Annotated in this window: 42 protein-coding genes and 1 tRNA gene (2 of these 43 cut by a window edge); 23 read left to right on the forward strand and 20 right to left on the reverse strand. The window is 42.9% G+C overall.

The genetic code is table 11. The features are described 5' to 3' along the window. A protein-coding gene (locus FTU44_RS04870) for a response regulator transcription factor (RefSeq protein WP_005172013.1) crosses the window boundary here: on the forward strand, nt 1-429 show its 3' portion. Its footprint begins 159 nt before the window's first position; the window shows 429 of its 588 coding nt (coding positions 160-588); its start codon lies beyond the left edge, outside the window; its stop codon occupies nt 427-429. Nucleotides 430-490: 61 nt separating this feature from the next. On the opposite strand, the gene ppk1 is transcribed toward FTU44_RS04870, so the two are convergent. Both ppk1 and mtgA read right to left on the reverse strand, forming a co-directional pair. After that, a complete protein-coding gene (ppk1, locus tag FTU44_RS04875) occupies nt 491-2572 on the reverse strand; it encodes a polyphosphate kinase 1 (protein WP_100355284.1) in 2082 nt (693 codons plus the stop codon). Between the two features lie 111 nt (nt 2573-2683). Next, nucleotides 2684-3358, reverse strand: a complete 675-nt coding sequence (gene mtgA, locus FTU44_RS04880) for a monofunctional biosynthetic peptidoglycan transglycosylase (protein WP_005096252.1) — start codon at nt 3356-3358, stop codon at nt 2684-2686. A 78-nt stretch (nt 3359-3436) separates the two neighbouring features. On the opposite strand from mtgA, the gene FTU44_RS04885 reads away from it, so the two are divergent. Then, nucleotides 3437-4255, forward strand: a complete 819-nt coding sequence (locus FTU44_RS04885) for a rhomboid family intramembrane serine protease (RefSeq protein ID WP_005096251.1) — start codon at nt 3437-3439, stop codon at nt 4253-4255. A gap of 51 nt (nt 4256-4306) precedes the next feature. On the opposite strand, the gene FTU44_RS04890 is transcribed toward FTU44_RS04885, so the two are convergent. Further along, nucleotides 4307-6799 carry an ABC transporter permease gene (locus FTU44_RS04890; protein WP_159138417.1) on the reverse strand — a complete coding sequence of 831 codons (2493 nt, stop codon included), beginning with the start codon at nt 6797-6799 and terminating at the stop codon, nt 4307-4309. A 1-nt stretch (nt 6800) separates the two neighbouring features. After that, complete coding sequence (locus FTU44_RS04895; protein WP_005096248.1) at nt 6801-7526, reverse strand: ABC transporter ATP-binding protein; 726 nt, start codon at nt 7524-7526, stop codon at nt 6801-6803. Between the two features lie 11 nt (nt 7527-7537). Here FTU44_RS04895 and FTU44_RS04900 point away from each other — a divergent pair, with 11 nt between their 5' ends. Next, the gene (locus FTU44_RS04900; protein ID WP_005172025.1) at nt 7538-8167 is read left to right on the forward strand and encodes an arylesterase; all 630 of its coding nucleotides are present in this window, start codon (nt 7538-7540) and stop codon (nt 8165-8167) included. Nucleotides 8168-8210: 43 nt separating this feature from the next. Here FTU44_RS04900 and FTU44_RS04905 read toward each other — a convergent pair whose 3' ends face one another. Further along, complete coding sequence (locus FTU44_RS04905; RefSeq protein ID WP_005096244.1) at nt 8211-8825, reverse strand: carbonic anhydrase; 615 nt, start codon at nt 8823-8825, stop codon at nt 8211-8213. Nucleotides 8826-9134: 309 nt separating this feature from the next. Between FTU44_RS04905 and FTU44_RS04910 the strand changes: the two genes are divergently transcribed. Further along, complete coding sequence (locus FTU44_RS04910) at nt 9135-10172, forward strand: alpha/beta fold hydrolase (protein ID WP_159138419.1); 1038 nt, start codon at nt 9135-9137, stop codon at nt 10170-10172. Between the two features lie 14 nt (nt 10173-10186). Further along, a complete protein-coding gene (locus FTU44_RS04915; protein ID WP_100328825.1) occupies nt 10187-11188 on the forward strand; it encodes a hypothetical protein in 1002 nt (333 codons plus the stop codon). Between the two features lie 38 nt (nt 11189-11226). Here the strand turns inward: FTU44_RS04915 and FTU44_RS04920 are convergent, their stop codons facing one another. Together FTU44_RS04920 and nfuA are read right to left on the reverse strand one after the other, a co-directional pair. Next, on the reverse strand, nt 11227-13326 hold the full coding sequence (locus FTU44_RS04920) for a TonB-dependent receptor domain-containing protein (protein ID WP_180049647.1): 2100 nt from the start codon (nt 13324-13326) through the stop codon (nt 11227-11229). A gap of 193 nt (nt 13327-13519) precedes the next feature. Next, on the reverse strand, nt 13520-14158 hold the full coding sequence (gene nfuA, locus FTU44_RS04925; RefSeq protein ID WP_005096238.1) for a Fe-S biogenesis protein NfuA: 639 nt from the start codon (nt 14156-14158) through the stop codon (nt 13520-13522). 158 nt (nt 14159-14316) lie between these two features. Here nfuA and FTU44_RS04930 point away from each other — a divergent pair, with 158 nt between their 5' ends. Next, complete coding sequence (locus FTU44_RS04930; RefSeq protein WP_064095679.1) at nt 14317-14934, forward strand: rhomboid family intramembrane serine protease; 618 nt, start codon at nt 14317-14319, stop codon at nt 14932-14934. Between the two features lie 219 nt (nt 14935-15153). Next, nucleotides 15154-16695 carry a hypothetical protein gene (locus FTU44_RS04935; RefSeq protein WP_180049649.1) on the forward strand — a complete coding sequence of 514 codons (1542 nt, stop codon included), beginning with the start codon at nt 15154-15156 and terminating at the stop codon, nt 16693-16695. A 151-nt stretch (nt 16696-16846) separates the two neighbouring features. On the opposite strand, the gene FTU44_RS04940 is transcribed toward FTU44_RS04935, so the two are convergent. Further along, complete coding sequence (locus FTU44_RS04940; RefSeq protein ID WP_180049651.1) at nt 16847-18466, reverse strand: inorganic phosphate transporter; 1620 nt, start codon at nt 18464-18466, stop codon at nt 16847-16849. 533 nt (nt 18467-18999) lie between these two features. Between FTU44_RS04940 and metH the strand changes: the two genes are divergently transcribed. Further along, nucleotides 19000-22686 (forward strand): methionine synthase, encoded by a 3687-nt coding sequence (gene metH, locus FTU44_RS04945; protein ID WP_180049652.1) that lies wholly within the window; start codon nt 19000-19002, stop codon nt 22684-22686. A gap of 55 nt (nt 22687-22741) precedes the next feature. Here metH and FTU44_RS04950 read toward each other — a convergent pair whose 3' ends face one another. Next, complete coding sequence (locus FTU44_RS04950; protein WP_180049654.1) at nt 22742-24856, reverse strand: nuclease-related domain-containing DEAD/DEAH box helicase; 2115 nt, start codon at nt 24854-24856, stop codon at nt 22742-22744. Between the two features lie 286 nt (nt 24857-25142). On the opposite strand from FTU44_RS04950, the gene dhaK reads away from it, so the two are divergent. After that, nucleotides 25143-26873 carry a dihydroxyacetone kinase subunit DhaK gene (dhaK, locus tag FTU44_RS04955; protein WP_180049656.1) on the forward strand — a complete coding sequence of 577 codons (1731 nt, stop codon included), beginning with the start codon at nt 25143-25145 and terminating at the stop codon, nt 26871-26873. Nucleotides 26874-26961: 88 nt separating this feature from the next. On the opposite strand, the gene FTU44_RS04960 is transcribed toward dhaK, so the two are convergent. The 3 genes from FTU44_RS04960 to FTU44_RS04970 all read right to left on the reverse strand — a co-directional run bounded on the left by FTU44_RS04960 (nt 26962) and on the right by FTU44_RS04970 (nt 29953). Next, nucleotides 26962-28236: a glutaminase gene (locus tag FTU44_RS04960; RefSeq protein ID WP_180049659.1), complete on the reverse strand. Its 1275-nt coding sequence runs from the start codon at nt 28234-28236 to the stop codon at nt 26962-26964. A gap of 218 nt (nt 28237-28454) precedes the next feature. Then, the gene (locus tag FTU44_RS04965; protein WP_180049661.1) at nt 28455-29261 is read right to left on the reverse strand and encodes an SDR family oxidoreductase; all 807 of its coding nucleotides are present in this window, start codon (nt 29259-29261) and stop codon (nt 28455-28457) included. A 20-nt stretch (nt 29262-29281) separates the two neighbouring features. Beyond that, nucleotides 29282-29953: a hypothetical protein gene (locus tag FTU44_RS04970; protein WP_180049663.1), complete on the reverse strand. Its 672-nt coding sequence runs from the start codon at nt 29951-29953 to the stop codon at nt 29282-29284. Between the two features lie 174 nt (nt 29954-30127). On the opposite strand from FTU44_RS04970, the gene FTU44_RS04975 reads away from it, so the two are divergent. The 3 genes from FTU44_RS04975 (at nt 30128) to FTU44_RS04985 (ending at nt 36655) form a co-directional block, all read left to right on the forward strand. Next, nucleotides 30128-33022, forward strand: a complete 2895-nt coding sequence (locus FTU44_RS04975; protein WP_180049665.1) for a valine--tRNA ligase — start codon at nt 30128-30130, stop codon at nt 33020-33022. A 171-nt stretch (nt 33023-33193) separates the two neighbouring features. Continuing rightward, a protein-coding gene (locus tag FTU44_RS04980; protein ID WP_180001652.1) for an IS3 family transposase occupies nt 33194-34353 on the forward strand; the annotation gives its coding sequence in 2 pieces (ribosomal slippage) (nt 33194-33428 and nt 33428-34353; 1161 coding nt in all). A gap of 16 nt (nt 34354-34369) precedes the next feature. Beyond that, entirely contained in the window at nt 34370-36655 is a 2286-nt protein-coding gene (locus FTU44_RS04985; protein WP_180049667.1) for a P-loop NTPase fold protein, read from the forward strand. Nucleotides 36656-36821: 166 nt separating this feature from the next. Here FTU44_RS04985 and FTU44_RS04990 read toward each other — a convergent pair whose 3' ends face one another. Further along, nucleotides 36822-37865, reverse strand: coding sequence for a molecular chaperone DnaJ (locus tag FTU44_RS04990; RefSeq protein ID WP_180049669.1), 1044 nt, complete (start codon nt 37863-37865; stop codon nt 36822-36824). 162 nt (nt 37866-38027) lie between these two features. On the opposite strand from FTU44_RS04990, the gene FTU44_RS04995 reads away from it, so the two are divergent. Continuing rightward, nucleotides 38028-38564: a hypothetical protein gene (locus FTU44_RS04995; protein ID WP_100357276.1), complete on the forward strand. Its 537-nt coding sequence runs from the start codon at nt 38028-38030 to the stop codon at nt 38562-38564. Between the two features lie 50 nt (nt 38565-38614). Here the strand turns inward: FTU44_RS04995 and FTU44_RS05000 are convergent, their stop codons facing one another. Next, a complete protein-coding gene (locus tag FTU44_RS05000; RefSeq protein WP_180049671.1) occupies nt 38615-39331 on the reverse strand; it encodes a carbonic anhydrase family protein in 717 nt (238 codons plus the stop codon). A gap of 437 nt (nt 39332-39768) precedes the next feature. Between FTU44_RS05000 and FTU44_RS05005 the strand changes: the two genes are divergently transcribed. After that, the gene (locus FTU44_RS05005) at nt 39769-40446 is read left to right on the forward strand and encodes a DUF421 domain-containing protein (protein ID WP_005172071.1); all 678 of its coding nucleotides are present in this window, start codon (nt 39769-39771) and stop codon (nt 40444-40446) included. 1 nt (nt 40447) lies between these two features. Here the strand turns inward: FTU44_RS05005 and FTU44_RS05010 are convergent, their stop codons facing one another. The 3 genes from FTU44_RS05010 to FTU44_RS05020 all read right to left on the reverse strand — a co-directional run bounded on the left by FTU44_RS05010 (nt 40448) and on the right by FTU44_RS05020 (nt 44257). Beyond that, on the reverse strand, nt 40448-41149 hold the full coding sequence (locus tag FTU44_RS05010; RefSeq protein ID WP_180049673.1) for an HAD family hydrolase: 702 nt from the start codon (nt 41147-41149) through the stop codon (nt 40448-40450). 200 nt (nt 41150-41349) lie between these two features. Then, nucleotides 41350-42654 carry a DcaP family trimeric outer membrane transporter gene (locus FTU44_RS05015; RefSeq protein WP_180049675.1) on the reverse strand — a complete coding sequence of 435 codons (1305 nt, stop codon included), beginning with the start codon at nt 42652-42654 and terminating at the stop codon, nt 41350-41352. A gap of 346 nt (nt 42655-43000) precedes the next feature. Beyond that, nucleotides 43001-44257: an MFS transporter gene (locus tag FTU44_RS05020; RefSeq protein WP_180049677.1), complete on the reverse strand. Its 1257-nt coding sequence runs from the start codon at nt 44255-44257 to the stop codon at nt 43001-43003. 132 nt (nt 44258-44389) lie between these two features. On the opposite strand from FTU44_RS05020, the gene FTU44_RS05025 reads away from it, so the two are divergent. The 5 genes from FTU44_RS05025 to putP all read left to right on the forward strand — a co-directional run bounded on the left by FTU44_RS05025 (nt 44390) and on the right by putP (nt 49150). Continuing rightward, nucleotides 44390-45019 carry a 1-acyl-sn-glycerol-3-phosphate acyltransferase gene (locus FTU44_RS05025; RefSeq protein ID WP_180049678.1) on the forward strand — a complete coding sequence of 210 codons (630 nt, stop codon included), beginning with the start codon at nt 44390-44392 and terminating at the stop codon, nt 45017-45019. A 63-nt stretch (nt 45020-45082) separates the two neighbouring features. Beyond that, on the forward strand, nt 45083-46000 hold the full coding sequence (locus FTU44_RS05030; RefSeq protein WP_180049680.1) for a patatin-like phospholipase family protein: 918 nt from the start codon (nt 45083-45085) through the stop codon (nt 45998-46000). 102 nt (nt 46001-46102) lie between these two features. Further along, nucleotides 46103-46576 (forward strand): NfeD family protein, encoded by a 474-nt coding sequence (locus tag FTU44_RS05035; protein WP_180049682.1) that lies wholly within the window; start codon nt 46103-46105, stop codon nt 46574-46576. Nucleotides 46577-46588: 12 nt separating this feature from the next. After that, nucleotides 46589-47446 carry an SPFH domain-containing protein gene (locus tag FTU44_RS05040; protein WP_180049684.1) on the forward strand — a complete coding sequence of 286 codons (858 nt, stop codon included), beginning with the start codon at nt 46589-46591 and terminating at the stop codon, nt 47444-47446. Nucleotides 47447-47659: 213 nt separating this feature from the next. Further along, nucleotides 47660-49150 (forward strand): sodium/proline symporter PutP, encoded by a 1491-nt coding sequence (putP, locus tag FTU44_RS05045; RefSeq protein ID WP_074383116.1) that lies wholly within the window; start codon nt 47660-47662, stop codon nt 49148-49150. 93 nt (nt 49151-49243) lie between these two features. Here the strand turns inward: putP and FTU44_RS05050 are convergent, their stop codons facing one another. Beyond that, nucleotides 49244-50152 (reverse strand): farnesyl diphosphate synthase, encoded by a 909-nt coding sequence (locus FTU44_RS05050; protein ID WP_180049686.1) that lies wholly within the window; start codon nt 50150-50152, stop codon nt 49244-49246. A 524-nt stretch (nt 50153-50676) separates the two neighbouring features. Then, nucleotides 50677-51867, reverse strand: a complete 1191-nt coding sequence (gene prpF / locus FTU44_RS05055; protein WP_100357284.1) for a 2-methylaconitate cis-trans isomerase PrpF — start codon at nt 51865-51867, stop codon at nt 50677-50679. 333 nt (nt 51868-52200) lie between these two features. On the opposite strand from prpF, the gene FTU44_RS05060 reads away from it, so the two are divergent. The 4 genes from FTU44_RS05060 (at nt 52201) to FTU44_RS05075 (ending at nt 57064) form a co-directional block, all read left to right on the forward strand. Then, nucleotides 52201-53556 (forward strand): amino acid permease, encoded by a 1356-nt coding sequence (locus tag FTU44_RS05060; protein WP_005172091.1) that lies wholly within the window; start codon nt 52201-52203, stop codon nt 53554-53556. 92 nt (nt 53557-53648) lie between these two features. Beyond that, nucleotides 53649-53721: transfer RNA gene (locus FTU44_RS05065), tRNA-Arg, on the forward strand. A 339-nt stretch (nt 53722-54060) separates the two neighbouring features. After that, nucleotides 54061-55596, forward strand: coding sequence for an OmpP1/FadL family transporter (locus tag FTU44_RS05070; protein ID WP_100328855.1), 1536 nt, complete (start codon nt 54061-54063; stop codon nt 55594-55596). Nucleotides 55597-55909: 313 nt separating this feature from the next. Then, nucleotides 55910-57064, forward strand: a complete 1155-nt coding sequence (locus FTU44_RS05075) for an OmpP1/FadL family transporter (RefSeq protein WP_100328856.1) — start codon at nt 55910-55912, stop codon at nt 57062-57064. Nucleotides 57065-57124: 60 nt separating this feature from the next. On the opposite strand, the gene thrH is transcribed toward FTU44_RS05075, so the two are convergent. After that, on the reverse strand, nt 57125-57671 hold the 3' portion of the coding sequence (gene thrH / locus FTU44_RS05080; RefSeq protein WP_004646225.1) for a bifunctional phosphoserine phosphatase/homoserine phosphotransferase ThrH. 71 nt of this gene lie beyond the right edge of the window; 547 of the gene's 618 nt are visible here — the last part of the coding sequence; its start codon lies off the right edge, out of view; it ends in the stop codon at nt 57125-57127.

Below are 57671 nucleotides of genomic sequence, written 5' to 3' on the forward strand. Positions count from 1 at the left end.
CTGCCTAACTTGATTCTTTATCACCTGACAGAAGCCTCACAGATTCATTTCATCGGCCAGATGAAACAGCATACCCCAAGTACACCTGTAGTTGCCGTACTCAAGAGTGAATCCACAGCACTCATTTATTCAGCAATCTTATCTGGTGCAAATAGCTATATCCAACCTCAGGCTTCATTCATCCAGTTTGCTGAAAGCCTGAAAATTGTCTTGCGCGGCGGTGCCTATATCCATGCTGAACTGGCAGAACATATCCTGTACCAGCTCACTGGGAAACCCTGTCTCAAGGTAACCGAATTGCAGCTCTTACGCTTACTCAGCCAGCAAAAACCCCCAGTAGACATACAGCACCAGCTCCAGCTGACTGATTATCAAATGTATGCCCAGGTCAAACAGATCTATCGCAAAATGCTGATATCCTCTGATTAAAACCCTTGAATGCTATTTTCTGGATAGAAAAGAGGCTGAATTTTCAGCCTCTTGAGAGCATTTATTTAAACAAGTCCAATAAAATGCGTTGAGCATTATGTGGCTTTTCACCTTCTTGCAGCTGTGCCCGCAGCCAGGTTCCATCCCCTTGTAATAACCAGGATTGCTGATTATCTTTCAGATAGTTAAGTAGCCCCTGTTGATAGATGCGTTTTTTCAACGCTTCATCTTCTACTGGGAAGCAGGCTTCGACCCGGTTAAACAGGTTACGATCCATCCAGTCTGCGCTTGAACAGTAAACCCGTGCATTACCGTTATTGCTGAAATAATACACGCGGGTATGTTCCAAGAAACGCCCGACAATCGAACGTACCCGAATATTTTCAGACAAACCTGGCAATCCCGGACGCAAACTACAAATCGAGCGGATAATCAGGTCAATTTGTACCCCCGCCTGAGAAGCTTCATAGAGTTTATTGATCAACTGCATCTCGGTCAGCGCATTAACTTTGACAATAATCTGCGCCGGCTTGCCTGCCTTGGCATTCACGATTTCATTATCAATATAATTAATGAGTTGGGTATGTAAGGTAAATGGCGCATGTAACAGCTTTTTCAGCTTGGCCATTTTTCCCATACCGGTCAGCTCCTGAAAGATACGGTGCACATCTTCACACAGGTCTTTATCCGTGGTGAGCAAACCATAATCGGTATAGATTCGCGCATTGCCGGCATGATAGTTGCCGGTTCCCAGATGCACATAACGCACCAGTTTATTATTTTCCCGGCGTACCACCAGAATCATTTTGGCATGGGTTTTATAGCCAACGATGCCATAGACCACTACCGCACCGGCTTCTTGCAGGACATTGGCCACTTCGATATTGGATTCTTCATCGAAACGTGCACGCAATTCAATCACGGCCGTGACTTCCTTGCCATTGCGGGCAGCTTCCGCCAGCACCTGCACGATTTCAGAATCCGGGCCACTGCGGTACAAGGTCTGTTTGATCGCCAGCACTTGTGGATCACGTGCAGCTTCACGCAACAATGAAATGACCGGTGCAAAAGACTCAAACGGATGATGCAGCAAGATATCCTGTTTTTGCATGGCACTAAAAATATTTTCAGATTTTTTTAGTACTTTGGGAATGATCGGAGTATGTGAATCATAGCGTAAATGCGGGCGCTTGAAATTAGACAGTAAGCGCGCCAGATTAACTGGGCCTGCGACTTTATAAAGCTGCTCTTCTTCCAGATCAAATTCATTCAGCAGATATTCATAAATATGCTGCGGACAGTTTTCTGTCACTTCCAGACGTACAGCACGGCCAAAACGGCGTGAACTGAGTTCGCCTTTAAGCGCCTTAGCCAAATCTTCAACATCTTCATTCAGGGCCAGATCGGCATTACGCGTGACACGGAACTGATAGCAACCGGTCGCTGTCATGCCCGGGAACAGATCCGAAACATGTTCATGAATAATCGCGGACAGCATCACATGATGCTCTTTGCCATCGGTTAATTCATCTGGCAGACGTACCACGCGTGGTAACGAACGTGGCGCTGGCACCACAGCCAGATCAATCTGACGGCCAAAGGCATCTTTACCTTCGAGAGTCACAATAAAGTTCAGTGATTTATTCACCAGACGTGGAAACGGATGTGCAGGGTCTAGGCTAATTGGCGTCAGGACGGGCGCAACCTGTTCCTGAAAATATTTTTTCACCCAGGCCGATTGTGCCGGAGTCAGTTCACCACGGCGCAAGAAACAGATATCTTCCTCACGCAGTTTTGGCAAAATTTCTTCATTTAAAATACGGTACTGGCGTTCAATCGCAGCATGTGCAGTTTTGGAAATCTGTTCCAGCACCTGCTTTGGGGTCAGGCCATCCGGACTGCGACTTTCATTGTCCAAATCTAACTGTTCCATCATTCCTGCGACCCGAATCTCAAAAAATTCGTCCAGATTACGCGAGAAAATTAACAGGAAATTCATGCGTTCAAGCAAGGGATGTAAAGGATCGACAGCCTGTTCCAGGACGCGTAAATGGAAGTCTAAAATAGACAGTTCACGATTTATATAACGATCATTATATGTATATTCGGGCTGTGCTGAAGTAGTGCTGGCTGCCGTATTCATATCAAACCTATGCGGATTTAAAATTGTGCTTATCAGTTCAAGTATGCTTCAAATTGATGACAATTTCATAAAAAAAAGCCCAAAAACTGGGCTTTTTCTTTAAATAATTATTTAAGGCAATTCTGCATAACGCATATAACGCTGAATCATGCGCTTGCGTGCATTTAAGGCAGAGGAGTTGCGATGATCCTGAAAATATTTTGGATTGGTCAGAATGGCCGCCAGAAAGATCGCTTGATCCTGAGTCAGGCTTTGCGCAGTTTTGCCAAAATAATGTTTGGCTGCGGCTTCTACGCCATAGATATTGTCACCAAATTCAATCGAGTTTAAATAGACTTCCAGAATCCGCTGTTTCGACCACATGCGTTCCATCATCCAGGTGGCCACCGCTTCCTGGCCTTTACGTACAAATGAACGCTTATTAACCAGAAATAGGTTTTTCGCCAATTGCTGGGAAATGGTAGACCCCCCAGCCACCACCCGGCCCTGATCCCGGTTTTTATTCAGCGCAGTTTGAATGCCGTCCCAGTCAAAACCATGGTGATGAATGAATTTTCCATCTTCTGCAGTGACAATGGCACGTTTCAGATTCAGGCTGATCTCATCATAGGGACGCCATTGATGTTGAATGGCTTTGGAAGGTTCCGTCCAGTAATCAATCCGCATCATCATGGTGGTATTGACCGGATTGGTTCGCCACCAGGCCAGACTGGCAAAGATCCACAATTGAATCAGTAAAATCACACTGACGATGACTAATATCGTGCGGATCAGAAAGGCTTTCATGTCAGTGCGTTACTCCTGAAAATTTGATTTTTCGTGTTAAGCTTATTCGAAATATACAATCACAGCAAAAAAAATAGCATGTCTAAATACGCTCCCCCTGTCGTACACCGCAAACTTGAAATGCAGCTCTGGTGGATCACGGCCATTTTAATCGCGATTAATGTCGGATTATTTGGCTGGCAGGCCATCAATGGTATGGATATCAGCCAGCCGAGTACCCGAGATGCGATTCTCTGGGGTGCCGATTATGCACCTTTAACCTATTTAGCGGAACCCATGCGTTTGTTTAGCAGCATGTTTTTCCATTTTGGCCTGATTCACCTGATGTTGAATATGTGGGCCTTGTATATTTTTGGTAGTGTTGCCGAACAACTGTTTGGCCGGATGTATTTTATTGGCTTATACCTGTGTGCCGGCTTAATGGGCAGTTTGCTCAGTGGCTATATGAACATTCAGGACAGCTATGATCTGATTGCAGGGGGTGTGGCCAACCCAAGTTTATTGCCGGCGGTCAGTGCCGGTGCATCCGGTGCGGTGATGGGACTCGGCGCTTCACTGACGGTATTGGCCCTGTTGCCGATGCTGCCCCAGCAACGTTTTATTCTAGATAAAAAGACCTTGGTGATGGTGATGGGTCTGAACCTGGCCATGGGCTTTATGATCAGCGGAATCAACAATGCCGCACATATTGGTGGCATGTTGATGGGCGCTTTTTTAACCTTGCTGTGGTATGCCGGACAAAAAATGCAGCGTAGCCGCCTGATCAACCTGATCGCTTTAGTGATTGGTTTTGGCCTCTGTGTGCTGCTTTATCAACATAACTTGGCCTTGATCGAAGCAATTCGCCCACTGTGGCAAGAGATTCTCGACCTGATGCGACAACAATTGCAGCTTTAAATCATTGCCGCTTTAAATACCAGCGAATTTAAAAAGCCATGGAGATGAATCTTACTGATTCATCTCGCGCAAGCTTTGTAAGGGCGGAATGTCCGACAGATAGCTCAGACGATAACGGCCAATCAGCGCACATAACACAGTCATGAAAATCGGCAGGATAATCCAGATTTCCCAGTGTGGCTGAATCATTAAATCCATACGATAACTGGCGATTGCGCTAATCACTTCGGCAAACAGACAGGAAACCACTCCGGCAAACAGTCCGATAAAACCAATTTCCAGACTCATCATGGTTTTCAGTTTTTGTTTGGAGCTGCCAAATGACCGTAGCAAGGCCACTTCACGTTTGCGTTCATCCATGAGCAGGTTCAGACAAGCCATCAGTACCAGAAAACCGGAGATACTAACCAGCACGGCCAGAATCGTCACGATCTGCACCAGTACATTCACAATACGCTTGATCTCTTCCAGAATCAGGCTGACATCAATAAATACCGTATTGGAAAATTGCTGGATCACAGACACCAGTTTGTCCTTATCTTGTTCCGGCACATAGAAACTGCCCAGATAACTTCCGGCATTGGCATCCATGCTATTCGGGGCAAAAATAAAGAAGAAATTCGGACTAAAACTTTCCCACTCGACCGTTCTTAAATTGATGACCTTCGCTTCCAGCACACCTTCAGGCAGACTGAAACTGAGCTTGTCGCCAATCTTGATACCTAATTCTTCAGCAGTATTGGCTTCGACCGATACCGTGCCGACCTGTTGCAAAACTGCGTCACCACGAATAATCACATTATCCTGTGGATAGCTGTCGGACTGGGTCAGGTTCAGCTCGCGTTTTAAAGTATTATTGCTTTTGACTAATTCTGGAGCAAAAGGCTGATCATTTTTAGCCACCAGACGCCCACGAACGTTCGGATAAAGTGGTGTACTTTTCCAGCCATTCTGCTCAATTTGAGCTTTTAGGTCTGGCATGTCAAACGGCGGCAAACCATACACAAACTGATTTGGTGTACCTTGCGGCAACTGTTGCTGCCAACGCTCTAATAGGTCTGTGCGCAATACGGCTAATACTGTAATCAGACTGAGACCCAAGGCCAAAGCGGTAATCTGTAAGGCTGTTTGAGATGGTGTTCGTACATAGGCTGACAGATTCAATTTCTGATTGCGCAGCAGTTTTAAGATCAACCATACCGTCAGATACAACACTGCACATAACACAATAATCGCGCCAATTACCCAGGCAGTCAGGAGCAGATTTTCGGTTAGAATCACGCTAAAAATAATCAGGCTCAGCGTTCCGGTCAGCAGCATCCACAGCATGGATTGCACTGATTTTTCCTGCTGGCGGATTACTCGAATTGGTGGCGTGTTCAACAGTTGCAATAGGCTCGGCATGACAAAGCCCAACAGCACCACCGCACTGGTCAGCATCGCGACTGGTAATGGCCCGAGCAGCATCGCCATAGCAGAGAATTCAATTTCTAAGTTGGGAATCAGTTGCAGCATTAACTGTAATAACCCATAACCCAGACCAATGCCGACCACCGTACCAATCGACATGGCAATCAGCAGTACTGTACCGAGCAAGGCCAGATAAGCCGATAAAATCTGCTGTTTGGTCGCACCGATACAACGCATCAAGGCAATATGATCTTGATTCTGCTGCACATAACGCTGCGCAGTGAGAGCAATCGCGATACCACATAATAAAATGGTCAGAATATTGGCCAGTTGCAGGAAGGTATCCAGGTTGGCAATCGGCTTCATTAAGCGGGTATTGCCCTCACTGGCATTGCGTAACCGGAGACTGCTTTGCTGCTCAAATTCCTGTCCCTGCACTTCTGCTGGCGTTTCAGCCGAGCCGTTTTCGGATTTGAGCTGCTGCTTGAATAAAGCTTCATATTCTTGCGTATTGTCTGGAGAACCCGCCATGAGCAAGCGATATTCTATCCGGCTACCCACCTGAATCGCATTGGTGCGTGCCACATCCGCCTGAGATATAATCACCGTTGGCGAAAAGCCAGAAAATCCGAGCTCCTGATTAGAATCCTGTTCAATCTTGGCTGTGACTTTAAACGCCGCATCGGCAATATTCAGCTGATCGCCCAGTTTGACTTTGAGCAGGTCCATAGCCCGTGGACTGAGCCAGATTTCACCCGATTGAATCTTCGTTTTTGCAGGTTGCAGCTGCAGCTCGCCACGCAAGGGAAAAGCCTGATCAATGGCTTTGACATTGACCATGACAAACTGTTCATCGGTATAGGCCATGGTGCTAAAGAAAGTGACTTCTGACTGCTGTAAATCCAGCTGTTTGGCCTGATCACGCCATTCTTTTGGTAGAGGCTCATTGTCCGAAAGTACCAGATCACCGGCCAGCATTTCTGCGGCCTGCAATGCCACTGCATTTTGAATCTGTTCATTGCTAAACTTGAGTGCTGTTGTTGCACTGATCGCCAGCGTTAAGGCAATAATTAACAGATAAATTCCGGTACTTTTAAAACTTTGTGTGAGTAGAGGACGAAATAAAGGGTTCATCTCATCCTCCACTCGGATGTTCAATCAGCTGGCCATTCAGCAGTTCAAAATGTCGCTGGCATTGCTGTGCCAGTTTGCGGTCATGCGTCACCAGCACCAAGGTCGTACCCAGTTCCCGATTCAACTGAAACAAAAGCTGTTCAATTTCCTTGGCAGTTTCACCGTCGAGATTGCCTGTGGGTTCATCGGCAAAAATAATTTTCGGTTCACTGACCAATGCCCGGGCAATCGCGACACGCTGCTGCTCCCCGCCAGACAGGACTTTCGGGGTTTGTTGTGCCTGCCGATCCAGACCAACTTTATGCAGTAGCGCCAAGGCTTTTTGTTCAGCTTCTGCATATTTGAAACTGGGCTGTAAACGCAGTGGCAACATGACATTTTCAAGGGCAGTCAGATGTGGCAAGAGCTGAAAAGACTGAAACACAAACCCGATATTTTTCAGGCGCACCAACGCACGTTGTTCTTCATTCAAGGTAGAAACCGACTCGCCACTGACGATGAGCTGGCCTGAACTGGCCTGATCCAGCGTTGCCAGAATGCCTAGCAATGTGGATTTTCCCGAGCCGGAACGACCGGTAATTGCCACCTGCTCGCCTGCCATAATCTCCAGATCAAGATCCTCAAAAATAGTCAGCTGTTTTTGTGAAAGTTGTATCTTTTGTGTCAATTTCTGGGCAGAAATAATCGCCTGTGGCATGATGTTCGAATCGTTGCTACTTTGAATCATACGTGTCCTATATGAAAGATCTTAATCAGAAAACTCGGGTATTGTCTTACTTGTTTTTGCTCAGTCTGTGCCTGTTACCGCTCGGAGTATCAGCAAAGACGATTATGATTTTAGGTGATAGTTTAAGTGCTGGTTACGGTATTCAGCCACAACAAGGCTGGGTACATTTATTACAAAAGCGTTTAGAGCAACAGTATCCGAAACAGCATAAAGTGGTCAATGCAAGTGTCAGTGGAGAAACCACCAGTGGAGCGCTGGCCAGAATGCCGAAACTGTTGCAGACGCATCGTCCAGACCTTGTGGTGATTGAGTTGGGGGGTAATGACGGCTTACGCGGACAGCCGCCGCAAATGATTCAAAAAAATTTAGCCAGCCTGATTCAGCAAAGCCAGAAAGCCAAGGCCAAAGTCGTGGTATTTGGTATGAAGATGCCGCCTAATTATGGACAGGCCTATAGCAAGGCCTTTGAAAATAATTATAAGGTAGTGAGCCAGCAATATAAGGTGAAATTGTTACCGTTCTTTATGCAGGGTGTGGCCGGCAATAAAACCCTGATGCAAAAGGATCTGATTCATCCAAATGCCAAAGCACAAACCATCCTGCTAAATAATGCCTATCCATACATTAAAGGCGCTTTATAAAGCGCCTTTAAGTTATTTTAGATTGTATTTAAATAAATTTTGCCTAAAAATCAAAGAACAATACTTCACCTGTTTCCAGTGAATATTCAGCACCGACCACTTTGAGTTGTCCTTGACCAATCAGATTTTCTAATACTGCTGAACCATGACGTAGTTGGTTAACCGATGCAAATACATTAGAACGCACGGCATGCTTGGACAATTTTGCCAAATCATTTTTCAGTTCAGTTTGCATTAAGGTTTCAACTGAAGGACGTACTCGATTCACAATCGACATCAGGTTTGCCGACGGCGGGCAATCTGGGCACATTAAGGTATCAATGGTGGCCTGGATCGCGCCACAATGACTATGACCTAAGACTACAACAATAGCACAGTCATAGCGTTCCGCCGCAAATTCAACACTCCCGACCTGTGATGGTGCGACAATATTGCCTGCAACACGAATCACAAAAAGATCACCGAGACCCTGATCAAAAACCATTTCAGCCGGGACACGCGAATCTGAACAGCCCAGTACAATTGCAAATGGGTTCTGATCCTCTGCCATTTCTGCGCGCTGTTGGTGGCTCAGTTGTTTTGGATGCGAGGTATCACCGCTGACAAAACGTTGGTTCCCTTGTTTAAGACGTTCTAAAGCTTCTTGAGCTGTGAGCATTCTTTTCTATCACCGATGTTTTAGTTGCAATATTTTACTGCCAGTTTTTTTGAATGTCACTTGCAAAAAATCTTAGCTGCTTAAATTTTTAACATTTATCTAATTTCATTTCAGCAAGGATTTTGTGTGCAGCACATCACATTTTCAAATCATTCAATGCTGTTCAGCAAAAAACTAATGGGTGACAAGCGCCAGGATTGATTTAAAATAGAATGAAGAATAATGTTTTTATTTGACTGAAATAGCAAATTTACAACATGGAAGTATTTGAGCAATTTGCTCGCTGTGTATTTTTTGGGGAATGTGCCAATGAAGAAAATAATAAAGTTGCGCTCGAAAATAATCTGCTCGACCTTAGTCGCGTTTACGATGGCATTGCCGAGCTTTGCACATAGTCAATATATGTTTAGCCAGCCGAATGAAAAGCCTGCCAAAATATTACAACAACATCTGCTGCAGGAACGAACACAAGCTGGACTTCAATCCAAGACACTTAAAATCGGTGATGTGACCTGGAGCTACAGTGAAGGTGGTGCCAAGAACAAGCCTTCAATTCTGCTGATTCATGGTCTGGCAGGAACGCGAGATAACTGGAATCGGGTCGCACAGTTTCTGACTCCACATTATCATGTGATTATTCCTGACTTGCCGAGCAACGGTGATACCAAGGTTCCAGAGAGTTTCGATGTTTCTGTGCCCAATGTGACTTCTCAGATGCGTTTATTCATTGAAACCTTAAATGTAGACGAGAATTTACATATTGCCGGACATTCCCTGGGGGGATCGATTGCCACGGTCTATGCCTCACAATATCCATTCGATACGCAAAGCCTGTTTTTAATCAATAGTGCCGGTCTCTACAAAATGGGCAATACGCCCTATACCAAAGACCCGCAAGCCCTAAAAGACCTGATCGTCAGCAAGCCCGGTGATCTGCAAGATGTCTCCAGACAGCTGATGCAGAACCCGCCGGTGATTCCTTATCAGCTCCAGTATGCACAGGAAAAACTGCTGATTTCACGTTCTGAGCAGACCAGTAAATCGATTGATCAGGTCGTGATGCTGAACCGGATTTACACACCGGAAACCTTTGCCCGCCTGACCCGAACAGTTGAAGCACCGACCTTGATTTTATGGGGCAGACAGGACCGGATCATCAATGTCGAAGTGGTTAAAGAACTGCATGCCCTGTTGAAACGTGCCGAAACGCCGGTGATTCTGAACAATGTCGGGCATATGCCGATTCTGGAAGCAGAAAAACAGGTGGCACAACATTATTTGCCTTTTCTGGCCAAGACCCAGACCCTAAAAAACCCGCTTGCTGATAAACTCATTCCTTTAAATTAAGTTTCAGAGCCGTTATGCAGAAACACCCGATGATTGAGCAGTTGATCGATGCTCAACTTGATTTTCTCGATCAGGCATTTTCTCAATCTGAAACGATTCAAACTGAGTTTCATGCGTTTTATCTGTGGTTACGTAAACAGAACCTGAAAGATCTATGGAGCTGTGATCTGATTCATCAGCTTTTACAAAAACAGATTCTGGATACTGCTGCCAGCAGCTTTCTGATTGAGCAGATTGCTGAGCATATCCGTTTTGCACTGGTGCATCCGGCCAACGATACGACCAAAATTGCCGATGTGATTCCAGTCCTGACCGTGGATAAAATCGCACAATATGTTGCCAGTAAAAGTGGCCATCGTCAGCGTCTGATTAAGACCGTCGTGAATAATCCGGCATTTTCGGCCATGATCACGCAACTGATCCAGCATTCCATTCAGGATTATCTGGATAATTCTGTCATCGCTAAAAGCGTGCCCGGGGTTTCCCGTTTTATGAAAATGGGCAAGTCGGTACTGGAAAATGTCACCGATACGGATCTGGACAGTACTATTGCGCGTTATCTGCAAAAGAATATTTTAAAACTGAGCCAGATGAGTGAACATGTGCTGAACCAGCACTTTGATGATGAAAAACTCTATCATTTTCAGGCCAATCTCTGGCATAAAATCAAAGATATGCCGGTATCGGTATTGAAAAATTATATTGAGCTTCAGGATTTAAATCAGACAGTCGGTTTAGGACATGAGATCTGGGATCATTTGCGTCAGACGGATTATCTAAAACAGCAAGTTCATGATGGAGTTCATACCTGGTATGTACGCAATCAGGAACATACTTTTGACAGCTTGCTGCGTGATCTGAATATTGATGAAGCCTTAATCCAGCATGAGTTACAGCAATTGTTGAACCCGATCATTCAACAGATGGTTTCACAAGGTCATTTACGTGAACGTACACGCAGATATCTGGAACAGTTTTATTATTCAGAAGATACTTTGAAGATTCTTAAAGTATAAAGCTTAAAAAGCCGCTCGAGAGCGGCTTTTTAAATTGTTTAGAAGTTATAGGTCAGTCCGACAAAGACTTCCTGACGATCCAGATAATAATCATTTGAAGCATTTACTAATTTTTTATCAAATAAATTATTGAGACCACCTCTAACAGTCACTTGATCGTTCACTTCATAATTCGCAGATAAGTTAAATACCGTATGTGGTTTTTGCATCACCACCGTATCTTCAATACTTGCCGTATATTGTTCACCGGTATATTGCGCTGCAAGTTCCAATGAAAGTGGATCAGTGGGAGTCCAGTTGAGTGCACTATAAACGGATAACTCGGGAATCGTTGAAAGATTTCTGCCAGTCACTAAGTTTTTTGATTCAAAATAATAGGTTGCATTGGTCTTCCAGCTTAAATTCTCTAAGAGTGGTAATGCCACACTTGCTTCCAAGCCCCGTACACGCGCTTTTTCAGCATTTTGATATTGTGTCCACCACACCCCATTAATTTCTCCTAAAGCACGATATTCAATTTTATTTTTAAAATCTGTGTGGAAATAAGTTAAACCGAGATCAAAATCATTTTGAGCAAAATTAAATCCAAGTTCATAGTTGGTACTTTCTTCAGGCTGCAGGTCTGCATTACCCGCCATATAACATCCGCCCGATACATAGCCTAAAGGTTTCAAGGATGTACATCCATTCCCCCCTGAACGCGTCGCTGCACCTGCAGTATTCTCTTTGAGTGAAGGAGCTCTAAAGCCCTGAGCAACACCACCTTTAATGGTCAATGCATCATTTGGTTGCACCACCAAATAAGCACGTGGACTATTATGTGTGCCAAATTTATCGTGATGATCAAAACGATTACCAAGGGTCAAATTGACTTGATCATTAAAAACAATTTTATCTTCAACGAACAATGCCCAAGTATCTCCTTCTAGCTCTGAACCATATTCTTTGCCGTCATAACTTGGAATAGCCAGCCCAATATTACGGGTATTAACCAGTTCTTCTGATTTCCATTGACCTCCCACTGTCGCAACATGCTCCACACCTAATTTAAACGGAATATTGAGATTAGCTTCTACAATGCTTTCCTTGGATTTTTGTGTGGTCGGCCCAGTCTCTGTCACCTGACTTTGATCATAATCATTGTAGTAAGCCGTAATTTTTGAATCACCGAAACCCCATTGAGCATCATGTGATAGAGACACTGAACGATGTTCTAACTCAGATGGACCCCATGCTAATAAAGCCTGTTCTTTACCATCCACCACCTGAGGCGTGGTCGAGGCATTATTCTCTTGCAAGCTATAACCCAGCTCTAAAGATAAGCTATGAATATCGTTCGGCGTATAATCAAACTTTAAGTTCGCATTCTGATCACGACTACCCGATTGTCCGGTTGCTTTACTTCCTGCCATTCCGGGAAGATTACGGTCAGAGGTTTGATAGCCTTGATCCGCTTCCTGTTCAGTGATCCCGACTGTGGCACGCATACCTAGTGTATCGGTTAAAGGGCCATATCCCACGAGTCCTGATTGAATGGTTCGCCCTAAATCCGAAGATGTCGTTGGCATGGTATGGTTTAAGGTCAATGAGCCACCCCATTCTGAAGGGATTTTTTTGGTAATGATGTTGATCACACCACCCATGGCATCTGAACCATAAAGTGATGACATTGGGCCACGCACGACTTCTACTCGTTCAATCATATTAATTGTTGGTAAATATGCACCAATTTTCCCGCCGTCTGTACCATTGCCATTAACTGCTCTACCCGCACTTACTGGTCTGCCATCAACAAGGTACTTTGTATAAGCTGCGCCCATACCTCGAATGGTAATTTCTTTGTTGTTTCCGCCACCTTGAACGGATACACCTGGCATATTTTTTACAGCATCAATGACATCTGTATATGATTTTTTTTGTAATTCTTCTGCCGTAATGACTGAAATTGAAGCAGGTGCATCAGCAATATTTTGTTCAAAACCGCCCGCTGTGGTCACCACAATCGTTTGTAATTTGGTCGCATCAGCCTGTACGATTCCCTCTTTTTCTTCAGTAACTTGGTCTTGCGCTTGGACTGAAACAGTCATTGCTGTAAATACTGCGAAAGCTAAAGTTGTTTTTAAGAAGGGCTTATTCATACCTTGCGCGTCCTAAGAGTTATGAAGAGATCATGTTTATTCGGTTGCGAAGTGTAACAGGGATTTCCACAAATGCAATTAATATTGATAATTATTATCATTAGCATTTATTAAGTTTAAATCCAGATATAAAAAAACCTCGAAATTTCGAGGTTTTTTAGAATGCGATAAATGAACTATTCTATAGAACAGCTTATTTCATATACGCACCTTCAGATTGGCTATGATCCGTTTCATCAACGACATGCATCAATTCAGGAATATGCTGCTTTAGCGTGGTTTCTACCCCTTGTTTCAAGGTGATATCAATCGCTGAACAACCCTGGCAACCACCGCCAAATTTAAGCACCGCTGTTAAGCCATGCTCTGGGTCTTCTTTGACTTCAACCAGGGCACAGTTACCGCCATGGCCTGCCAGACCCGGGTTAATTTCAGACTGCAATACATAGGTAATACGCTCTTCTACCGACGCATCTGGCCCCACACGTGGCACTTTAGAGTTCGGTGCACGGAAGGTCAGCTGACCACCAAAACGGTCTTTGTTGTAGTCAATCACGGCATCAAGTAAATACGGAATAGATGGCGAGTCGATAAAAGCAGGGAACTCAGGGTATTCCTGCTTATAATCTGTCGGTACAACTTCATCAGGTGCACTATAGGCCATGCAACATTCAGCGCGAGGAGTACCCGGATGTTCTACAAAAACACGCACACCAATACCCGGGGTGTTCTGTTTATCCAGTAAATCCTTTAAATACTCTTGTGCTGTTGGTGTAATCAATAAGTTGGGAATTTCACCAACAACTGGAGTGCTGCTGTTCTCAGTCGACATAACAATAATTTCCTCAAGCTCAAGTGACCATTTTAACTGAAGATGCGGGGTAATTTTTAAAAATCAACTAAAATTGTCGGATTTATTATAAAAGTACAACTTTAGCTCAATTTTAATGGCATGATAATTAGCAAATAGGCACCATTAGAATCATTTATATGCTTGATTTACCTTTTAATCATACTGTTACCATTATTCTGATCACCTGTATTGTGTCATTTATTGCTTTCTCCAAAGAGACGGTAATGAACCGGCTGATTTTTTGGCCTCCGGCACTGCAACGTGGACAATATGACCGTTTTATTACGCATGGGTTTATTCATGCGGATGGAACCCACCTGCTGTTCAATATGATTACCCTGTTCTTTTTTGGCAGTGTAATTGAAAGCTTTTATCGTCAATATCTGTACGACCTGGGTTTCATCCTGTTCTATCTGGGTGCTCTGGTTGCTGCGATTCTGCCAAGTTACCTGAAGCATAAAAATGATGCGCGCTGGGCCAGTCTAGGCGCTTCCGGTGCAGTGTCGGCTGTGCTATTTGCCTATATTCTGTTTGAACCATGGAAACTGATTTTTGTATTCTTCATTCCAGTTCCTGCAATTATTTTTGCTGTGCTGTATGTGGCCTATAGCATCTGGTCAGGCAAAAAAGGCAATAGCAATATTAATCACAGTGCGCACTTATGGGGAGCAGCCTATGGTGTGATTATGACGATTATTCTGGAGCCACGCCTGATTCCGCACTTCCTGAATAAACTGATGCAGATTCCGTTTTAACGCGGATTTTTAAATCCTGAGATAACTTAATCAGCTGTAAGTTGGGCCGGAGTTTTTCACTAAAAATCGACAAGAGAGCTGCGGCTCTCTTGGTCAGTTGAAACATCTCGTAATATATTAGAAAGCCATGATGTCACTTAATGCCAATCTTGAAGTGAATTTTGCAGCGATAATGTATACATCTGTATATTAATCACTGTCATTATCGAGATATTTTGCATGTCCATTACACCAGACGGTCTCCAATTTCCTCTTCAGTCTCCACAACAAAAACCCAGTAGCTCAAAAGCAGGGCGCGCAATTATCGCGGCAGCGCTAGCCAATGTCGCCCCTCACAGTTCTGCACAGGCACAATCAGAAAAAAACTGGCGCAAACTCTACACCGTACATTTTAAAAAGCTGGTCGAGCAGGGTCTGAGCTCTCCTGAGGCCAGCCTGAAAATTGCAGAGGATGGATTGGCACAGGCCCATCAGACGTTTGAGTTTTATCGTGACGGTCAAAAGCATTTACTGCAGGAGGTCTTCTCCCTGCCCGCAGGCCAGTTGCATACCTTCAAACTGACAGGTCATAGCAAATCAGCACCAGAATGGTATGTGCCCTACCAGGGGCAAAAGCTGCAAGGTGATGCCTTACTGGAGCAGATTGAACGCTGGGAAACTCAAGGCATCATGGAAACCAGCCATGCCAATGCCCTACGTGAATGTGCCGTGCATCCGGAATGGTTTGACCTGTCAGATCGGACCACAGTGCTGTTTGGTGCTGCATCTGAAGCAGGACCTCTGACCTGGCTGACAAAATGGAAAGCCAATATTGTGGCGATTGATTTACCGAATAGCCGGGTCTGGGGCAAGATTATCGATACCATCAGCCAAGGCAATGCCACGCTGTATGCACCCTGTACTGAAGCACTTGCAGAAGATACGCCTGACGATGTTCTAAAAGAAAAACTCGGTGCCAATCTTTTGACTCAGATTCCCGAGATTGCTAAATGGCTATTACAGTTTGAGCCGGATCTGGATCTGGCCGCAATTGCCTATCTGGATGGCGAGAAGCATGTCCGTGTTTCGATGGCGATGGATGCCATCATGAAATATGTCAGCGAACAAAAAGCCAATACCAGCCTGATGTATATGTGCACCCCGACCGATGTCTATGCCGTTCCAAGTGAAGTGATTGAAGCATCAAAAGTGAAATATGCGGAGCGCTCGAAAGCACAGACACTGATTTCCAAAGGTGTATCGACTGTAAGCCGCAAACACTTTTTTCAGAAAAATGCGCATGAGCTGATTCAATCTGGTGACCAGTCTTATGGGATTTGTGACTGTCTGGTGGTAGAACAAGGTCCAAACTATGCACTGGCCAAACGCATTCAACAATGGCGTGCTACTTTAGCTCGCGCTCAGGGTCAACGTGTCAGCATCAATATCGCTCCATCTACAACCACGTATTCAGTCACCAAGAATCCGCTATTAAAAGCCGCGTTCAACGGTGCCAGTCTGTTTGATGTCGAAGCTTTTGCACCTGAAACCACAAATGCACTGATGGCAGCCCTGTGGATTCATGATCTGCGTAATGCTACCTCTGTGGCCAATCCTGAAGTGAAGCTGAATCATCCACTGGAATTGATGATGCAGGGTGCGAATCATGGTGGTTTGTGGCGAGTGGCTTATCTGGCGCGAACTGCATTACCTTTTGCTGCCCTGTATGGTTTTGCGACAGAGAAGTTACCCAAGGGATTATTGAGTAAGCTTAAGAAGTAATTGATTTCCTTGACTCTACCCTTCTCCTAGAGTCAATATTATTTTTATTCAAAATTCTCCCCCTCTCCCCAACCCTCTCCAAGGGAGAGGATTTTAAAAAACTTCATAAAAAAACGCTGCCGAAGCAGCGTTTTTTACTTATCTAATAATATTAGAAAACTTTAAGTAACAACCAGTACAAAGTACCTGATAAACAAATTGTGGCGGGTAAAGTGAAAACCCAGGCAGACAGAATGGTTTTCACCATCTGGAAGTTCAGACCTGACTTATTCGCCACCATGGTACCTGCAACCGCAGAGTTCAATACATGAGTGGTCGATACCGGCATCCCGAAACCATCCGCAGCCGCAATGGTCGACATCGCCACCAGTTCAGCAGACATACCCTGACCATAGGTCATATGCTGCTTACCAATACGCTCACCGACTGTCACCACAATACGCTTCCAGCCAACCATAGTACCCAGACCCAGCGCCAGAGCAACGGCCACTTTCACCCAGGTCGGGATGTATTGCAAGAATGAATCCAGACTGTCACGGTATTGATCTACCGTTTTGTCCTGTTCAGCCGTCATTGCAGGTAAAGCTTCTGCTTTGTCCAAACGCTTGAAAGCCGTGGTACTTAAGTACATGTCATTCCGGAATTCTGAAACCTGTGCTTCAGGCACTTCCCTAATGCTGCTATAGCTACCGACTTTTTCACCTAAATGATCTGTGAGGCTCGCCAATGCAGGCACCACTTCAGGGGTGATTTCTTTGGTTTGGATATAAGTCGTGATGATCTGACGCGCTTTTTCATCTTCAATATCCGCATGGTCTGGATAAATCGCATTGGCCGTTTGCGCAGACAATTGACCAAAAGTCTGGATATGCTGTTGATCTAGGTTTTTGTTGAGTGAGTACGCCATTGGTACACAGCCAATTAAAATCAACATGATCAGCCCCATGCCTTTTTGACCATCATTTGAACCGTGCGCAAAGCTGACACCGGTACAGGTAAAGATCAAAATGGCACGAATTAAAGGGGGTGGCGGTTTATTACCTTCAGGTGGCTGGAACAGCTCCACCTGTTTCTTGAAGGTTTTTTTCACCAGCAAGAACAGCACAGCGGCAAATGCAAAACCGATTAAAGGCGAAAATAACAGCGCCTTACCGACTTTCATTACCTGCTCCATGTCTATACCCGATGCACCGCTGCTCGCGTGCAGAATGTAGTTCATGATGCCCACACCCAGAATCGAACCGATCAGGGTATGTGAGCTGGATGCAGGAATACCAAGAAACCATGTTCCCAGGTTCCAGACAATCGCAGCGATCAGCATGGCAAACACCATAGCAAAACCTGCTCCGGAGCCGACATTCATGATCAGCTCAACAGGTAACAGTGCAATAATACCGTAAGCCACCGCACCACTGGCCACCATAACCCCAAGGAAGTTACAGAAACCGGCCCACATTACAGCGACAGGCGCAGAAAGTGCATTGGTATAAATGACCGTGGCAACCGCATTGGCAGTATCGTGGAAGCCATTGACGAATTCAAAGCCCAGCGCAATAAACAATGCCGTCGCCAGGAGAATAATTGAATATAAACCCAGTGCAGGAACATGCGCTAAATCGGCAGACAATTGAAAACCGATATAAATAAGAGTAGAGATAATGACAGTTAGAAAAACTGGCATAAAGAATTTTGGTGTCGGCACGTGAACATTGGTCGACTTGTGCGAAGCCGACTCGTGTGCTGAATCTATGGGAGTTTGATTAGGATTCATGCAAGCAGGAATAGAGGATTCAAGAATTCCCCTATTGTTCAGTTAAATTGTGACAATTATATGACAAACTGCTGTCATATGAAGCAATAATTTAGATTTTCTTGCTGCTGTTCGTCCTGTTTAATCCCGAGTAAAACACTGCTGTTTGATTCAATAAATCATCAACTTAAGATAAAATTCCAGCTTTTCAGAACTCAAAAACGTGTCCTGTTTTTGCGCTTAAAGCTTTGAATCTCCCTCTACGCTTAAGATGACCATAATTTCTATGTACAGAGCATAGTCAATAAATATGACAATTTCATGAATAAAAGCATCAGCTTAATTTTTCAAATATATTTTTGCCAGTTTTAGCCAGATCCCATTTTAAAGCTGGATACTGCATAGACCGGATAACAAAAACCTGTCTTGTTCTAACTGACTTATCAAATTTTCATATCATGTATATCCATCATTCTGAGAAAGGAGGCGCAGAATTCAAGCATTAATTCTGCTAATATGGCCGATGTTTTTTGATTTCTACTGAGAAAGTTTGAATGTCGACACTTGCCACCTTAAAAGAACTTCTTGCCAAGAAAATTTTAATTATCGATGGTGCGATGGGTACCATGATCCAGCGCCATAAACTGGAAGAAGCCGATTACCGTGGCGAGCGTTTTGCTGATTGGGCTTATGATCTGAAAGGCAATAACGACCTGCTCGTTTTGACACAACCACAAATCATTCAAGGTATTCATGAAGCTTACTTGGAAGCTGGCGCCGACATTATTGAAACCAATACCTTTAACGGTACGCGGGTTTCGATGTCTGACTATCATATGCAAGATCTGGTTCCCGAGATTAACCGTGAAGCGGCGCGTCTGGCCAAAGAAGCCTGTGCCAAATATTCAACCCCAGAAAAACCACGTTTTGTGGCAGGTGTGATTGGTCCGACATCACGTACCACGTCTATTTCTCCAAACGTTAACGATCCAGCCTTCCGCAACATCACTTTTGATGCCTTAAAAGTGGATTATATTGAATCAACCAAAGCGCTGATTGAAGGTGGTGTCGACATCATCCTGATTGAAACCGTATTTGATACTTTAAATGCCAAAGCTGCGATCTTTGCGGTGAAAGAAGTCTTTAAAGAACTGGGCTATGAACTGCCAATCATGATCTCAGGCACCATTACCGATGCATCTGGCCGTACCTTAACCGGTCAAACCGCAGAAGCGTTCTGGAACTCGATGCGTCATGCAGAACCGATCTCGATTGGTTTTAACTGTGCGCTTGGTGCAGATGCGATGCGTCCACACGTCAAAACCGTGTCGGATGTAGCGGATACTTTTGTTTCAGCACATCCTAACGCTGGCTTGCCAAATGCCTTCGGTGGATATGATGAAACACCGGAAGAAACTGCAGCTTTCATTAAAGAATTTGCGGAAAGCGGTCTGATCAATATTACCGGTGGTTGCTGTGGTACCACACCGGATCACATCCGCGCAATTGCACAAGCAGTGGAAGGCATTAGCCCGCGTCAAATTCCTGAGATTGCGCCTGCCTGTCGTTTAAGCGGTTTAGAACCATTTAACATCACCCAGGATTCATTGTTTGTGAACGTCGGCGAGCGTACCAACGTCACCGGTTCGAAAAAATTCCTGCGTCTGATTCGTGAAGAAAACTTCGCCGAAGCACTCGATGTTGCCCGTCAGCAGGTTGAAGCCGGTGCACAAATTATCGATATCAACATGGATGAAGGCATGCTGGATTCACAAGGTGCCATGGTGCACTTCCTGAATCTGATTGCGTCTGAGCCGGATATTTCACGTGTGCCGATCATGCTCGATTCTTCTAAATGGGAGATTATCGAAGCAGGTTTGAAATGCGTGCAAGGTAAAGCCGTGGTGAACTCGATTTCCTTAAAAGAAGGTTATGACGAGTTTGTCGAACGTGCCCGCCTGTGCCGTCAGTACGGTGCCGCAGTGATTGTGATGGCATTTGATGAAGATGGTCAGGCCGATACAGCCGCTCGCAAAAAAGAGATCTGTAAGCGCTCTTATGATGTGCTGGTCAATGAAGTGGGCTTCCCTGCTGAAGATATTATCTTTGACCCGAACGTGTTTGCGATTGCGACAGGGATTGTAGAACATAATAACTATGCGGTTGATTTCATTGAAGCGACTGGCTGGATTAAAGAAAATCTGCCCCATGCCATGATTTCAGGTGGTGTCTCTAACGTCTCGTTCTCATTCCGTGGTAATGAGCCAGTACGTGAAGCGATTCACTCAGTATTTTTGTACCATGCCATTCAAAAAGGCATGACCATGGGGATTGTGAATGCCGGCCAAATGGCGATTTATGATGACATTGATAAAGAATTAAAAGCTGCCGTTGAAGATGTGGTTCAAAACCAGAATCAAGGCGAAAGTGGTCAGGATGCAACAGAACGGCTGCTGGCTGTCGCTGAAAAATATCGTGGTCAAAGTGGTACGCAAAAAGCCGAAGAAAACCTGGAATGGCGTAATGAATCTGTTGAGAAACGTCTTGAATATGCACTGGTCAAAGGCATCACAACGTATATCGATCAGGATACTGAAGAAGCGCGTTTAAAATCAACCCGTCCACTGGATGTGATTGAAGGCCCATTGATGGCAGGTATGAACGTGGTTGGCGACCTGTTTGGTGCCGGTAAAATGTTCTTGCCACAAGTGGTAAAATCTGCGCGTGTGATGAAGCAGGCAGTGGCTTGGCTGAATCCGTTTATTGAAGCTGAGAAAACCCAAGCTGAAGCCAAAGGTAAAATCCTGCTGGCGACGGTAAAAGGCGATGTACACGACATCGGTAAGAACATTGTCGGCGTGGTGCTGGGCTGTAACGGTTATGACATCGTGGATCTGGGCGTGATGGTGCCGTGCGAGAAAATCCTGCAAACCGCAATTGATGAAAAAGTCGATATTATCGGTTTGTCTGGTTTGATTACGCCCTCTCTGGACGAGATGGTCTTTGTTGCCAAAGAAATGCAGCGTAAAGGCTTTAAAATTCCACTAATGATTGGGGGTGCAACCACCTCTAAAGCCCATACCGCTGTAAAGATTTCACCGCAATATCAAAATGATGGTGTGTACTACACAGCTGATGCTTCACGTGCAGTCGGTGTGGCAACACAATTGCTTTCTGCCGAGATGAAACCAAAACTGGCAACGGACTATGCGGCGGATTATGAAAAAATCCGTACACGTTTAGCCAATAAACAGCCGAAAGCCGCCAAATTGTCTTATGCAAAATCAATTGAAAATGGCTTTAAAATTGATTTCGGTGCACACACTCCAGTAAAACCTAACTTCATTGGTTCGGAAACTTTCACCAATTATCCACTTGAAACCTTGGTGGAATATTTTGACTGGACACCGTTCTTTATTTCTTGGAGTCTGGCGGGTAAATTCCCGAAAATCCTGGAAGATGACGTAGTGGGCGAAGCAGCACGTGACTTGTTTGAACAAGCACAAATTATGCTGAAAGATATCATCGAGAATAAACGTTTCGATGCGCGTGCCACCTTCAGCATTTATCCTGCCAACCGTGTGGCAAGCGACACTGTTGCTGTGGCAGATGAAAATGGCAATGTGACCCATACTTTTGAACATCTACGTCAGCAGTCGGATAAAGTGACAGGCAAAGCCAACTATTCTTTGGCGGACTTTATTGCACAGAAAGATGTGGCTCAGGATTATTTGGGTGGTTTTACAGTTTCAATCTTTGGTGCGGAAGAGCTGTCGCAAGAATACAAAGCCAAAGGCGATGATTATTCTGCAATTATGGCGCAGGCTTTAGGTGACCGATTTGCTGAAGCATTTGCTGAACATTTGCACCAGCGTATCCGTAAAGAATTCTGGGGCTACCAAGCAGATGAACAATTGTCGAATGAAGATTTGATTAAAGAGAAGTATGTCGGTATTCGTCCCGCACCGGGCTACCCTGCGTGTCCTGAACATTCTGAAAAAGTGCCACTCTTTGACTGGTTAGGTACAACTGACAAGATTGGAACTTACTTAACCTCTAGTTTTGCAATGTGGCCACCTTCATCAGTCAGCGGTTTCTATTATGCAAATCCTGAAACTGAATACTTTAACGTGGGTAAAATCTCTGGCGACCAGTTGGAAGATTATGCGAAGCGTAAAGGTTGGACGCTGGATGAAGCGAAACGTTGGTTAGCGCCGAATTTGGATGATTCGATTGTTTAAGAGTCATCTAGTTTAGAGAAGAAAAATCCCCTCGATTGAGGGGATTTTTTATTTTTCAATCAATTAGTCTTAACTTTCTCAATCGCGAACGAATACCACCCTCTTTACGTGAATGTCGTTTTGCAATTTCTTTAATAGACAGCTTTTCATCCATAAATGCATCAATCAGACGAACTTCCTCATCTTCTGTCCACTTTTGCCCAATCATTGAATCATTGATATTTTCTATATCTTCTTGGGAAATGGTTACTTCAGATTTTTCAATACTAACTTCCACCGAGCTTTCTTCGACGTCCAATAAACTAGTTGTTTGCTCATAGATCTTTTTAACATCGGCAAGAAATCCTTTATTTTCACATCCCAGGATAAATAGTTTATTTTGTGCACGAGTCATACCCACATAAGCAAGTTTTCGCTCGGAATCTAAATCACGATTTTCACCGAGTCGTGGCATGTAATCTAGCCCGACGAAAAAAACATGTGGAAACTCCAAACCTTTGGATGACTCCACATTCATAATTTTAATTGAATTTTTATTTAAGTCTAATGCCTTCTTCTCTACGCTGCTAAAAATAAATTCTGCTTCAACATTTGGTATATAAGTATTTAATTTTGACTTCAACTCACTCACAAAAATATCGTATACGGCTGATTTTGCCTGTAATACAGCAATCTCCCTTGATGCAGTTTCTGATTGCAACAATTGACGAATTTTCCGAGCGATCAAATCGGCCAAGTGACGGACATCATTTTTATGATAAATACTTGGATATTCTCCTGTTTTACATTCGCCTGTGTCAGGATCTAAAATACGATCGTATTCGTCATTATTTTGTAAGCTATCCGGTTGTTTAGAATTCAAAAATGCTTTGGCAATATCTAAAATTTCTTTAGTATTACGATAACATTTATATAGTTCTACTGGTTTTTTACCTTGAACCTGCAAGCCAACAGAGCGCCAGCTTGGCTTTTTGCGGTTGAAAATATTTTGTGCAGGGTCATAACAGAACAAAATATTGTTACTCTCAGATTTCACTAGTTTAGATAGCCCAATAATCCATTCCTGCGCAAAGTCTTGTCCTTCATCAATCAGAATAGCGTCATATAATTCAGCGTCTAGTACATCCTTCTTTTCCAGGTAATCCAGTAAAATGTGCCCCACCCGGGTATTATATTCGGACTGCTTTTCCTGAAGCAGCATAGATAAATTCGCTCCAGTTAGCTGCTTGACAAGGCTATGAAAATTAAGAACTTCAATTTTCTTATTAAAATCATCACCGAACATATGCTTTAAATGGTTGCATAAAGAATTGTTATAACAAACCACTAAAATCTTATAGTCAGGATAAATTGTTTTTAGATACTTGGCACGGCATGCTAAAACCAAAGTTTTGCCACTTCCTGCTACACCTTTTAAAATACGATGCCCATCACCAATATTTTTGGCAATTGATTCTTGTGTTAAATCTAAAGCTTTAATTTCTTGTGGCTCTAAGGCAAATAGCTCATCTTGTTTAAACTCATTGACACGAATTTCCGGAAAAATCATATACCGAAGAAATTTCTCTTCCGCCTGAGTTAAAGGTTCAAATGGAAATGCAACATCTTGGAAAGCCTTAATTAATTTTTGTTTAAACGTTTTATTTTCGGCAACTAAACGTAAATCATCCTTGTATATGGTCTTATGCTCGGAGCTGATAGCTGGAAAGCTGAGTCCAATCCCCTTAGCATCCTCTTGTTTTAATTCAGTATAAATCACACAACTACTGATCGGAAACTTAACATTTCCTTGATAGGGACCACTCTTTTGTAAAAATATCGCAGTCTTTTTGAATTGATTTAAAATATTTAGCATGCACTTACGTACTTGCATTTCAGGATTCTGAACAGACACTATTTTAGTGTCATTTTTATTATAAAAACGTCCTGTGAATGTATCTGGATTTAGTGTTTCAAATCGTTCTTTTGACCAATCCTTGACTTCAACTACTAATAAACCATGCTTTGGCAACCATACCAAAAAATCAGTATAACGATTTAATGCTTTCGGTTCATACCAGATAATAGCATTTTCATCTTGAAATATATGTTCCAATAATTGGTAAACTTTCCTTTCCCCACTACTGGCAGATCTTAAGTGTTGTATATTTGGAGGAATGAGTTCAGCCACGATAATATTTTCTCTAAATCTTAATTAATAAATTGAATGATATATCAAAGAAAGCTCACTAATCTAATAGCACAATCAAATTCCAGTTCATCTTTGTAAAAGGTAATAGGTTTTACTTCTTAATAGAGAAATTAAATCAAACAATATACATATCAAAAACGTTATTTTTCTGACTCATTCATTAAAATTTATCCGCTTTTACATTTTTAACTCTGCAAAAATCATTACTTTCTATAATAATAGAGCAATAAATTTATCTCCCAAATCAATCACTCTTGGTGTTCCAATGAAAAAACTCATCAACAACCCTGAAAACCTGGTTGTCGAAATGTGCAAAGGCTTTGTCCTCGCTCATCCAGAACTCGCATTTACCGAGTCACACAAAATCATTTCAAGAAAAGCAAAACATAATAATGTCGCACTGATCAGTGGTGGCGGCAGCGGTCACGAGCCGGCACATGCAGGCTTTGTCGGCGCAGGTATGTTAGACGCAGCCGTTTGTGGTGATGTATTTGCATCACCTTCACAAATTCAGGTCTATAAAGCATTGCAGCATGTCGCAACAGACAAAGGCGTGCTGATGATCATTAAAAACTATTCTGGCGATATGATGAATTTCCAGAATGGTGCAGCGCTTGCAACAGATGACGGCATTAACGTGGATTACGTCAAAGTAGCAGATGACATTGCAGTCAAAGACAGCTTATATACTGTCGGTCGTCGTGGTGTTGCCGGTACAGTATTGGTGCATAAAATTGCCGGTGCAGCTGCATCAAAAGGTTTAGAGCTTGCGGAAGTCAAAGCTGTGGCTCAAAAAGCTGCGGACAATGTCATTAGTCTTGGTTTTGCTTATAGCTCATGTACCGTTCCTGCCAAAGGCACACCAACCTTTACTCTTGCCGATGATGAAATGGAATACGGCGTGGGCATCCACGGTGAACCGGGGATTCGTCGTGAAAAAATATTGCCATCAAAAGAACTGGCACAACGTATTGTTGATGACCTGTTTCTTGACCGTCCTGACCTGACTGAAGTAGCGGTATTGGTCAATGGTTTTGGTTCAACGCCAATGCAGGAGCTGTATGTCTTTAACAACGATGTTTGCGAACATTTGGCACGTAAAGGCATCAAAATTTATCGTACTTTTGTCGGTAACTACATGACCAGTATCGACATGAACGGTGCATCAGTATCTTTACTTGCGCTGGATGCTGAACTGAAAACCTATTTAGATGCAGAAGCCGATACCCCTGCATTTAAAACGGATGGTTCACCTGCACTACCTTTTGAATTTGCAGTAAAAAATGCAGCAGCTGAACGCAGCGCCAATACCGCAGTTGAAACCCAACCTGAACATGCAATAATCAGCAATGAGCAATTCACGATTGAGAATATGCGTTATGTCGTCGATGTCATGGCGGCTTGCATTATTAAAAATGAAGTGCCTTTCTGCGAGCTAGATGCCCATGCCGGCGATGGTGACTTTGGCATGAGCGTGGCCAAAGGCTTTAAACAGCTGAAACGTGAATGGCAAAGTCTGATTCAAGCGCAGCATATGGATGAATTCATGCTGAACTGCTCAATGATCATTATGGAACACTGTGGCGGTGCATCAGGTCCAATCTGGGGTTCAGCCTTCCGTGCCGCGAGTAAGGCCATTCAAGATAAAACCAGTTTAACTGTCACTGACTTTGCTGAAATGTTGCAGGCGGCAGTCAAAGGCATTCAAGTGACCGGTGAGCGTTCATTTGGTCGTGGTGCCGTGGTGGGGGATAAAACCCTGATTGATGCCCTAGTACCATGTGCAGATTCATGGTCTGCCAATACCGGCAAGACTTTTAAAGAAAACTTTGTCTTGGGTGCAGCGGCTGCGGTAAAAGGTGCAGAATCGACTCAAGAGATTGTGGCACGTATGGGGCGTGCCGGTACGGTCGGTGACCGTAGCTTAGGCTATCCGGATGCCGGTGCACATGGTTTAGGCGTGATCTTTAGCGACATTGCAGCACATATTAAATAAATCATTTATTAAAAAAGCCTCGAATCATCGGGGCTTTTTTTATTTCCAGGATACAGCCGGTGCTCAAGCAAGACAGCAGAAAGAACGTCTATTGAAATTTTTCTAGATACTTGTTCAGGTTTTCTTTGACCACGACCCTTTTATTACCCTTCATCTGTGCTTCACTCAAAATTCCTTCCGAGTCAACCACCACAACAGGATGACCATCCTTTTTCAAACGCGCCACGCCTTCAAATAACATGCGGGCGCCGACATTATGAATTAGAGTCAAATTGGTCAGATCCAGCACAATTCGTTTTTTGCCTTCCGATTCATCTTCCAAAATACGCAGCAGCATTTCCGATTCAGTAAACTGCAATACGCCACGCAGTTCATATACCACCACATGATCGCGTTTTCCAGTGAGATAACGGTTTTGTAAAATGGTTTGTGCCGACGGCGTCCCTTCCATTAAATGTAGCCCCATTTCCCGGGATATACGTTCAAAGATATCGACCCCACGCGCGCTATGCCCATGTTCATCAATTCGCGGAGAAAATACAGCGATGCCCACCTGTCCAGGCAATACGCCAATAATGCCGCCTGCGACCCCACTTTTTGCCGGAATGCCCACCGTGGTCAGCCAGTCACCGGCAGCATCATACATCCCGCAAGTGAGCATCACGCTCAGGACTTGCCGCACCACAGAGCGATCCAATAATTTTTTACCGGTCTGCGGCTGAATCCCACCGTTGGCGAGTACTCCGGCAATCATCGCCAGGTCTTTGACCGTCACCTTGATTGAACATTGCTTGATATAACCATTGACAATCGCTTCTGGATCTTCTTCCAATACTCCTACTGTACGCAGCATATAACCCAAGGATCTGTTACGAAACGCCGTTTTCAGTTCAGAGGTATATACATCGGTATCAAAACTCAGTTCACGTCTAGCCAAACCGCTTAAAAAACGGCGCAACTGTTCCGCCCGGGATACTGTGCGTTTATAGGGAATCAGGGAATGGGCAGTAATGGCACCCGAATTGATCATCGGATTTTTCGGAATATTGGTGTCTTTCTCCAGTGAAATCTGGTTAAAGGCCTCGCCCGAAGGTTCCACGCCCACTTTTTCCATGACCTTGGTCAGGCCGACTTTCTGCAAGGCCAAGGCATAGGCAAAAGGCTTGGACATGGACTGCATGGTGAACTCAACCTCGTCATCACCGGTGGAATAGATCGTGCCATCTACGGTGGAGAGTGCCAAAGCAAACTTCTCTGGATCGACTGCTGCCAGCTCAGGAATATAGTCGGCCAAGGCCCCTTTATCATTGTCTTGGCAGGAGCTTAAAACATGCTTGAGATAATCTGGCACCGGTGTTTTCATCGAATGAGCGTATTCCAATTCACTATTATTTTTAACTAACATAGCTGTTTTTGACTTAAGTACCAGAGTGAAAAGGTAATTTTCTGCATATCTGTGTGATGGGTTGTGCACACTTTGCGTCAGCTCCTTCAGAAATTAAATTGTAGGTTTGTTTTAATTTTCTTTTTCAGAGCGATCAAAAAAGGGCAATACTGCCCTTTTTATTGAGTCTGGATGATCTATTTCACCTTGGTTCTGCGAATCATCTTGTACAGGACTTTTGGCGAAATACGCGACACCAGTACCCCGAGTTTTTCTTTCTTGCCGCCAATCACGATATATTCTTCGCCGCTCTGCAAAGCTTGTACAGTTTGACGGGCAAAATCTTCTGCGGACAGACCATTTTCAATCGCTTCATCTGCATGCCCTTGCGGCTTCCCTTGACCATTTAAAGCGTTCATGGACACATTGGTTTTAACAAAACCGGGGAAAATCACCGATACGCCAATCCCCTGATCTGCCACTTCAGCACGCAGGCTGTTGGCCCACATATGAATTGCTGCTTTGGCTGCGGAATAAGACGCGCGATATTGTGTACCGAGCAAACCTGCAACACTGGAAATAAACACAATACGGCCGGTTTTTTGTGCCAGAAAAGTTGGCAGTACGGTTTTGGTCAAAAATACCTGCGAGAAATAATCGACTTCCATAATGGCGCGTTCAGTCTGCATGGTGGTTTCTGCAATCAGGGCACGCTGACTGAGTCCGGCATTATTGATCAGCCAGTCAATCCGGCCTTTTTGTTGCACAACCTGCTCATAGGCATGGCGAACCTGACTTTCATCGGTGATATCAGCCGTGATGGAAATATGCTGATCCGGATTGGTGAGGCTTTGGCGCACATTTTCCAGTTGTTCATGACGGCGCGCAGTCAATACCACCTGCGCTCCCTGTGCGGCACATTGCTGTGCAATCGCCTTGCCAATCCCTGAAGATGCGCCAGTAATCCAGACCACTTTTCCATTTAAACTTTCAACTTTCGCCATGAAATCCTGTTTCCTTTGTTTTAATAAATATGGTGCGGCCTTTCATCTTCCAGAAATGCCAGTAAATGCTCGAAATAATAACGCATCGTATCAGCATCATAGATATTACCGAGTTTATCAAAACGTTTATAGCCGAGCTGGGTGGTTAGGTGAATCACCCCATTTAAGGTTTTATCGACCACAACATTAAACTTCAACAGGTTTTTCGGTTCACGGATCAGACAGGTCACGCCCTGATCAACGACCTGGGTAAAGGCTTTGAGTGCCGGCGAGACATACTGATGATTGCTGGTTTTCATCTGATCCACACAACCCAGTAACTCCATCACCAGCATCTTTTCCACCGGATAACGCACAAAAACATCGCCGTCATGCGTATAGGTCATGCGATGCAGATAATTCACCATGGGCATGAGCCGTTCATTGCCAAATAAGGAAACCGACCAAGGCATATATTTACGTGTCGTCTCAATAATGTGCTGAATCACTTTTTCAGATTCACTGTCGGGAGATTTCGCGATCTGCACCATCTGACCAAAAATCTGGTCAATAATTTCACAGGCCATATCGGCCAGATTTTCACCGAGCGGTTTAGCCAGACTGTCTGGATCACCGGCATTTAATCTGGAATGAAGGTCGATAAAGCGCTGATGGGTTTCAGGCTGGATCTTCAGGGAAATGCTATAGCTCATCTTGTTATCCTTTTTAATCTTCTGCGATGAGTCGCGTTTTTTATCTTTGCATCATACGACGAGTTGCTCTGCATGCCAATTGTCTAAAGTTTGCATTTGGTTAAGCTGCCGCATGCACTATTTTTTTTGCTACAATAGATCCAATTTTTCATCTACTTTTGATCTGTTTAGACTATGACTGATTCAGCGCAAAATATCGCGACAACCTACGATCCGACCGAGATCGAGAAAAAATGGTACCAAACTTGGGAAGAGCGCGGCTACTTCAAGCCCTCTGAAAAAGGCGAATCATTCTGTATCATGATTCCGCCGCCAAACGTCACTGGTAACTTGCACATGGGTCATGGTTTTAACAATGCCATCATGGATGCATTGACCCGTTATAACCGTATGTCAGGTAAAAATACGCTTTGGCAACCGGGTACTGACCACGCCGGTATTGCCACCCAAATGGTGGTAGAACGTCAGCTCGGTGCAGAAGGTATTAGCCGTCATGACTTGGGCCGTGAAAAGTTCATCGAAAAAGTCTGGGAATGGAAAGAACAGTCTGGCGGTAACATTACCCGTCAAATCCGTCGTTTGGGTTCTTCTGTAGACTGGTCACGTGAACGCTTCACTATGGATGATGGTCTATCCAATGCGGTCAAAGAGGTATTTGTAAAACTGCATGAACAAGGTTTGATCTACCGTGGTAAACGCCTTGTTAACTGGGATCCAAAATTACAAACGGCGCTTTCTGACTTAGAAGTTGAGTCTGATAAAGAAGAAGCAGGTTCATTGTGGCATCTGAAATATTTCTTTGAAGATAAATCATTGCGCACGCACGATGGCAAAGATTATATCGTGGTCGCAACCACCCGTCCTGAAACCCTGCTCGGTGATACTGCCATTGCAGTTGCCCTGGATGATGAGCGTTATGCGCATCTTGTCGGCAAAAACATCATCCTGCCGATTACCGGTCGTAGCGTGGCAATTGTTAAAGATGAATATGTTGACAAAGAATTTGGTACAGGCTGTGTAAAAATCACCCCTGCGCATGATTTCAATGACTATGAAGTGGGTAAACGCTGCGAATTGCCAATCATCAACATCTTCAACAAAAATGCTGAAGTGTTGGCTGAGTTTGAATACATCGCGAAAGCGGGCGAGCAAATTTCTAAAACCATCCCTGCACCTGCGGAATATGTGGGCTTAGATCGTTTTGAAGCACGTAAAAAATTAGTTGAACAAGCTGAAGCTGAAGGCTGGTTAGAGCAAATCCAACCGTATACGCTTAAACCACCTCGCGGTGACCGTTCAGGTGTGATCGTTGAGCCGTTATTGACAGACCAATGGTATGTGAAGATCGCTCCGCTTGCTGAACCTGCGATCAAAGCGGTTAAAGATGGCGACATCAAATTCGTACCTGAGCAATACAGCAACATGTACATGGCCTGGATGAACAACATCCAAGACTGGTGTATCTCGCGTCAATTGTGGTGGGGTCACCGCATTCCTGCTTGGTACGATGTAGATGGTAATGTTTATGTAGGTCGTGACGAAGCTGAAGTTCGTGCGAAAAACAATATCCCTGCCGATGTTCAATTAGACCAAGACGAAGACGTACTCGATACATGGTTCTCATCGGGTCTTTGGACGTTCTCAACTTTAGGTTGGACTGGCGATGAAGCCAAAGATAAAGAAAACTATTTCTTAAATACTTTCCACCCGACTGATGTACTTGTGACTGGTTTTGACATCATCTTCTTCTGGGTTGCCCGCATGATCATGATGACCATGCACTTCATGAAGAATGAAGATGGCACACCGCAAGTTCCGTTCAAAACGGTGTATGTACACGGTTTGGTACGTGATGGCGAAGGTCAGAAAATGTCGAAGTCTAAGGGTAACGTGCTTGACCCATTAGATTTGATTGACGGTGTTGATCTTGAAACTTTAGTACAAAAACGTACCACTGGTTTGATGAACCCGAAACAGGCAGCAAAGATTGAAAAATCAACGCGTAAAGAATTCCCTGAAGGGATTCAATCTTACGGTACAGATGCGGTTCGTTTTACTTTCTGTGCGCTTGCAAACACGGGTCGTGACATTAAGTTCGACATGAAGCGTGTTGAAGGTTACCGTAACTTTGCCAACAAAATCTGGAACGCTACTCGTTTCGTGATGATGAACTGCGAAGAGCAAGTGATTGGTCAAGACGTTCGTCAAGACCTTTGGGAATTGCCTGAACAGTGGATCGTAAGCCGTTTACAAAAAGCAGAACAAGCAGTGCAAACAGCATTTGCAACGTATCGTTTAGACTTGGCTGCACAAGCGATTTACGAGTTCATTTGGAATGAATACTGTGACTGGTATGTCGAGCTGACTAAGCCTGTTCTGAATGATGAAAATATCTCGGTAGAACGTAAAGCTGAAATCCGCCGTGTTCTTCTTGCTGTGATGGAAGCGTCTTTACGTTTGGCACATCCGTTGATGCCTTACTTGACAGAAGAAATTTGGCAAACGCTTGCGCCTAAATTGGGTATCTCTGGCGAAACCATCATGCTTGCACAGTACCCAACTGCTGACGAAGCATTGATGAATGACCAAGCTGAAGCAGATATGCAATGGCTGCAAGGTTTGATTGGTGCGGTACGTAACATCCGTGGTGAGATGGGCTTAGGTAATGCGCGTTTGTTGCCTGTTCTTCTTCAAAATACCACTGAAGCTGAAAAAGCACAGATTACACGTATTGAAGCGTTGTTTAAAGCATTGGCAAAAGTCGAAAGCATTACCTTCCTGGCGGATGGCGAACAACCACCATTGTCTTCTTCTTCTGTAGTCGGTCACGTGTCCGTATACGTTCCAATGAAGGGCTTGATTGATCCTAAAGCGGAATTGGGTCGTCTACAAAAAGACTTAGACAAGGTTCAAAAGCAACATGATCAAATTGCCACTAAACTTGGCAATGAAGGTTTTGTCGCGAAAGCACCTGCGGCTGTGGTTGAAGGCGAGAAAGTAAAACTTGCTGAGTTTGCTGACCAGTTAGCGAAAATTAAAGCGAATATGGAGCAGATTGCGGCGCTTTAATGCTGTAGTTTGATTCAAAAAATCCCCTCTTAGTGAGGGGATTTTTATTAAAATCATAATGATATTTGATAGAATTATTTGATGAAAACTTTATAAATTGATCCTAGACAAAATAATGGACAGCACGTCCCTCTAAAGATAACGTAACTTTAATCTTTGGAGATTCAAGAAATGGCTAAACGTTTTAGTCCCGAATTTAAACAGCAAGCGATTGATTATGCACTTTCAAACTCACACGAGTCTGTAGCTGCAATCGCCCAGAAATTAGGTGTGGGTTATTCAACATTAGATAAATGGATTCGTGAAACCAATCCGGCAGGTTCAAGCAAACGTCAACTTTCACCAGAACAACAGCGGATCTTGGAATTAGAGAAAGAAGTCAAACAGCTTAAGGAAGTCAATGACATCTTAAAAAAAGCGCATGTGTACTTTCTGACAGATCATGCCAAGAAAAGTACACGGTAATTCAAGATCTGGATGTGAATGAAGTCACTGTATCTTCTGCCTGTAAATGCCTGGGTGTCAGCACTTCAGGCTATTATGCCTGGCGAAAACGCCAGACCAATCTAGCGCAGAAATATAATGATTTAAAAGCCGTATATTGGCAGCATCATGCACGATTGGGTGCACCTTCATTGGTACATGACATGCATGATTTAGGTTACAGCATGAGCGAACGAACCGTTGGAAGAATGCTTAAAAAGCTTGGTTTACGTAGCAGGATTGCACGTAAATACAAGCATACGACTGATTCAAACCATCGTTTGCCTACAGCACCTAACTTGTTAGATCGTCAATTTACGGTCAATGAACCCAATAAGATCTGGACAACAGATATTACCTATATCCGTACTAAGCAAGGTTGGCTGTATTTATGTGTGATGCTGGATCTATTCAGCCGTCGTATTGTCGGTTGGCAAACCAGCTATCGAATAGACCGTCAATTGGTGTGTGATGCGTTTAATTATGCAATGGCTCGTCAGGGTTATCCAACTGGTGTTATGGTTCATTCGGACCAAGGCTCACAGTACTGTAGTCGTGATTTTAGAGCGCTGTTACTGAAAAATGATTGTACTCAGAGTATGTCTAGACGAGGAAACTGTTGGGACAATGCAGTGACCGAAAGCTTCTTCCATACGCTGAAGGGGCATGTAGTACATGGCAGTGTATTTTCTACGAGAAAAGAGGCAAATGCTATCTTGTTTGAGTATATTGAAGTTTACTACAATCGAATCAGAAGGCATTCTGCAAATGGCTGGTTAAGTCCAGAAGCCTTTGAACAGAAATATTTCAAGAATTTAGAGGGGCTGGTTGTCCACGATACTGTCTAGGATCAAATATCTCAACATGACAAATATAGATAAATTCGCATTTTCTGCCGATAGACCAATTAAAAACATAGAACAAGACGTATTGGGTCGAGCTGATTTTGCAAAAAACTTAAGCGATGCTATTTCTCAGTGGAAGGGTGACGAAAGCTTAGTTATTGCGTTACATGGCGATTGGGGTTCAGGAAAATCATCAATTAAAAATATGGCGTTATCGTATTCAAAGCAACAAGATGACTCGCCCACAATTATAGAGTTTTCACCGTGGGAATGGTCAGCTCAAGAGAAGATTGTTCAGGCGTTTTTTGACGAGATATCAAAATCTATTGGAAGAAAGGATTCATCTAAAGAAGATCAAAATTTGGCAAATATATTTGCGAAATATGGCAATCATTTATCTACGGCACACACTTTTCTCAAGGGTGCTAATTTAGCGCTACCTCTTCTTGTAACTTCAATTTTAAGTACAGGTGTAATTAGCAGTTACTTTACTGACAATACACAATTGCCAATACTCATTGCAACGATTACCTCTTTTATAGCTTTAGTCTTACCAGCCACAGAAAAAGGGAGCGAATTGTTAGGGAAACTTTCAGAAAACTACGAAAAAAAATCTAAATTAAATGAAAAGAACTTAGCAGAAATTCGTGAGGAATTAATTACCGCTTTAAAGGATAGGACGACTCCTCTTTTAATTGTTATGGATGATATTGATCGTTTAACAACTATAGAGTTGCGAATGATCTTTCAATTAATTAAAGCAAATACTGATTTTCCTAATGTAATATTTTTACTTTTATTTCAGAAAGATATTGTAGAAAAAAAACTCACTGACAATACACAATCTGGTGAAAACTATCTAGAAAAAATTATTCAGATCCCTTTTACAATTCCACAAATTCAATTAAAACAAGTCCACGAAGTTTTATTTAACCTATTAAACAATGTGATAAATAGTCACACTGATGCTGACAAAAAATTTGACCAAGAAAGATGGGCTGAGATTTATCACGAAGGCTTAAAAAACTATTTTAATAATCTAAGAAATGTTTATAGATTCAATTCTACTCTTTGCTTTAACTTCAATCTTTTTAAAAATAATGAGATTTTTGAAGCAGATCCAATAGATTTGATAGCCATTGAATGCTTAAGAGTATTTGAGCCGAATGTTTATAGCAAACTTTCCAACTCTAAAGAAGCTTTTACAACTTTGCGTTCTGTCTCAGGTAACAATCAGACGGACAAGGTAAAGTATTCACGAATTATTGAAGATATTATCAAGAGTGCTTCTGAGAAAAATAGAGAATCTGTCAAAGGTATCTTGGAAAACCTTTTTCCTACTACTCAGTGGATCATTAGCAACTATTACCATGATCATACATCTTATCAAGAATGGTTTACGCAACTCAGAGTATGCCATAAAGACCATTTTGATAAGTATTTCAAACTTAGTTTTGATAGTGAAGACTTTTCTACGTCCGACTTTATAAATTTCCTGAAACTAACTGCTAATAGAGAACAGCTAAAAGATAAAATCCTCGCCTTAGATGCAAGAAACGTGTTAGAAGATTTTTTATCTAAATTTGAAGCATATAGTAAACAAGTTCCTAAAGAAAATTTCGAATCATATCTATATGCAATGTTAGATGCGGGTGAAGAAATCAATAGTGACTCAAGCAGTGGTTTTTTCTTTACAGCACAAAGACGTTTATTCAGATTGGCATTACAGTGTTTAGAAAGTTTGCCTAATAACAAAGAAAGAGCCAAACTTCTATCTGACTATATTAATCAATATCTAAATTTTTCTATTATTGAAGACATTTTAATTGAAGAACATAAATCTAGAGATAATAACGCTGATACCCTATTAGATGATTCAGATTTTGAACAACTCAAAAAAGATTTTATTCTTAGATTAAGTCAATTTTGTATCTCAAACCCTGACGCTGTAATTAAAAACTCATCATTCCGTTCATTTATGTATCGTTGGAAAGAATGGGGAAACTCCTCTGATACTCTTAATTGGTTTGAAGCCCAAACTCAGGATATACAAGGTATTTTACAGATACTTAAGACGATGATCCAAAGTACTAGATCTTATGGAGGTTCATATACTAAACCTCATATCAAAAGATATATTAAAGCTGATACTATTATCAACTTCTTAAACATTCCTCGCATATCAAACATAATCAACTCTGCTGATCTTTCAACTCTTTCAGAAGAGGAAAAAGACTTAATAAAAATGCTCAAAAAAGGATTTGAAAATAAAACTAATGGAAGAGATGATGATTGGGATGACTAACCTCTCCCCCAACCCTTTCCATAGGGAAAGGGAGTGTCATTTGATTTAGTACCTACGTGGATTCCACAATAGAGTTCCCTCTCCTGAGCAAGTTTTAAAGTACTGCTTTAAAACGAAGCGCAAGTGATGAGCAGCACTGCTGCGCAAGGGAAAGGTTCTAATTAAATTAAAGCATCCCATGTCTTAAAAACATCTCTAAGCCACTCACCTTCTTGATATATCTCAAGCGTTCTTTTTCTACTTTAATCTGCTGCTTTATGGCCAAAGTATCTTCATCAATCTGCTTATACAGGTCAGCAATTTGAACTTTCCCTTTCGCCTTTTTTACTGCAATTCTGGTTTTCGATGACCAAACTAACCTATTGATCAATGTATCAATTTGACCTTGTAATGTCTGACTTTGCGCATCTAACGCCATTTGATAAAGCTTGATTTGTTCTGCAGTTAAACTCTTTTGTGAAGGATCTCGGTCTTGTTCAATCTGAAGCTGCATTTTCAATAAAGTGAATAAATCCTGCTTTTCATAAGCCGCATTGGCATGTTGCAATAACTCTGTCTTTTTTATTTTTTTTATATCGTTCGATTCACGGTCAGGATGGATGATGGCAGCAATTTTTAAATAGACCGTTTTCAATGACTGCTCTGCCATCGCTGCTGCCTGCGCCTGTTTTTCCTGCTGGCGTTTTAATCTGGCTTGCTCACGTACTTGTTGAAAATGTTCACTATCCCATTCTTCAAATACATCTGTGTCGGCCTGATCTATACCATTTTGATCTTCGGAAAACCCTTCTGATGCATTGGTCTTTTTCTGATTTTTTCTGAGTTGGACATGTTCATTGAGCTGCTGATAGTAACTATCAATTTCATTGACCTTATGCGCTTCCTGCACCGACATTGCCTGTGAATCTTTTAAGTAAGCCGCCAGGGATTGAATTTTTTCATCCAGTACGACGATCTCGGCCTTGGAAAATTCTGCCTCATGCAGATGCTGCCACAATTGTTCAAGCTGCTCGAACAAAACACCATGCAATTCATGATAGACCGGTATGAAATTTTGCTGTGTATATTGTCGAATCTCTTCTTCAGCCTGCTGCCACTGTGCCAGCTCAAGCTTCTGCTGTTCAATTCTATCAAACAGGCGATCCAGCTTTTTCTGCTGTGTCGAAAGCGCTGTGAATGGCTGAATCATGGTTTTTAAATTGAAAGACATGATATTCAAAATAAGCAGGACAGATTATTAAGTTTAACGGTTTTATGAGACAGGTGTATGCCAGTTATCGACACAAATATACACCTTATGCAAATAAATTTTGTTTAATATCAAACAATATAACAATAACTTAATTTGTGACTGTGCTGAAAGGAGATTCAGATGGCAACTCAGGCAGATTTAATCTTTAATCAGGAACTCGCTGCATGGGTACAAGCGCTAGGATCTGTGTTTGCAATTTTTGTCGCCATTAGTGTGCCCTTATATTTAAATCATTTGGCACAAAATCGTGATAATGCCTTACAAGACATGCAAAAACAAAAATTCTTTGTCACGATGCTGCCGACACTTTATCGTATTCGCCGTTATAGTGCTGACTTCATTGAACAAATGCAGTTACATCAGCAAAGTACTCAAAATATCTTACATACGCTAGAAACTGAATATCTGGAATTAATTCCGGTCTTTTCTAAAGAACTGCATATATTTGTACATAGTCAAATTTATGACCCAAACCTGAATCAATTGGCATTTGAACTGTTTCATTCCGAGGAAATTCTGCAACAACATTTATTACAGCCTAAAAACCAGAAACAGCTCAAGCATCAAGCTTTACTGACCCAACATAGCCAGTATATTCATGATGCGAGCCATCAGTTAATTAAACAGATTGAAAAGAGCCATCACCTACAACCTTAAATTGCCTTTTCAGGCCATCAATGTGTAGGCGAATGGCGCAAACAAAATGATTATTCCACAATGACACGACCATTTAATGGCTGTACCGGACGGTTATTCGGATGCCCCATTAATTTGAAAAATTCACCAATCTGTTTGGCTGAAGCCTGTTGGATCTCTTTTAAAATGAGCCAGCGCACACCCTCTGAACAAGGTGGGGTGGTCAGCGAGCCACTAAAGCGATAATAATCCAGATTTTTAGGCAGCAACTGATTGACAGGCTGTGGTGTCTTTAACACGACTTTTTCACCCTGCTTTTTCGGCAAACGTTTCCACATCTGTTTTAGCATCTGGCTGTCCTGCCCCTGCTCAAACATCATGCCAACCACTGCCAGCTCACCATCAGCATTGGCATGGACAAAATGAATCTCTAAAGGATAACTTTTACCTTGAATCAGGTTCTCACTCGGACTATGCAAATGGAACTGTTTCAGCTCAAAACGCTCCCCATCCAGCTCCAGCACACCACCTTCGGCAAAGTCCACCTGAATGGTATGACCTTTATTTTCAATGGCGTAAATCATGGTGTTATAACTAAATTTCAGCGGTTCCAGTTGTGCTTTTACCGTCCGCTCAATATTAATTGGCGACTGATTCGCACCATCACAGGCAGTATATTTCTGGCTTAAATTCGACCATTGTTCAGGCTGCATATAGCCCCAATTGGCATCTGCATAGCCTGCCGTACTCAAACCAAACACTGTTAAAAATGTGAATATTTTTTTCACAATAATTTTCCCTCTTAGAACCGTAATCAATAATTTTTCATTTAGAAAACAAATTTTTAGGCTTATGACTGCCTCATTTTTCAGAGCACAAACTACAGATTTTTACTTAATTTTGGTGAATTACTTACAAATTTCCAAACACTTAAGCCTATGAAAAGATAGAGTATTTATAAATTATTATTTAAATTTCAATAAGATAATCATTTTAGTGTCCTAAACCAACTTGGAATAAAGTGTGAGCTGAATCACAATTAAAGTGATGAATATTTATGCAATATTTACATGAAACTTCTAGCTACTTCATAAATAAATCTGATTATAAATTCGCTCTATTTTTCAATAATATATTTTATATTCAAAAGCTTACATAAACACAGCAGTAAATAAACCTGCCACATTGCTAGACTCAGCTCAACGCGTTATATAGGAACAGCTTAATGGATTGGGTCTCGATCTTTATTCATGATACGACTTGGAGCTTTGCATCAGAGATTTTGCTACGTTGTATAGTCATGTATATCATGATTATCCTGTTTTTACGGCTGACCGGAAAACGTGGTGTACGACAGCTTTCCATCTTTGAAGTCGCGATCATTCTCGCCCTGGGCTCAATTGCCGGTGACCCGATGTTTACCGAAGATATTCCCCTGATTCAGGCAGTTCTGGTAATGTCGGTGATTATCCTGATGTATCGCCTGACCACTTGGCTGATGATGAAATACCAATGGTTTGAAGACCTACTGGAAGGCAAACCGATTTATATTGTGGAAGATGGCCTGCTGGTCATTGAGGAAATTAAAAAAGGCAAAATGTCACATGATGAATTCTTTGCCGAAATGCGCCAGCAAGGCGTAGAACATCTGGGTCAGGTGCGTACCGGTTTACTGGAAACAGACGGTAAATTCAGTGTGTTATATTTTACCGATGATCAGGTGAAATACGGCTTGCCACTATTTCCTAAAACCTGTTCGATCGTGGAGCAGGTGAAAGCAGACCGTTTATATGCCTGTATTTATTGCGGTCAGGTTCAAAACCTCTCTACAGCTGCACAACAATGTCCTCGCTGCAAATCAGCACAGTGGGCTGAAGCGATTAATTGTTTACGCATCACTTGAATTAAAGCTGATTCAGCCGTTGTAAATGCGTGAAAATTTCAGGTAGCTGCTGGATTTTATATTGGATTTCTTCGGCATCAGGATGAAAGCCCTGCATCCACAAGGCATGCATTCCGGCATTTTTTGCCCCTTGTATATCATTGATTGGATGATCGCCAATATATAAACAATGTTCAGGCAAGACGCCTAAACGTTGTGCAGTAATCTGGAAAATTTCTGGCTGTGGTTTGCTAAAACCGACTAAACCCGAACTGATGATTTCCTCGAAATAATCGGCAATGCCCAAACCTCGAATGGTATTTAAACGGGTGTCATGTCCACCATTCGAAACAATCGCCAGTTGATAGCCTTGGGATTTCAACTGTTCTAGTACCTGTTTGGCATCCGGCATTTCTACAGCGCAGCGACCAAACTGGCTAAACCAGAACTGTGCCAGCTCATCTATGCTGGGTGGATTTAACCAGGATAGCTCCTGTAATAATGCATAAGCTGCCGAAGCCCCGATGCTGCCATGCGTTAGCAATTCCTTTTTAGGATAACCGCCATTATCGATGCGTCTTACAATCTCGATAATTTTTTCTGGTTCGACCTGTGCAAATGCAGACGCATAATATTCTGCCAGATAGCAGCTATAGGCTTGGGCCGTTAGATCACGATGGGTCAAGGTATTGTCGAGGTCAAATAATACAGCTTGAATGTTCACATGCAAATCCAAACATAAAATTAAGCTTATGTTAGCAAGTTTCACACAATACACCTCTATTCATCAGGACTAAGCTTGGTATAAAAAGGGATAAACTGTAGCAGCAAGAATTTGCTTGAATATTCATTATTTTTGTCGAATATTTATATAAAAAAATCCCACCAAGTGGTGGGATTTTTTATTAAGCGTTATATCATCAATTAGAAGCTATATTTGCTCATTAAACCAATACGGTTATCCTTGAATTTATCATTATTAAAGTCTTTACGCTCGCCGTTGACATACTCAACACCAAACTCAAGTGGTTTAACCGGTGAATACACCAAGTTTAACCACGCTTGTTGTACCTCTTTGTTTGCAGTAGCATTGAGGTCTGCATAGTCTGAGTCTTTATCAGCAAACAATGCACCATAACCTATTGATGTTTTTAAGTTAGGTAAAATGCTGTAGGTTAAGCCCGTTTGTACCGCCCAAATTTCATTTTGCTCAATATTGCGGTTATCTTCATCATCTACAAATGCAGCATTGGCATTGGTACCATACAAAATACCGTTCACACCTTTGGTATAGCTAACATCTAGCGTCGCTTTTAAAGGATCAAGTACTTGATACGTTGTACCTGCAGCTAGACCCCAACCTGCTTTACGCTTGTTAATGTCTTCATCTTTATAAACTTCAACTAAAGCACGCGCAGACGCATTACCTTTTTTGTCATCAAAGTTATGTGCCAATTTAGCGGTCAATGTTGGTACGCTTGATTTGATGTGTTCAACACTTACTCTTTGGCCTTGGGCATTTAATTCACTCTGTGCAGCACTTGAGTTTGGTTTTTCTGCAGCCAAGAACAATTGTGTTGCCGGTGTCAAATCAAAACCATAACGAACCATTGGTAGACGAGTAGTCCCCCCACCAACGTTGGTGCTGAAGTCAATCATAAACGGTGCATGATTTGACAAGAAGTTAGATTGTGTTTGACCAATTAACCAATTCTCATAGGTTAAATATGCTTGACGTATACGGAATGAATCGTTAGTACCTGCGAAATCACTTTCAAGTTTACCGCCGACCTCTGCACCTTCAACATTGGTTTTAAAATCTAAACCTATTCGTGTTGTTTTTGCTGTTGCAACGAACTTGTCATTCGTTTGACCATTGGTTTTAGCAACGTCAGAGAAGTCTCCTGCTGAACCTTCAATGATATAGTTCGCATCACCACGAACGAAACCATATAGCTTCACTTCAGTATCTGATTTTGTACTTAGGGCTTTCGGTGCAGCTGCTGATTGTTGTGGGGTTGCTTTGACTTGTTCTATTTGCACTGCTTGAGTTTGCTGAACTTGTTGCTGCTGTAATACTAATGCTTTTAATGCTTCAATTTCTTGGCGCAGCTGCTTAATTTCTTTTTGCTCTTGTGTTTCAGCATGTGCAACAGTCCCCATCATCAATGTTGTTACTGCTACTGCTAATCCTTTAGCTAAAAACTTTCCTGTTAAAACTTGACTCATTAAATTCTCCATAGTGAACACATGTTCATTGGCATTGGAAGTTCGGTGATTTCAACTGAAACCTACACCGTGTGGAATATCTATAATTATGAAATAGCTTGGTTATGATCTCGAAAGACGACTCACGCAATATATGTCGAGTTAAAAGCCCACGTATCATGTCATGTATTTGACTGGACTTACACTTTTAACCCTAGCTACACAACAAGCCACTTGAAAACATCAAGAATTTAACAACTTTCAAATGAGTTTGAAATCATTTTTATCTCATACTTTTATCTATAATATGTATTAACCACACTTTTAAAATAGATTTCTTTTTTTTCAGTCAGCTTTAATTCATATTTCATGATGACTGTGATTGCTGGTCGACTCTCCCCCAAAATACGATAGGCAATAGAAGCACTATGCTGATATAAACAATATAGGTTAGATATTTTGCATAGCCTAAATAATCCCCCAATATCCCACTCAACATATATAAGCCACCACTTACCGTCGCCATAATTGAGACTTGAAAAGTAAAATCAGTCCCGGCCAGATGCTTACGGCTGTATTGCATAATGAGCGTCAGCATCACCACCAAGAGCATTGCTGAAACCAGATCTTCTGCTGCATTAATGATATAAATCAGCCAGTTTTCGACTTTAAGCTGGGCTTCATATTGTGCTGCCAGCCAGGCATAGGCCATTAAGCTCAGTATTTTGAGAATCGAAAAAGACATCAAACAAGAGCGACGCGAAAAAAACTTCAGGCAATAACCTGCCAAACCGGCCCCAATCAAGGCGGCACCTGCACCCAGCATGGTCACATATACGCCGATCTGGCTGAAACTCAGACCGAGATCGACCATTAAAGGCTTCAGCAAAGGGCCAGACAGTCCATCCGCGACTTTAAATGTCAGCAAGACCAGCAGCCAGCAACGCAAGCCTGGATGTGTATAAAAGTACTGAAAATAGGCTTTGATTTTTATTTTACTGGAAGCGGTAATTTGCTCAGATGCGATCGAGCGATGCTGTGGCTCTTTAAATTTTAAAACAGGCAGTGTGTTTATAAAAACCAGTGCAGCCAAAAGCAAAAAAGTGTTTTGCCACTGCAACAGATCTAAAAACAGTAAAATCGCACCACCACCGACAATGAAACCCAAACGTGATCCAATCACCTGAAAAGTATTGCCCCAGTGCTGCTGTTCATTTTTCAGAATATTGACTGCCAGTGCATCGGTGGCAATATCCTGTGTCGCCCCCACCCCATTCATAAATAATAACGCAATAAAAAAGGCCAATAGATAAACCGGCTGATCTAAAGCCTGAATGGGCAAAAAGGACAAGGCGATCAGCACTGCCACCGAGAGCAATTGCAGCGGAATAATCCAGCTTCGATAATGCCCTGTAGCTTTAGAGCCATAACGATCGACCAATGGCGCCCAAAACACCTTGATTGACCAAGGCAGCATGAGCAGTCCAAAACCACCGATCTGTGCCAGCGACACTCCTTCTGCCCGTAAGATCACCGGCAAAGCATGAGTCATAAATCCGACCGGCAATCCTTGCGCCCAATACAGGGAAAACAACACAATGTAAGTATTCCGCATATTCGGCATGCTGGGTCCTTAATAGGCAAAAGAAGCAGAAATCATTCAACAAGCTGGACATTTTGCCAATGAAAAAACCAAAGTAAAAGCCTAATATCATTAAAAATAAAGAAAAATATGTGTCAGGAAGAGACTTTAAGCATGACCAAAAAGCACTTTCCAGAATTACCTCCCTTGGTGCCCAGTCGAGGCAATCGACTCAGCCGTTATTTTTTTAAACGGATCTTTTTAGCGCAGGGCTGGCAGCTTGAAGGTGAGTTTCCCAATTTACCAAAAGCCGTTGCGATTATTTCTCCACATACGTCCAATATTGATGCCTGGCATGGTTTTATTGCACTCTTAGCTATCGGGTTAAAGGTTACTATTTTTGGTAAAGACAGCCTGTTCCACACGCCGTTAAAGCCCTTACTTGAATGGATTGGGGTGATTCCGGTGGTTCGGGATAGTCCACAAGATCATACTCAGCAGATCGTGGAAATCATCAAGCAAAAAACCCAGATTTGGGTCGGCATGGCACCCGAAGGTTCACGTAAAGCGCCAGAAAAAATCCGCAGTGGTTTTTATCATATTGCCGATCAGGCCGGCCTGCCTATTGTCATGCTGGCTTTTGATTATGATATTAAAACCATTCATATTCTGGGTGTCTATCAGCCGACGGGCGATTATGAACATGATCTGGTGCAGATTTATGCACATTATCAAGGCAAGATTTCGGCAAAAAATCCGGACTGGGTGGCCAAGCCGTTACAAAAGCTTTTGAAAAAAGACTAGGCAAATACGGCTTTTTTTGATGTGATAGCCTGAATTTTGTTGATTTAATCACCAGTTTTTATAATGAAATTAGCCCGTTATGCCTTAATTGGCTGCCTTGGTTTCAGTCTTGCAGCCTGTGACAAAGCCACTAAAACACCTACGCCTGCCACGCCATTAAAAGCCCGTGAACCTGTCGTCGCCATTGCCCTCGGTGGCGGCGGTGCCAAAGGTTTTGCCCATATTGGCGTCATTAAAGTGCTCGAATCACACGGCATCAAACCGAAAATCGTCACCGGTACCAGTGCCGGCAGTTTTGTCGGTAGCCTGTATGCCAGTGGCAAATCACCGTATCAGTTGCAGCAAATTGCCTTGAACTTTAAGGAATCGGATATCCGTGACCTAACTTTAAATCGACAAGGGATTATTGCCGGACAAAAACTGCAGGATTTCGTCAACAAGAATGTAGCGAACAAACCGATTGAGCAATTCCCGATTCGTTTTGCTGCAGTTGCCACTCGCCTAGACAATGGCCGTAAAGCTGACTTTATTAAAGGCAATGCCGGACAGGCGGTCCGAGCGTCCTGCAGTATTCCCAATGTGTTTGTGCCTGCCGTGATTGGCGGCACCAAATATGTCGATGGCGGTCTGGTCAGTCCGATTCCGGTCAAGACCGCCAAAGATATGGGGGCAGATATTGTGATTGCTGTGGATATTTCTGCACGCCCAGATGGCAATAAAGCCCTGAACATGTGGGGTGTACTGGATCAGACCCTGAACATTATGGGACAGCAAAGTATTAATGAAGAGCTGAGTCAGGCCACTGTGGTGATTCAGCCCAAAGTCGGTCATATCGGTACTTTAGACCTGAAAGCCAGCAATGCCACCATTCTGGAAGGTGAAAAGGCTGCTCAGCTGAAAATCCGTACTATTGAAAAAGCCATTAGCAACTTTAAGCAGTCTCCCGCGGCATTTAAACCGCCACGTCAGGCAAAATTTTGATGCATGAATTTTTTATATTCATCTGCAGCCGCATCTGCTACATTGAAGATCAATCATATAAAGATGATGATTAATTAAATACTTAGCGATATAGGTCACGATATGGAATTAGTTCTTGAACCTTGGCACTGGTTTGTATTAGGCATTCTTCTGATTCTGTCGGAATTACTACTGCCCGCATTTGCTGCCCTGTGGTTCGGGATCGGTGCCATCATGGTTGGCGTCCTGTACTGGATGTTCCCGATGATGGGACTGACGACCCAGCTCCTGACCTGGATCGTACTTTCTGTTCTGTGTACGATGCTCTGGTTCAAATTTATCAAGCCACTTTCCATTGACAAGACCAAAGCCGGTCTGTCGCGTGAGGCGACCATTGGTCAGGTGGGTATGGTGATTCAGACTAATCTGGATCATGGGCAAATCCGGGTGCGCTTTCCAATGCCAGTTTTAGGCTCAGATGAATGGGAATGCCGAACTCTGGACCCAGTTCAGGTCGGAGACCGCGTTCGCGTCGTGGATATTCTGGGTAATGACCTGGTCGTACAACCTCACAGCACGAATTATCAAAATCAATAAGGTGAATAAGCTATGTCTGGTGGTTCTATCATTGTTATCGCGTTTCTGGCCTTTGTTGCGATTACCATTTTTAAAGGTGTGCGGATTGTGCCGCAAGGCTACAAATGGATTGTACAGCGTCTGGGTAAATACCATACGACGCTGAATCCGGGTCTGAATTTTGTCATTCCGTATATTGATGAAGTGGCTTATAAAGTCACCACCAAAGATATTGTGCTGGATATTCCTTCACAGGAAGTGATTACCCGCGATAATGCCGTGTTACTCATGAATGCGGTGGCCTATATCAACCTGACCACACCTGAAAAAGCGGTCTACGGCATTGAAAACTATTCTTGGGCAATTCAAAACCTGGTACAAACATCGTTACGTTCGATTGTCGGTGAAATGGATCTGGATGATGCCCTATCATCACGTGATCATATTAAAGCACGTTTAAAATCCAGTATTTCCGATGATATCTCGGACTGGGGTATCACGCTTAAAACCGTTGAAATTCAAGACATTAAACCGTCAGTCACCATGCAAACCGCGATGGAAGAACAGGCCGCTGCTGAACGTCAACGTCGTGCAACCGTGACCAAAGCTGATGGTGAAAAACAGGCTGCCATTCTGGAAGCGGATGGTCGTCTGGAAGCATCGCGCCGTGATGCAGAAGCACAGGTGGTTCTGGCTGAATCTTCACAACGTGCGATTGATATGGTGACTTCGGCAATTGGTAGTAATGAAATTCCGGTTGCCTATTTACTCGGTGAGCAATATATCAAGGCCATGCAAGATATGGCCAAATCACCAAATGCCAAAACGGTGGTCTTGCCTGCAGACGTGCTGAACACGATTCGAGGCGTGATGGGTCGTCCGCCTCAGTAAAAATTTTCATTTTCAAATCTATAGGCAGCGTATTCGCTGCCTATTTTTCGTTTAAACACGAAAATCTCAGCAAAGATTTGGAATTTATGCTTAAATTTCGCGTTATTTTTTGAAATCCTTTGGGCTTTGATGCCAGATCTGTATTTCGCCACAGCATTTATCATCAACATAAGTCCTTATTCGATTACTGTCCAACTCGAAAATGGATACCGTATGAGCTCCCTAAATCCAACGTTAATTACCTTTCTTTTTTATATTGTCGCCATGGTGGTGATCGGCCTGATGGCTTATCGTGCGACCACAAACTTTTCCGATTACATTTTAGGGGGCCGTCGTTTAGGTAGTTTTGTTACTGCACTTTCCGCTGGAGCTTCCGATATGAGTGGCTGGCTGCTGATGGGCCTGCCCGGTGCAATTTATCTTTCTGGTTTGTCGGAAATGTGGATTGCCATTGGCCTGATTATTGGTGCCTGGTTAAACTGGTTGCTGGTGGCTGGCCGTTTACGGGTACATACGGAAGTTCAGCACAATGCCCTGACCCTTCCAGATTATTTTTCCAATCGTTTTAACGACCAGAAGAAAATTTTACGTATTGTATCGGCTTTTGTGATTCTGATTTTCTTTGCGATTTACTGTGCCTCAGGCATGGTAGCAGGTGCGCGCCTGTTCGAAAGCATGTTTGAAATGTCCTACACGACGGCGCTCTGGATCAGTGCCATTGCCACCATCAGTTATGTATTTATTGGCGGTTTTCTGGCAGTCAGCTGGACCGATACCATTCAGGCCGGCCTGATGATCTTTGCGCTGTTGCTCACGCCAATTGTGACGCTGTTGACCTTCTCTGATATGTCTCAGGTCACTCTGGCGCTTGAAGCGGCACGTCCACAGGCCATGAATCTGGTCGGTGACTTAAGTACGGTGGCTATCCTGTCGCTACTGGCATGGGGCTTGGGTTATTTTGGTCAGCCACATATTCTGGTGCGCTTTATGGCGGCAGATTCAGTCAAGTCAATTCCAAATGCACGCCGTATTGGTATGACCTGGATGATCCTGTGCTTAGCTGGTGCCGTGGCTGCCGGTTTCTTTGGTATTGCTTATTTCCAGCAACATCCGGAACTGGCCAGTGTGGTGAATGCCAATCCTGAAACTGTATTTATGGAATTGACCAAAATTCTGTTCAACCCATGGATTGCCGGTATTGTCCTGGCTGCGATTTTGGCTGCGGTAATGAGTACTTTAAGCTGTCAGCTTCTAGTCTGCTCAAGTACGCTGACAGAGGATTTTTATAAATCCTTCCTGCGCAAAAATGCATCTCAAAAAGAACTGGTTTGGGTTGGCCGTTTTATGGTGCTGCTGATTGCCCTGCTGGCAATCTGGATGGCGGGTAATCCTGAATCGAAAGTGCTGGGTCTGGTCGCTTATGCCTGGGCCGGTTTTGGTGCTGCATTTGGCCCGCTGATCATTCTGTCCCTGTTCTGGAAACGCATGACTTTGAATGGTGCCTTGGCAGGTATGATTATGGGTGCAGTGATGGTGATTTTATGGAAAAACCTGTTCGCAGCAACAGGTGTCTATGAAATTATCCCGGGCTTTATCTGCTCATTCATTGCCATCATTGTAGTGAGCTTGATGGGTAAAGTACCTACGGCTGAAATTACCGATCGTTTTGAACAGGCTGAACGTCTGTATAACGAAACCAAATAAAATTAACGATCAAAAAAAGCGGACTTTAAAATCCGCTTTTTTAATACCTGAACAATTACTCAAAATAAAAACAATGAACAGATTCAAGCCATTTTAATTTTTACGCTGGAGTAAAAACTGGGTGATAGAGATCAGCTCTGCCGCCTGATCATCAAAATGAGCAAGTGCGGCTAAGGCCTGATCATGCAATTGCTGTGCATAGGCTTTGGCCTGTTCCAGCCCCATCAAGGCAGGATATGTCGATTTTTCTACCTGCTCATCCTTGCCAGCTGTTTTACCCAACACTTCGGTATCAGAAATAATATCCAGAATATCGTCCTGCACCTGGAAGGCCAGACCAATCGCCTGTCCAAACTCACGCAGCTTTGGAATCGCCAGATCTGTACCTTCAAAGATTGTGACCGCCGCCATCATGATCGCAGCACTCATCAAGGCACCGGTTTTATTACGATGAATGGTTTCTAATACTTCCTGATCAATTTTTTTGCCTTCGGACTGCAAATCCAACACCTGACCATTGACCATTTTCGAAGAGGCTGTGGCCAGAATCTGTATTTGTTTTAGCACAATCGAAGCATCTACCGCAGGGCCTTGATCAAACAGACGACTGCCTAAAATTTCAAAGGCCATCGACTGTAGAATATCACCTGCCAAAAGCGCGGTATCTTCACCATAAGCCACATGGCAGGTCGGCTGACCACGGCGCAGCAAATCATTGTCCATACACGGCAGATCATCATGTGCCAGTGAATAACAATGGATAAATTCAATCGCAACCGCCGCACGGCGTACCGCCGCGGTATTCTGATTCGGTTTCAGTGCTGCTGTGGCATAGCATAATGCTGGACGAACACGCTTCCCTCCCAGCATCACGGCATGATGCACCGCCGACTTTAAAGGTTCAGGAATGGCAAAGGCATCTAGGGCTGTCAGTAAATCTTGTTGAATACGATGTTGTGCTTGAGTCAATGCATGGATTGATACGTCAGTAATAGATGACACATTTGCCTCGAATACATAGTCCGGAAGGATGAAAATAACAAGTTTGAGCCACTTGTTCTGATAAGCACTATTGTACCTACAATCGCCTTGAATTTTCAGCTTTATCTGTGGATTGATTTAAAGCAGCAATAGATATCAAAATATGTTCCTCCACTAAAAAACCACTGCCGCGACAGCGCTACTGTCCCAGAGTTGAAGTGCTTGGATTTATCAAGTGCCTGTGGCAGAGATGCCACACATTGCCCATCACCACAGGACGTTGTGTATGGGCAATAAGAGACCTTTGCCTACCTTGGGTCTTTCCAAAGTAGGATTTCACCTGCACAAATCCATTTAAACTTTTAAAGGAAAGATGAGGCTGGACAATATCTACCTCTAAATATAAACAAGTTTAGATATTTAAACGTATTCTCTGATAGCTTTTATTACTTCCTACCATGCCAACGATAGCTGAGTCAAAATTTTGGCCAGTAATGGTCACAACAGTAATTTTCTCAGGCTAAATAATGGGTCGGCAAATCAAACTAGAGCAAAACATCTTCAGGAACGCGTACCCAACCTTCCATCAACACACGTGCACTGCGACTCATGATGGCTTTTTTCACTTTCCACTCTCCATTTTCCTGACTTGCTTGTGCGCCGACTCTTAAAGTCCCCGAAGGATGGCCAAAACGCACGGCTTCACGCTCTACACCGCCTGCCACCCGATTCACCAGAGTCCCCGGAATGGCTGCCGCCGTACCAATTGCCACCGCAGCTGTGCCCATCATGGCATGATGCAGTTTCCCCATAGACAAGGCACGAACCAGAATATCGGCATCTGCTTCGGCAACCACCTTGCCACTTGATGAGGTATAAGTTTTGGATGGCGCTACAAAAGCGATTTTTGGGGTGTGCTGACGGTTAGCTGCTTCGCTAATATCCTGAATCAATCCCATCTGCTTCGCAGCATAAGCACGAATGGTTTCAAACTTTGCCAGCGCTGCCGCATCATTATTCATATGATCCTGAAGCTCGGTGCCGTTATACCCCAAATCTCCCGCATTCAAGAACACGGTGGGAATGCCGGCATTAATCATGGTGACTTCAAAACTGCCAATATTGGGAACTTCCAGCGTATCGACCAGATTGCCTGTCGGAAACATCGAACCGCCTTCGCCATCATCATCGGCAGGATCTAAAAACTCGATCTGTACTTCGGCTGCCGGAAAAGTCACGCCATCCAGTTCAAAATCGCCCAACTCCTGAACTTGACCATTTCGCATTGGCACATGCGCAATAATGGTTTTTTGAATATTGGCCTGCCAGATACGGACTGTACACAGCCCATTTTCCGGAATACGTGATCTATCAATCAGAGCATTAGAAATGGCAAAAGCTCCCACTGCTGCGGTGAGATTACCGCAATTACCACTCCAGTCCACAAAAGGACGGTCAATTGACACCTGACCAAATAAATAATCTACATCATGATCGGCCTGCTGGCTTTTTGACAGAATCACGGTCTTGCTGGTACTGGAACTGGCGCCGCCCATACCATCGATCTGTTTAGCATAAGGATCTGGGCTACCAATCACGCGCAGCAGAAGCTGATCACGAATCCGGCCGGCCTGTTGTGCTTCTGCGGGCAAATCATCCAGCTTAAAAAAAACGCCTTTACTGGTGCCTCCACGCATATAGGTTGCAGGAATCTTGATTTGGGCTGCAAAACTCATGAATTGTTTCATCCTTTGGCTTGTCTTTGTTTTGGTAAAAGTTATGGAATACTTATGAGAAGAGTATAATCGCTTTAAAGCCAAGGAAGTTCAGTGCTCCGACCTAAGTATAAAAAATCAGCATTCGTATCAGAGCAAAAAAACAGGAAACTCATCAGTTACAATGTCAATAAAATTAATATATTGATTCAGTTATCTTTTATTTAATTTATTTTTATAATTTTTTATTATAAATCTGATAATAATATTTCATTCAAAGTCTTGCACTAGGTTTCTGAACTTTGTTCCATTACAATCTTTATACTTATTTTTTCCATTGTCGGGCTGAACACTTTGAATAACGAGTCTTCACAACTTCAGCGTGGCTTAAAGAACCGTCATATTCAGTTGATCGCCATGGGCGGTGCAATTGGCACAGGCTTATTCTTAGGTTCCGCACAGGTGATCCAATCTGCGGGTCCTTCTATTATTTTGGGCTATGCCATTGGTGGCTTGATTGCATTTTTAATCATGCGTCAATTGGGTGAGATGATTGTTCATGAACCTGTCGCAGGTTCATTCAGCCATTTTGCTTATAAATACTGGGGCAAGTTCCCCGGTTTCCTTGCGGGCTGGAACTACTGGATTTTATATATCCTGGTGGCCATGACCGAACTTACTGCCGTTGCGAAATATATTAACTATTGGTGGCCTTTTATTCCAGCTTGGGCATCGGTACTGTTTTTCTTTATCGTGATTACCCTGGTCAACCTCGGCAATGTGAAATTCTACGGTGAATCAGAATTCTGGCTTTCAATCATTAAAGTGACTGCGGTTATCTCGATGATTGTCTTCGGTTTATATCTGATCTTGACTGCAGATGCTTCCTCGACTGCGTCTTTCAGTAATTTATGGACTGCAGGTGGTTTCTTCCCGAATGGCTTTGAAGGTCTGTTCTTCATGCTGGCCTTCCTGATGTTTGCCTTCGGTGGGATTGAACTGATTGGTATGGCAGCAGCAGAAGCTGAAAATCCAGAGAAGACCATTCCGAAAGCGATTAATCAGGTGGTGTTCCGTATCCTGATTTTCTATGTGGGTGCATTGACGATTCTGTTATCACTGGTGCCTTGGAATCAGCTTGAGCTAGGTGGTCTGGATAAAAGTCCGTTCGTGATGATTTTCAGTCAACTGGGCATTGGCTGGGCAGCACACTTACTGAACTTTATTATTTTAACGGCTGCACTGTCTGTCTATAACAGCGGTATGTATGCCAATAGCCGTATGTTATATGGTCTGGCTCAGCAAGGAAATGCACCTAAAGTCTTCATGCAAGTGAATAAACAAGGTACTCCGATTCCTGCGGTATTGTTTTCTGCCGCGCTGATTTTCGGTTGTGTATTACTTAACTACTTTGTTCCTGAAGATGCATTAAGCCACTTGATTTATATTGTGGTCGGTGCGTTAGTGTTGAACTGGGCGATGATTACGCTGACCCATCTCAAATTCATTCAGAGCATGAAGAAGCTCGGACAAAAGACCTCATTCCCAGCACTATGGTCTCCAGCAGGCAATATTCTGGTCTTAGGTTTCATTATTACGATTCTCTACATCATGTGGACTCAGGGTTTTCAGGAATCTATTTTAATGATTCCGGTTTGGATTGTGGTCATGTTCGTTCTGTTTAAGTTGCTTAAGCCTAAAAATACTTAATCAGTTTATATAAGTATATATTCTTAAAAAGTTATTGCTGCGGCAATAACTTTTTTTTCAATTAAGTTTGCAGTACATTAACCCTTCTTTTTGCGCCCTTAGCTTAACTGGATAGAGCAGTTGCCTCCTAAGTGACCGACGTGGGTTCGAGTCCCGCAGGGCGCGCATTATTAAATATGTGATTTATTTAACAAAACATCTAATGAATTATTTAAATACTTATTATTTTTTTATTCCCTCCCTCTCCATTACCTAAGCCTATGATAGTTATAACCAAATACACATTAACCAGCGTTTTTCCTGCTCATCATTAGATCTTTTACTCTATTTAGCTGCTTTTTTATGCTTTATTTTCACTCTAGAGCATTTACTCTTATTTTAATTGTGGTATTTTTGACACATGGAGTAACAAATGATTGCGGTTGAGTAACCGAAGTCTCCAAAAATTAAATAAGTGCAAACAACAACGCTAGATATAAATTTGTACCTCAAGGAAAGACGTAAATGAAATTAAAAACATTAACTACTGCAATGATTCTCGCCACTGTACCAATGACAGGTGCTTTCGCTGCTGCAATGGATCGTTCGGGACAATCTATCGCAGCGTTTTTACAACCAGGTAATTACTTTGAGGCAGGCATTTCTGTATTAGACCCTTCGGTATCTGGTCAAGAAGCAGGAGAAGCTCCTGCTCGCCGTAATATCAACGATATGGCAGGTGACTACTATTTTCCAAGTGCAGCATTAAAACTTCAGCCAACTAGCAAATTCTCATTTGGTATTTTATATGACCAGCCATTTGGTGCTGACGCAGAATATACAGGTAATAATTCATTCGTTTCTCAACCTACTGATACAATTTTACCACCAGCCCTTCTAGATAACCTGGTCTTACAACAGGTTGAGACAACTTTAAACAGTCTTACAAGTCAGCAACTAGTAGGATTAGCAGCTCAAGGCTTAGTGGCACAACAAGGCATCACACCTGACAATCCAGCTTACAATGCAACAGTAGCAGCTACTGCTGCAGGAATCATTACTCAAGCGGGAGGGAATGTAGATGCAGCGGCAGCAGCTGTACGCCCTCAGGTTCAAGCAGGTGCTCTTGCTCAGGGTCAAGCTCAATTAGCAGAAACCTTAGAAAACATTCCTTTAGGTGTTGGCAATACTAAAGTAGATGTTAGTACTCAAAATTTGACTTTCCTCTTCGGATACCAACCAACTGAAAACTGGAATATTTACGCGGGTCCAGTTTACCAAACAGTAAAAGGAAATTTGTCTCTTCGCGGACAGGCTTATAGTATCTTTAATGGCTATGATGCAACAATGAAAGAGACTGGAGATCTTGGTTGGTTAGCAGGTCTTGCTTATCAAATCCCTGAAATTGCTTTAAAAGCATCTTTAACATATCGCTCTGAAATCGATCATGAAGCAGATACAACAGAAAGACTTTCTGCTGCTGCAGGATTAGCATTGATTGGTGTTAATCCAGCAGATATTGTTGGGACTCAAGGCACAACCAAAATTACTACTCCACAGTCTGTAAATTTAGATTTCCAAACTGGTATCATGGCTAATACTGTAGCCTTTGCCAATGTACGTTGGGTAGAGTGGTCAAAATTTGCTATTCGCCCATATCAGTTTGGCTTAGCATCTGAAGCAGTAGGGCAATTAGCAGCTGTTAATCGTCCAAATGGCTTTAATTTAGTTGAATATTCCGATGATCAGATTTCAGCCACTGCTGGTGTAGGTCGTAAATTCAATGATCTATGGGCAGGCAACGTATCTGTAGGTTGGGATTCTGGTGCAGGTAATCCAGTTTCTACTCTAGGTCCAACTGAAGGTTACTGGAATGTAGGCTTAGGTGTGCAATATAGCCCAACACCTGCAACATTTATTGGCGGTGGTGTAAAATATTTCTGGTTAGGTGATGCTAAATCACAAACTGCTGCCCAAGTAGGTGAAGATAACCGTATTGTTGGTGACTTCAGCGATAACCATGCAATCGCATACGGTCTAAAAATGGGTTACCGCTTCTAAGTTTTCCTAAAATAAAAACCACTTCCGGGTGGTTTTTTTGTTTTTACTCTACTTTTATACAATCGTATATCAATCGCTTATTTTAGCATCAATTAAAATTAATAAAATTTTAGTTATTTTACACTATTTTCAATTCCTTTAAATTTATATTTTTCATGCACTTGGATTAATAAAATTAGTATAAAAACTCTAAGCAATCCTTTTGTTTAACCGCCTTAGTTCATTTCTTCAACAGAGCTGAGTATTTACTCTTTTTAAAATTATGTTACTTTTCCAGCACATTTTTGTTACAGATGGCATCAGGGAACGTACCATGAAGCTCAATAAAATTTATTCTGCTATTTTACTTAGCACTTTACCTCTTTCTGCTGTTCAGGCAGCTGGCTTGGATCGTTCTGGCCAGTCTATTTCTGCTTTTTTACAGCCGGGTAACTATGCGGAAGCGGGTATTTCGGTTCTTGATGCTGAAGTAAAATCAAAACAGCTTAATGCGGATGATATGGCGGAATCTTATTACTTTGCTAATGCCGCAATTAAAGTACAAGCAACCGATAAAATTTCTTTAGGCCTGATTTATGATCAGCCTTATGGTGCAGATTCAAACTATCAAGCTGTAGGTCCTCTTTCTATTTTTTCTCAAGGGAATGAGTCAACTTCTGTAGAAGTAAAAACACATAATATAACTGCACTTATTGGTTACCAGCCAACAGAAAACTGGAACTTTTATGCAGGTCCGGTATGGCAAACGGTAGAAGCCGATATTTCTCTTCGTGGTTTAGGATATGGTGCATCTCCAACTGACCCTACTAAACGTGGCCTGAGTGGCTATAACATCCATATCGAACAAGAAGAAGCTTTTGGCTGGCTTGCTGGTTTTGCTTATCAAATTCCAGAAATTGCATTAAAAGCTGCTGTAACTTATCGTTCTGAAATTGATCATAAAGCCAAAAGTGTCGAAACATTTTCTAGTCCACGTGGTGTAGCAACATTACTGACTTCTGATGTCCATGCGGTAACCCCTCAGTCAGTAAACTTAGACTTTCAAACCGGTGTAGCAGCCAATACCATCGCATTTGCAAACGTACGTTGGGTACATTGGGATCAATTTGCAGTAACCCCTGAATATCTTAAAAATGCTTCAGGCAATAATTTGATTGATTACTCAGATGACCAATGGTCTGCGAATGTTGGTGTTGGCCGTAAATTTAATAATAAATGGTCAGGTTCTACTTCTGTAGGTTATGACTCTGGTGCAGGCAACCCAGTCACTACTTTAGGTCCAACTGAAGGCTACTGGAATGTAGGCTTAGGCGCGCAATATAGCCCTGCAGAAAACTATTTCATTCAAGGTGGTGTGAAATACTTCTGGTTAGGTGATGCAACTGCGAAAGCAGGTAAGAACGAACTTGGCGATTTTGAAGATAACCATGCACTCGGCTATGGTCTAAAAATCGGTTACCGTTTCTAATTTTTTGATAGATTCAATAAAAAAGGCGCTTTAAGCGCCTTTTTTATTTACTTAAATAATTTAAGCTGGAATATCACGTACTGAAGCATTACGAATCGCTTCTTTTAACGCATCATAACCACGAATTGGCGGGAATTGCGGGAATTCAGCAATCACGTTCTCAGGGGCATCAAACAGGAAACCATGGTCTGCCTCACCTAACATTGTAGTATCGTTATAAGAATCCCCTGCCGCAATGACACGGAAGTTCAAACCATGCAGTGCTTTAACAGCCTGACGTTTTTGATCTGGCTGACGAAGTTTATAGGCTGAGATCATGCCCGCTTCATCCGTTTCCAGTTTATGACAGAAAATCGTCGGCCAATCCAGTTGCTTCATCAATGGATGTGCAAATTCATAGAAAGTATCTGAAAGAATAATTAATTGAAAATGCGTACTCACCCATTTCACAAATTCTTTTGCTCCTGGGAATGGACCCATTTCTGCAATCACTTCCTGAATATCGTTCAAGCCTAAACCGTGCTGTTTTAAAATATTCAGACGTTGGGTCATCAGTACATCATAGTCAGGAATGTCACGAGTCGTCGCTTCAAGCTCTTTAATACCG

The organism is Acinetobacter sp. YH12105 (assembly GCF_013419095.1).
In the GTDB taxonomy this organism is placed as follows: Bacteria; Pseudomonadota; Gammaproteobacteria; order Pseudomonadales; family Moraxellaceae; genus Acinetobacter; species Acinetobacter pseudolwoffii.

What these genes read in the sequence shown, in the direction of transcription:
- ppk1 (WP_100355284.1), bottom strand. Translation starts at nt 2,572, where the DNA reads ATGAATACGGCAGCCAGCACTACTTCAGCACAGCCCGAATATACATAT.
- mtgA (WP_005096252.1), bottom strand. Translation starts at nt 3,358, where the DNA reads ATGAAAGCCTTTCTGATCCGCACGATATTAGTCATCGTCAGTGTGATT.
- FTU44_RS04885 (WP_005096251.1), top strand. Translation starts at nt 3,437, where the DNA reads ATGTCTAAATACGCTCCCCCTGTCGTACACCGCAAACTTGAAATGCAG.
- FTU44_RS04890 (WP_159138417.1), bottom strand. Translation starts at nt 6,799, where the DNA reads ATGAACCCTTTATTTCGTCCTCTACTCACACAAAGTTTTAAAAGTACC.
- FTU44_RS04895 (WP_005096248.1), bottom strand. Translation starts at nt 7,526, where the DNA reads ATGATTCAAAGTAGCAACGATTCGAACATCATGCCACAGGCGATTATT.
- FTU44_RS04900 (WP_005172025.1), top strand. Translation starts at nt 7,538, where the DNA reads ATGAAAGATCTTAATCAGAAAACTCGGGTATTGTCTTACTTGTTTTTG.
- FTU44_RS04905 (WP_005096244.1), bottom strand. Translation starts at nt 8,825, where the DNA reads ATGCTCACAGCTCAAGAAGCTTTAGAACGTCTTAAACAAGGGAACCAA.
- FTU44_RS04910 (WP_159138419.1), top strand. Translation starts at nt 9,135, where the DNA reads ATGAAGAAAATAATAAAGTTGCGCTCGAAAATAATCTGCTCGACCTTA.
- FTU44_RS04915 (WP_100328825.1), top strand. Translation starts at nt 10,187, where the DNA reads ATGCAGAAACACCCGATGATTGAGCAGTTGATCGATGCTCAACTTGAT.
- FTU44_RS04920 (WP_180049647.1), bottom strand. Translation starts at nt 13,326, where the DNA reads ATGAATAAGCCCTTCTTAAAAACAACTTTAGCTTTCGCAGTATTTACA.
- nfuA (WP_005096238.1), bottom strand. Translation starts at nt 14,158, where the DNA reads ATGTCGACTGAGAACAGCAGCACTCCAGTTGTTGGTGAAATTCCCAAC.
- FTU44_RS04930 (WP_064095679.1), top strand. Translation starts at nt 14,317, where the DNA reads ATGCTTGATTTACCTTTTAATCATACTGTTACCATTATTCTGATCACC.
- FTU44_RS04935 (WP_180049649.1), top strand. Translation starts at nt 15,154, where the DNA reads ATGTCCATTACACCAGACGGTCTCCAATTTCCTCTTCAGTCTCCACAA.
- FTU44_RS04940 (WP_180049651.1), bottom strand. Translation starts at nt 18,466, where the DNA reads ATGAATCCTAATCAAACTCCCATAGATTCAGCACACGAGTCGGCTTCG.
- metH (WP_180049652.1), top strand. Translation starts at nt 19,000, where the DNA reads ATGTCGACACTTGCCACCTTAAAAGAACTTCTTGCCAAGAAAATTTTA.
- dhaK (WP_180049656.1), top strand. Translation starts at nt 25,143, where the DNA reads ATGAAAAAACTCATCAACAACCCTGAAAACCTGGTTGTCGAAATGTGC.
- FTU44_RS04960 (WP_180049659.1), bottom strand. Translation starts at nt 28,236, where the DNA reads ATGAAAACACCGGTGCCAGATTATCTCAAGCATGTTTTAAGCTCCTGC.
- FTU44_RS04965 (WP_180049661.1), bottom strand. Translation starts at nt 29,261, where the DNA reads ATGGCGAAAGTTGAAAGTTTAAATGGAAAAGTGGTCTGGATTACTGGC.
- FTU44_RS04970 (WP_180049663.1), bottom strand. Translation starts at nt 29,953, where the DNA reads ATGAGCTATAGCATTTCCCTGAAGATCCAGCCTGAAACCCATCAGCGC.
- FTU44_RS04975 (WP_180049665.1), top strand. Translation starts at nt 30,128, where the DNA reads ATGACTGATTCAGCGCAAAATATCGCGACAACCTACGATCCGACCGAG.
- FTU44_RS04985 (WP_180049667.1), top strand. Translation starts at nt 34,370, where the DNA reads ATGACAAATATAGATAAATTCGCATTTTCTGCCGATAGACCAATTAAA.
- FTU44_RS04990 (WP_180049669.1), bottom strand. Translation starts at nt 37,865, where the DNA reads ATGTCTTTCAATTTAAAAACCATGATTCAGCCATTCACAGCGCTTTCG.
- FTU44_RS04995 (WP_100357276.1), top strand. Translation starts at nt 38,028, where the DNA reads ATGGCAACTCAGGCAGATTTAATCTTTAATCAGGAACTCGCTGCATGG.
- FTU44_RS05005 (WP_005172071.1), top strand. Translation starts at nt 39,769, where the DNA reads ATGGATTGGGTCTCGATCTTTATTCATGATACGACTTGGAGCTTTGCA.
- FTU44_RS05015 (WP_180049675.1), bottom strand. Translation starts at nt 42,654, where the DNA reads ATGAGTCAAGTTTTAACAGGAAAGTTTTTAGCTAAAGGATTAGCAGTA.
- FTU44_RS05020 (WP_180049677.1), bottom strand. Translation starts at nt 44,257, where the DNA reads ATGCCGAATATGCGGAATACTTACATTGTGTTGTTTTCCCTGTATTGG.
- FTU44_RS05025 (WP_180049678.1), top strand. Translation starts at nt 44,390, where the DNA reads ATGACCAAAAAGCACTTTCCAGAATTACCTCCCTTGGTGCCCAGTCGA.
- FTU44_RS05030 (WP_180049680.1), top strand. Translation starts at nt 45,083, where the DNA reads ATGAAATTAGCCCGTTATGCCTTAATTGGCTGCCTTGGTTTCAGTCTT.
- FTU44_RS05035 (WP_180049682.1), top strand. Translation starts at nt 46,103, where the DNA reads ATGGAATTAGTTCTTGAACCTTGGCACTGGTTTGTATTAGGCATTCTT.
- FTU44_RS05040 (WP_180049684.1), top strand. Translation starts at nt 46,589, where the DNA reads ATGTCTGGTGGTTCTATCATTGTTATCGCGTTTCTGGCCTTTGTTGCG.
- putP (WP_074383116.1), top strand. Translation starts at nt 47,660, where the DNA reads ATGAGCTCCCTAAATCCAACGTTAATTACCTTTCTTTTTTATATTGTC.
- prpF (WP_100357284.1), bottom strand. Translation starts at nt 51,867, where the DNA reads ATGAGTTTTGCAGCCCAAATCAAGATTCCTGCAACCTATATGCGTGGA.
- FTU44_RS05070 (WP_100328855.1), top strand. Translation starts at nt 54,061, where the DNA reads ATGAAATTAAAAACATTAACTACTGCAATGATTCTCGCCACTGTACCA.
- FTU44_RS05075 (WP_100328856.1), top strand. Translation starts at nt 55,910, where the DNA reads ATGAAGCTCAATAAAATTTATTCTGCTATTTTACTTAGCACTTTACCT.